Origin of the sequence: Spiroplasma endosymbiont of Virgichneumon dumeticola (genome assembly GCF_964264745.1) — a bacterium.
In the GTDB taxonomy this organism is placed as follows: domain Bacteria; phylum Bacillota_I; class Bacilli_A; order Mycoplasmatales; family VBWQ01; genus Spiroplasma_E.
This window is the reverse complement of record NZ_OZ183478.1, coordinates 461,372-519,042: the sequence shown is the minus strand read 5'-3', so window position 1 is coordinate 519,042 and position 57,671 is coordinate 461,372. Positions and strand designations below refer to the sequence as shown.

At 27.6% G+C, this 57,671-nt stretch carries 72 protein-coding genes, 3 rRNA genes and 3 pseudogenes (2 of these 78 running past the window's edge); 18 read left to right on the top strand and 60 right to left on the bottom strand.

Going from position 1 to position 57,671, the window contains the following annotated elements:
* The 3 genes and pseudogenes from ACFEL4_RS03350 to ACFEL4_RS03340 form a co-directional block, all read right to left on the bottom strand.
* Nucleotides 1–702, bottom strand: a pseudogene (locus ACFEL4_RS03350) (IS256 family transposase) (it extends 356 nt beyond the left edge of the window).
* Nucleotides 630–836 (bottom strand): hypothetical protein, encoded by a 207-nt coding sequence (locus ACFEL4_RS03345; RefSeq protein WP_375318105.1) that lies wholly within the window; start codon nucleotides 834–836, stop codon nucleotides 630–632. The pseudogene ACFEL4_RS03350 and the gene ACFEL4_RS03345 overlap by 73 nt, the downstream one beginning before the upstream one ends.
* A gap of 242 nt (nucleotides 837–1,078) precedes the next feature.
* Complete coding sequence (locus tag ACFEL4_RS03340; protein WP_375318104.1) at nucleotides 1,079–1,387, bottom strand: HU family DNA-binding protein; 309 nt, start codon at nucleotides 1,385–1,387, stop codon at nucleotides 1,079–1,081.
* A 736-nt stretch (nucleotides 1,388–2,123) separates the two neighbouring features.
* Between ACFEL4_RS03340 and ACFEL4_RS03335 the strand changes: the two are divergent.
* From ACFEL4_RS03335 to ACFEL4_RS03325, 3 genes and pseudogenes are all read left to right on the top strand, one after another.
* A pseudogene (locus ACFEL4_RS03335) lies at nucleotides 2,124–2,505 on the top strand (RidA family protein).
* Between the two features lie 144 nt (nucleotides 2,506–2,649).
* Nucleotides 2,650–3,006, top strand: coding sequence for a hypothetical protein (locus ACFEL4_RS03330; protein ID WP_375318103.1), 357 nt, complete (start codon nucleotides 2,650–2,652; stop codon nucleotides 3,004–3,006).
* An 8-nt stretch (nucleotides 3,007–3,014) separates the two neighbouring features.
* The gene (locus ACFEL4_RS03325; RefSeq protein ID WP_375317080.1) at nucleotides 3,015–3,425 is read left to right on the top strand and encodes an IS1595 family transposase; all 411 of its coding nucleotides are present in this window, start codon (nucleotides 3,015–3,017) and stop codon (nucleotides 3,423–3,425) included.
* 181 nt (nucleotides 3,426–3,606) lie between these two features.
* On the opposite strand, the gene rrf is transcribed toward ACFEL4_RS03325, so the two are convergent.
* The 5 genes from rrf to ACFEL4_RS03300 all read right to left on the bottom strand — a co-directional run bounded on the left by rrf (nucleotide 3,607) and on the right by ACFEL4_RS03300 (nucleotide 9,985).
* Nucleotides 3,607–3,713: ribosomal RNA gene (gene rrf, locus ACFEL4_RS03320) — 5S ribosomal RNA — on the bottom strand.
* 81 nt (nucleotides 3,714–3,794) lie between these two features.
* A 23S ribosomal RNA gene (locus tag ACFEL4_RS03315) occupies nucleotides 3,795–6,728 on the bottom strand.
* A gap of 192 nt (nucleotides 6,729–6,920) precedes the next feature.
* Nucleotides 6,921–8,443: ribosomal RNA gene (locus ACFEL4_RS03310) — 16S ribosomal RNA — on the bottom strand.
* The 16S, 23S and 5S rRNA genes sit together here, the layout of an rRNA operon.
* A gap of 495 nt (nucleotides 8,444–8,938) precedes the next feature.
* Nucleotides 8,939–9,148, bottom strand: a complete 210-nt coding sequence (locus tag ACFEL4_RS03305; protein WP_375318102.1) for a hypothetical protein — start codon at nucleotides 9,146–9,148, stop codon at nucleotides 8,939–8,941.
* A 147-nt stretch (nucleotides 9,149–9,295) separates the two neighbouring features.
* On the bottom strand, nucleotides 9,296–9,985 hold the full coding sequence (locus ACFEL4_RS03300) for a hypothetical protein (protein ID WP_375318101.1): 690 nt from the start codon (nucleotides 9,983–9,985) through the stop codon (nucleotides 9,296–9,298).
* A 598-nt stretch (nucleotides 9,986–10,583) separates the two neighbouring features.
* Here ACFEL4_RS03300 and ACFEL4_RS03295 point away from each other — a divergent pair.
* From ACFEL4_RS03295 to ACFEL4_RS03275, 5 genes are all read left to right on the top strand, one after another.
* Complete coding sequence (locus ACFEL4_RS03295; RefSeq protein WP_375318100.1) at nucleotides 10,584–11,036, top strand: hypothetical protein; 453 nt, start codon at nucleotides 10,584–10,586, stop codon at nucleotides 11,034–11,036.
* A gap of 117 nt (nucleotides 11,037–11,153) precedes the next feature.
* Nucleotides 11,154–11,279 carry a hypothetical protein gene (locus tag ACFEL4_RS03290; protein WP_342218012.1) on the top strand — a complete coding sequence of 42 codons (126 nt, stop codon included), beginning with the start codon at nucleotides 11,154–11,156 and terminating at the stop codon, nucleotides 11,277–11,279.
* Nucleotides 11,280–11,293: 14 nt separating this feature from the next.
* The gene (locus ACFEL4_RS03285) at nucleotides 11,294–11,482 is read left to right on the top strand and encodes a hypothetical protein (protein WP_375318099.1); all 189 of its coding nucleotides are present in this window, start codon (nucleotides 11,294–11,296) and stop codon (nucleotides 11,480–11,482) included.
* Nucleotides 11,483–11,659: 177 nt separating this feature from the next.
* Nucleotides 11,660–11,848, top strand: a complete 189-nt coding sequence (locus ACFEL4_RS03280; RefSeq protein ID WP_375318098.1) for a hypothetical protein — start codon at nucleotides 11,660–11,662, stop codon at nucleotides 11,846–11,848.
* A 119-nt stretch (nucleotides 11,849–11,967) separates the two neighbouring features.
* On the top strand, nucleotides 11,968–12,363 hold the full coding sequence (locus ACFEL4_RS03275) for a hypothetical protein (RefSeq protein WP_375318097.1): 396 nt from the start codon (nucleotides 11,968–11,970) through the stop codon (nucleotides 12,361–12,363).
* Nucleotides 12,364–12,391: 28 nt separating this feature from the next.
* Here the strand turns inward: ACFEL4_RS03275 and ACFEL4_RS03270 are convergent, their stop codons facing one another.
* The 12 genes from ACFEL4_RS03270 to ACFEL4_RS03215 form a co-directional block, all read right to left on the bottom strand.
* Nucleotides 12,392–12,688 (bottom strand): hypothetical protein, encoded by a 297-nt coding sequence (locus ACFEL4_RS03270; protein WP_375318096.1) that lies wholly within the window; start codon nucleotides 12,686–12,688, stop codon nucleotides 12,392–12,394.
* Nucleotides 12,689–12,756: 68 nt separating this feature from the next.
* Nucleotides 12,757–13,086: a hypothetical protein gene (locus ACFEL4_RS03265; protein WP_375318095.1), complete on the bottom strand. Its 330-nt coding sequence runs from the start codon at nucleotides 13,084–13,086 to the stop codon at nucleotides 12,757–12,759.
* 174 nt (nucleotides 13,087–13,260) lie between these two features.
* Entirely contained in the window at nucleotides 13,261–14,184 is a 924-nt protein-coding gene (locus ACFEL4_RS03260) for a hypothetical protein (RefSeq protein ID WP_375318094.1), read from the bottom strand.
* Between the two features lie 6 nt (nucleotides 14,185–14,190).
* Nucleotides 14,191–15,699 (bottom strand): hypothetical protein, encoded by a 1,509-nt coding sequence (locus ACFEL4_RS03255; RefSeq protein WP_375318093.1) that lies wholly within the window; start codon nucleotides 15,697–15,699, stop codon nucleotides 14,191–14,193.
* Nucleotides 15,653–16,249: a hypothetical protein gene (locus ACFEL4_RS03250; RefSeq protein ID WP_375318092.1), complete on the bottom strand. Its 597-nt coding sequence runs from the start codon at nucleotides 16,247–16,249 to the stop codon at nucleotides 15,653–15,655. The genes ACFEL4_RS03255 and ACFEL4_RS03250 overlap by 47 nt, the downstream gene beginning before the upstream one ends.
* Nucleotides 16,250–16,282: 33 nt before the next feature.
* Nucleotides 16,283–17,008, bottom strand: a complete 726-nt coding sequence (locus tag ACFEL4_RS03245; protein WP_375318091.1) for a hypothetical protein — start codon at nucleotides 17,006–17,008, stop codon at nucleotides 16,283–16,285.
* Nucleotide 17,009: 1 nt separating this feature from the next.
* Nucleotides 17,010–17,420 carry a hypothetical protein gene (locus ACFEL4_RS03240; protein WP_375318090.1) on the bottom strand — a complete coding sequence of 137 codons (411 nt, stop codon included), beginning with the start codon at nucleotides 17,418–17,420 and terminating at the stop codon, nucleotides 17,010–17,012.
* Between the two features lie 123 nt (nucleotides 17,421–17,543).
* Entirely contained in the window at nucleotides 17,544–18,365 is an 822-nt protein-coding gene (locus ACFEL4_RS03235; protein WP_375318089.1) for an IS1595 family transposase, read from the bottom strand.
* Nucleotides 18,343–19,089, bottom strand: a complete 747-nt coding sequence (locus ACFEL4_RS03230; protein ID WP_375318088.1) for a hypothetical protein — start codon at nucleotides 19,087–19,089, stop codon at nucleotides 18,343–18,345. Before ACFEL4_RS03230 ends, ACFEL4_RS03235 begins: the two co-directional genes overlap by 23 nt.
* Nucleotides 19,089–19,430 (bottom strand): hypothetical protein, encoded by a 342-nt coding sequence (locus tag ACFEL4_RS03225; protein WP_375318087.1) that lies wholly within the window; start codon nucleotides 19,428–19,430, stop codon nucleotides 19,089–19,091. The genes ACFEL4_RS03230 and ACFEL4_RS03225 overlap by 1 nt, the downstream gene beginning before the upstream one ends.
* 4 nt (nucleotides 19,431–19,434) lie before the next feature.
* Nucleotides 19,435–19,737: a hypothetical protein gene (locus ACFEL4_RS03220; protein ID WP_375318086.1), complete on the bottom strand. Its 303-nt coding sequence runs from the start codon at nucleotides 19,735–19,737 to the stop codon at nucleotides 19,435–19,437.
* Between the two features lie 213 nt (nucleotides 19,738–19,950).
* Entirely contained in the window at nucleotides 19,951–21,240 is a 1,290-nt protein-coding gene (locus ACFEL4_RS03215) for a hypothetical protein (protein WP_375318085.1), read from the bottom strand.
* Here ACFEL4_RS03215 and ACFEL4_RS03210 point away from each other — a divergent pair.
* Nucleotides 21,240–22,061, top strand: coding sequence for an IS1595 family transposase (locus ACFEL4_RS03210; RefSeq protein WP_375318084.1), 822 nt, complete (start codon nucleotides 21,240–21,242; stop codon nucleotides 22,059–22,061). The genes ACFEL4_RS03215 and ACFEL4_RS03210 overlap by 1 nt on opposite strands.
* A 40-nt stretch (nucleotides 22,062–22,101) precedes the next feature.
* Here ACFEL4_RS03210 and ACFEL4_RS03205 read toward each other — a convergent pair whose 3' ends face one another.
* From ACFEL4_RS03205 to ACFEL4_RS03160, 10 genes are all read right to left on the bottom strand, one after another.
* Nucleotides 22,102–22,584 carry a hypothetical protein gene (locus ACFEL4_RS03205; RefSeq protein ID WP_375318083.1) on the bottom strand — a complete coding sequence of 161 codons (483 nt, stop codon included), beginning with the start codon at nucleotides 22,582–22,584 and terminating at the stop codon, nucleotides 22,102–22,104.
* Between the two features lie 41 nt (nucleotides 22,585–22,625).
* Nucleotides 22,626–22,967 (bottom strand): hypothetical protein, encoded by a 342-nt coding sequence (locus ACFEL4_RS03200; protein ID WP_375318082.1) that lies wholly within the window; start codon nucleotides 22,965–22,967, stop codon nucleotides 22,626–22,628.
* A 3-nt stretch (nucleotides 22,968–22,970) separates the two neighbouring features.
* Nucleotides 22,971–23,486 (bottom strand): hypothetical protein, encoded by a 516-nt coding sequence (locus ACFEL4_RS03195; RefSeq protein WP_375318081.1) that lies wholly within the window; start codon nucleotides 23,484–23,486, stop codon nucleotides 22,971–22,973.
* Nucleotides 23,487–23,873: a hypothetical protein gene (locus ACFEL4_RS03190; RefSeq protein ID WP_375318080.1), complete on the bottom strand. Its 387-nt coding sequence runs from the start codon at nucleotides 23,871–23,873 to the stop codon at nucleotides 23,487–23,489.
* A gap of 314 nt (nucleotides 23,874–24,187) precedes the next feature.
* Nucleotides 24,188–24,391, bottom strand: a complete 204-nt coding sequence (locus ACFEL4_RS03185) for a hypothetical protein (protein ID WP_375318079.1) — start codon at nucleotides 24,389–24,391, stop codon at nucleotides 24,188–24,190.
* Entirely contained in the window at nucleotides 24,391–25,200 is an 810-nt protein-coding gene (locus ACFEL4_RS03180; protein WP_375318078.1) for a hypothetical protein, read from the bottom strand. The genes ACFEL4_RS03185 and ACFEL4_RS03180 overlap by 1 nt, the downstream gene beginning before the upstream one ends.
* Complete coding sequence (locus ACFEL4_RS03175) at nucleotides 25,169–25,450, bottom strand: hypothetical protein (RefSeq protein WP_375316881.1); 282 nt, start codon at nucleotides 25,448–25,450, stop codon at nucleotides 25,169–25,171. Before ACFEL4_RS03175 ends, ACFEL4_RS03180 begins: the two co-directional genes overlap by 32 nt.
* A 2-nt stretch (nucleotides 25,451–25,452) precedes the next feature.
* The gene (locus ACFEL4_RS03170) at nucleotides 25,453–26,772 is read right to left on the bottom strand and encodes a hypothetical protein (RefSeq protein ID WP_375318077.1); all 1,320 of its coding nucleotides are present in this window, start codon (nucleotides 26,770–26,772) and stop codon (nucleotides 25,453–25,455) included.
* Nucleotides 26,773–26,784: 12 nt separating this feature from the next.
* On the bottom strand, nucleotides 26,785–27,315 hold the full coding sequence (locus ACFEL4_RS03165; protein ID WP_375318076.1) for a hypothetical protein: 531 nt from the start codon (nucleotides 27,313–27,315) through the stop codon (nucleotides 26,785–26,787).
* A gap of 138 nt (nucleotides 27,316–27,453) precedes the next feature.
* A complete protein-coding gene (locus tag ACFEL4_RS03160) occupies nucleotides 27,454–27,819 on the bottom strand; it encodes a hypothetical protein (RefSeq protein ID WP_375318075.1) in 366 nt (121 codons plus the stop codon).
* A gap of 124 nt (nucleotides 27,820–27,943) precedes the next feature.
* Between ACFEL4_RS03160 and ACFEL4_RS03155 the strand changes: the two genes are divergently transcribed.
* The 3 genes from ACFEL4_RS03155 to ACFEL4_RS03145 all read left to right on the top strand — a co-directional run bounded on the left by ACFEL4_RS03155 (nucleotide 27,944) and on the right by ACFEL4_RS03145 (nucleotide 29,773).
* Nucleotides 27,944–28,111, top strand: a complete 168-nt coding sequence (locus ACFEL4_RS03155) for a hypothetical protein (RefSeq protein WP_375318074.1) — start codon at nucleotides 27,944–27,946, stop codon at nucleotides 28,109–28,111.
* Nucleotides 28,051–28,611, top strand: coding sequence for a transposase (locus ACFEL4_RS03150; RefSeq protein ID WP_375318073.1), 561 nt, complete (start codon nucleotides 28,051–28,053; stop codon nucleotides 28,609–28,611). The genes ACFEL4_RS03155 and ACFEL4_RS03150 overlap by 61 nt, the downstream gene beginning before the upstream one ends.
* 100 nt (nucleotides 28,612–28,711) lie before the next feature.
* Entirely contained in the window at nucleotides 28,712–29,773 is a 1,062-nt protein-coding gene (locus ACFEL4_RS03145; protein WP_375318356.1) for an Mbov_0401 family ICE element transposase-like protein, read from the top strand.
* A gap of 361 nt (nucleotides 29,774–30,134) precedes the next feature.
* Here ACFEL4_RS03145 and ACFEL4_RS03140 read toward each other — a convergent pair whose 3' ends face one another.
* The 7 genes from ACFEL4_RS03140 to ACFEL4_RS03110 all read right to left on the bottom strand — a co-directional run bounded on the left by ACFEL4_RS03140 (nucleotide 30,135) and on the right by ACFEL4_RS03110 (nucleotide 34,842).
* Nucleotides 30,135–30,716 carry a WD40/YVTN/BNR-like repeat-containing protein gene (locus ACFEL4_RS03140; RefSeq protein WP_375318072.1) on the bottom strand — a complete coding sequence of 194 codons (582 nt, stop codon included), beginning with the start codon at nucleotides 30,714–30,716 and terminating at the stop codon, nucleotides 30,135–30,137.
* Nucleotides 30,704–30,976, bottom strand: a complete 273-nt coding sequence (locus tag ACFEL4_RS03135) for a hypothetical protein (protein ID WP_375318071.1) — start codon at nucleotides 30,974–30,976, stop codon at nucleotides 30,704–30,706. The genes ACFEL4_RS03140 and ACFEL4_RS03135 overlap by 13 nt, the downstream gene beginning before the upstream one ends.
* Before the next feature lie 138 nt (nucleotides 30,977–31,114).
* Nucleotides 31,115–31,915 carry a leucine-rich repeat domain-containing protein gene (locus ACFEL4_RS03130; RefSeq protein WP_375318070.1) on the bottom strand — a complete coding sequence of 267 codons (801 nt, stop codon included), beginning with the start codon at nucleotides 31,913–31,915 and terminating at the stop codon, nucleotides 31,115–31,117.
* Between the two features lie 37 nt (nucleotides 31,916–31,952).
* Entirely contained in the window at nucleotides 31,953–32,309 is a 357-nt protein-coding gene (locus tag ACFEL4_RS03125; protein WP_375318069.1) for a hypothetical protein, read from the bottom strand.
* A 217-nt stretch (nucleotides 32,310–32,526) separates the two neighbouring features.
* On the bottom strand, nucleotides 32,527–32,943 hold the full coding sequence (locus ACFEL4_RS03120; protein WP_375318068.1) for a hypothetical protein: 417 nt from the start codon (nucleotides 32,941–32,943) through the stop codon (nucleotides 32,527–32,529).
* 3 nt (nucleotides 32,944–32,946) lie between these two features.
* Complete coding sequence (locus ACFEL4_RS03115) at nucleotides 32,947–33,180, bottom strand: hypothetical protein (RefSeq protein WP_375318067.1); 234 nt, start codon at nucleotides 33,178–33,180, stop codon at nucleotides 32,947–32,949.
* Nucleotides 33,181–34,020: 840 nt separating this feature from the next.
* Entirely contained in the window at nucleotides 34,021–34,842 is an 822-nt protein-coding gene (locus tag ACFEL4_RS03110; RefSeq protein ID WP_375318066.1) for an IS1595 family transposase, read from the bottom strand.
* An 18-nt stretch (nucleotides 34,843–34,860) separates the two neighbouring features.
* Here ACFEL4_RS03110 and ACFEL4_RS03105 point away from each other — a divergent pair, with 18 nt between their 5' ends.
* From ACFEL4_RS03105 to ACFEL4_RS03095, 3 genes and pseudogenes are all read left to right on the top strand, one after another.
* Entirely contained in the window at nucleotides 34,861–35,106 is a 246-nt protein-coding gene (locus ACFEL4_RS03105; protein ID WP_375318065.1) for a hypothetical protein, read from the top strand.
* Nucleotides 35,107–35,116: 10 nt separating this feature from the next.
* Nucleotides 35,117–35,698, top strand: a pseudogene (locus ACFEL4_RS03100) (recombinase RecT).
* A gap of 117 nt (nucleotides 35,699–35,815) precedes the next feature.
* Nucleotides 35,816–36,193: a hypothetical protein gene (locus ACFEL4_RS03095; protein ID WP_375318064.1), complete on the top strand. Its 378-nt coding sequence runs from the start codon at nucleotides 35,816–35,818 to the stop codon at nucleotides 36,191–36,193.
* Nucleotides 36,194–36,196: 3 nt separating this feature from the next.
* Here the strand turns inward: ACFEL4_RS03095 and ACFEL4_RS03090 are convergent, their stop codons facing one another.
* From ACFEL4_RS03090 to ACFEL4_RS03080, 3 genes are all read right to left on the bottom strand, one after another.
* Complete coding sequence (locus tag ACFEL4_RS03090) at nucleotides 36,197–37,156, bottom strand: phospholipase D-like domain-containing protein (protein ID WP_375318063.1); 960 nt, start codon at nucleotides 37,154–37,156, stop codon at nucleotides 36,197–36,199.
* A 296-nt stretch (nucleotides 37,157–37,452) separates the two neighbouring features.
* The gene (gene rpmF / locus ACFEL4_RS03085) at nucleotides 37,453–37,665 is read right to left on the bottom strand and encodes a 50S ribosomal protein L32 (protein WP_375318062.1); all 213 of its coding nucleotides are present in this window, start codon (nucleotides 37,663–37,665) and stop codon (nucleotides 37,453–37,455) included.
* A 147-nt stretch (nucleotides 37,666–37,812) separates the two neighbouring features.
* Nucleotides 37,813–37,989, bottom strand: a complete 177-nt coding sequence (locus ACFEL4_RS03080; protein ID WP_375318061.1) for a hypothetical protein — start codon at nucleotides 37,987–37,989, stop codon at nucleotides 37,813–37,815.
* Between ACFEL4_RS03080 and ACFEL4_RS03075 the strand changes: the two genes are divergently transcribed.
* Together ACFEL4_RS03075 and ACFEL4_RS03070 are read left to right on the top strand one after the other, a co-directional pair.
* Nucleotides 37,970–38,506, top strand: a complete 537-nt coding sequence (locus ACFEL4_RS03075; RefSeq protein ID WP_375318060.1) for a hypothetical protein — start codon at nucleotides 37,970–37,972, stop codon at nucleotides 38,504–38,506. The genes ACFEL4_RS03080 and ACFEL4_RS03075 overlap by 20 nt on opposite strands.
* Nucleotides 38,401–38,658, top strand: a complete 258-nt coding sequence (locus ACFEL4_RS03070) for a transposase (RefSeq protein ID WP_375318059.1) — start codon at nucleotides 38,401–38,403, stop codon at nucleotides 38,656–38,658. The genes ACFEL4_RS03075 and ACFEL4_RS03070 overlap by 106 nt, the downstream gene beginning before the upstream one ends.
* 174 nt (nucleotides 38,659–38,832) lie before the next feature.
* Here the strand turns inward: ACFEL4_RS03070 and deoC are convergent, their stop codons facing one another.
* The 20 genes from deoC to ACFEL4_RS02970 all read right to left on the bottom strand — a co-directional run bounded on the left by deoC (nucleotide 38,833) and on the right by ACFEL4_RS02970 (nucleotide 57,615).
* Entirely contained in the window at nucleotides 38,833–39,513 is a 681-nt protein-coding gene (deoC, locus tag ACFEL4_RS03065) for a deoxyribose-phosphate aldolase (protein WP_375318058.1), read from the bottom strand.
* Nucleotides 39,513–39,755, bottom strand: a complete 243-nt coding sequence (locus ACFEL4_RS03060) for a hypothetical protein (protein ID WP_375318057.1) — start codon at nucleotides 39,753–39,755, stop codon at nucleotides 39,513–39,515. Before ACFEL4_RS03060 ends, deoC begins: the two co-directional genes overlap by 1 nt.
* Before the next feature lie 41 nt (nucleotides 39,756–39,796).
* Complete coding sequence (locus ACFEL4_RS03055) at nucleotides 39,797–40,315, bottom strand: Gfo/Idh/MocA family protein (RefSeq protein ID WP_375318056.1); 519 nt, start codon at nucleotides 40,313–40,315, stop codon at nucleotides 39,797–39,799.
* Between the two features lie 328 nt (nucleotides 40,316–40,643).
* Nucleotides 40,644–41,936: a dihydrolipoamide acetyltransferase family protein gene (locus tag ACFEL4_RS03050; RefSeq protein WP_375318055.1), complete on the bottom strand. Its 1,293-nt coding sequence runs from the start codon at nucleotides 41,934–41,936 to the stop codon at nucleotides 40,644–40,646.
* A gap of 23 nt (nucleotides 41,937–41,959) precedes the next feature.
* Nucleotides 41,960–43,000 (bottom strand): alpha-ketoacid dehydrogenase subunit beta, encoded by a 1,041-nt coding sequence (locus ACFEL4_RS03045; protein WP_375318054.1) that lies wholly within the window; start codon nucleotides 42,998–43,000, stop codon nucleotides 41,960–41,962.
* A gap of 2 nt (nucleotides 43,001–43,002) precedes the next feature.
* Nucleotides 43,003–44,160: a thiamine pyrophosphate-dependent enzyme gene (locus tag ACFEL4_RS03040; RefSeq protein ID WP_375318053.1), complete on the bottom strand. Its 1,158-nt coding sequence runs from the start codon at nucleotides 44,158–44,160 to the stop codon at nucleotides 43,003–43,005.
* Nucleotides 44,161–44,244: 84 nt separating this feature from the next.
* Entirely contained in the window at nucleotides 44,245–45,237 is a 993-nt protein-coding gene (locus tag ACFEL4_RS03035) for a lipoate--protein ligase (protein ID WP_375318052.1), read from the bottom strand.
* Nucleotides 45,237–46,211, bottom strand: coding sequence for an alpha/beta hydrolase (locus ACFEL4_RS03030; RefSeq protein WP_375318051.1), 975 nt, complete (start codon nucleotides 46,209–46,211; stop codon nucleotides 45,237–45,239). The genes ACFEL4_RS03035 and ACFEL4_RS03030 overlap by 1 nt, the downstream gene beginning before the upstream one ends.
* Nucleotides 46,212–46,771: 560 nt before the next feature.
* Nucleotides 46,772–47,593 (bottom strand): IS1595 family transposase, encoded by an 822-nt coding sequence (locus ACFEL4_RS03025; protein ID WP_375318050.1) that lies wholly within the window; start codon nucleotides 47,591–47,593, stop codon nucleotides 46,772–46,774.
* A 38-nt stretch (nucleotides 47,594–47,631) separates the two neighbouring features.
* A complete protein-coding gene (locus ACFEL4_RS03020; protein ID WP_375318049.1) occupies nucleotides 47,632–49,125 on the bottom strand; it encodes an FAD-dependent oxidoreductase in 1,494 nt (497 codons plus the stop codon).
* Between the two features lie 78 nt (nucleotides 49,126–49,203).
* Nucleotides 49,204–50,457, bottom strand: a complete 1,254-nt coding sequence (locus tag ACFEL4_RS03015; RefSeq protein ID WP_375318048.1) for an acetate kinase — start codon at nucleotides 50,455–50,457, stop codon at nucleotides 49,204–49,206.
* Nucleotides 50,458–50,470: 13 nt separating this feature from the next.
* Entirely contained in the window at nucleotides 50,471–50,755 is a 285-nt protein-coding gene (locus ACFEL4_RS03010; protein ID WP_375318047.1) for a phosphate acyltransferase, read from the bottom strand.
* Between the two features lie 11 nt (nucleotides 50,756–50,766).
* Nucleotides 50,767–51,021, bottom strand: a complete 255-nt coding sequence (locus tag ACFEL4_RS03005) for a phosphate acyltransferase (protein WP_375318046.1) — start codon at nucleotides 51,019–51,021, stop codon at nucleotides 50,767–50,769.
* Between the two features lie 187 nt (nucleotides 51,022–51,208).
* Nucleotides 51,209–51,466 (bottom strand): hypothetical protein, encoded by a 258-nt coding sequence (locus ACFEL4_RS03000; RefSeq protein ID WP_375318045.1) that lies wholly within the window; start codon nucleotides 51,464–51,466, stop codon nucleotides 51,209–51,211.
* A gap of 182 nt (nucleotides 51,467–51,648) precedes the next feature.
* Nucleotides 51,649–52,374: a UMP kinase gene (pyrH, locus tag ACFEL4_RS02995; RefSeq protein WP_375318044.1), complete on the bottom strand. Its 726-nt coding sequence runs from the start codon at nucleotides 52,372–52,374 to the stop codon at nucleotides 51,649–51,651.
* 68 nt (nucleotides 52,375–52,442) lie between these two features.
* Nucleotides 52,443–53,000 carry a hypothetical protein gene (locus tag ACFEL4_RS02990; protein WP_375318043.1) on the bottom strand — a complete coding sequence of 186 codons (558 nt, stop codon included), beginning with the start codon at nucleotides 52,998–53,000 and terminating at the stop codon, nucleotides 52,443–52,445.
* A gap of 15 nt (nucleotides 53,001–53,015) precedes the next feature.
* On the bottom strand, nucleotides 53,016–53,879 hold the full coding sequence (tsf, locus tag ACFEL4_RS02985) for a translation elongation factor Ts (protein ID WP_375318042.1): 864 nt from the start codon (nucleotides 53,877–53,879) through the stop codon (nucleotides 53,016–53,018).
* Nucleotides 53,880–53,902: 23 nt separating this feature from the next.
* A complete protein-coding gene (gene rpsB, locus ACFEL4_RS02980) occupies nucleotides 53,903–54,673 on the bottom strand; it encodes a 30S ribosomal protein S2 (RefSeq protein ID WP_375318041.1) in 771 nt (256 codons plus the stop codon).
* 270 nt (nucleotides 54,674–54,943) lie between these two features.
* Nucleotides 54,944–57,277, bottom strand: coding sequence for a hypothetical protein (locus ACFEL4_RS02975; RefSeq protein WP_375318040.1), 2,334 nt, complete (start codon nucleotides 57,275–57,277; stop codon nucleotides 54,944–54,946).
* Between the two features lie 209 nt (nucleotides 57,278–57,486).
* Entirely contained in the window at nucleotides 57,487–57,615 is a 129-nt protein-coding gene (locus ACFEL4_RS02970; RefSeq protein WP_375317309.1) for a hypothetical protein, read from the bottom strand.
* Nucleotides 57,616–57,633: 18 nt separating this feature from the next.
* Here ACFEL4_RS02970 and ACFEL4_RS02965 point away from each other — a divergent pair, with 18 nt between their 5' ends.
* On the top strand, nucleotides 57,634–57,671 hold the start of the coding sequence (locus ACFEL4_RS02965; protein ID WP_375316797.1) for an IS1595 family transposase. The gene runs 784 nt beyond the window's last position; only the first 38 of its 822 coding nucleotides appear in the window; it begins with the start codon at nucleotides 57,634–57,636; its stop codon lies beyond the right edge, outside the window.

The following is a 57,671-nucleotide window of genomic DNA, read 5'->3' as shown; positions in this document are numbered from 1 at the left end:
ATTAACATCTCTTTCGACTTTTTCTCTATCCTTTTTAGATGTTTTATCCAAGATATTACGCATAAAATGTGCTTGACATCTTTGTCATTGCACGCCTTGAAAATGTTTTTGAACTGCTTTAACTAACCCTTTATGGGCATCAGAAACAACTAAATCAAGACCAGTTAAGTTACGTTCTTTCAATGAAGAAAAGAATTCACTTCATGTAGTTTCTGATTCTGAATCACCAACCATCATTCCTAAAATATCTCTATGACCTTGGTTATTTATACCTAGGGCTATAAAAACTGCTTTAGAGATTACTTGATTATTTTCTCGAACCTTAACATGTACTCCATCAATAATTATAAAAGGATAGGAATTTGCGCTTAAATCACGGTTTTTTCATGTGCCTATTACTTCAGTTAATTCTTTACAAATATTAGAGACAGTAGATTTAGAATAATTAATACCGCACAATTCTCTTGTTATGTTATCAACTTTCCTTGTTGATACACCGTCAATTACCATTTGCATCATGGTAGATAATAATGCTTGTTCTGAACGTTTAAACTTTTCAAAAATTTCAGTTTCAAAAGATTTATTACGATGTCTAGGGACATTTAAATTCAAAATTCCATTTACAGATTTTAAATCACGCTGATAATAACCGTTACGGCAATCTGTTCTTGCTTCATTTCGTTCATAATTATTAGCACCAATTTGATCATCTGATTGATTTTTAAAAGTTTATTTAAAAATAATTCAATAAGCAATCTTATGCCTTCATTTTTAGTCTCTTTTGCAAGAAATTTTCTAATTATTTCAGAATCTATTGTAAAATTTAATGGAGTCATATATTTCTCATCCTATCTAGTTTTTATTTTCAAACTAATTATATTTGATAAGGAGGGGTATATGGCTCATTTTTTATTACTTTTTTAAATTTACACACAATCTTAGACTTAACCGTTTTTTGAGAACAATTAAAAACCATAAGATTAAATAAAGAAAACCTTTCTTATCAAGAGATAACAAAAAATGTACATAAGTTAGAAATTTTATATCCATTTTCTCTTGATTTTTTAAAATTTTTGCTTTAAATGTTAGTTTCTTCTTTGTTGGCATGTTTTTTAAATTCAGAACTTGCTTTAAACTTAGGTGCCTTAGAAGCATTAATTGTAATAGTTTCACCAGTTTGGGGATTACGTACTGTCCTTGAAGAACGTAAAATAGATTCAAAAATACCAAATTTAGGTATATTAATTTTTCCTCCATTAGCAATTTCGCTTTTTACTTCATCAAAAAAAGCATCAATAATAAGAGTTGCCGAAATAATAGTAATGTTACACTTTTTTGCAATCAATTTAATAATATCTGCTTTAGTTTTAGAATTAGCTTTTGGCATAAAAGATTTCCTCCTCATGTTTTCAAAAGTTATATATTTTTTACTATAACTTTTTTTCAAACCAAATTAAAAATGATACTGGTTATACTAAAATTATATAATAAGTTTTAACTAAATGAACTATAAATTTTGATATTTTTGAAAATAAATCAAGAAAAATTAATAAATAAGTGTGAAAAATAATATTTAAATTAAAATAAGTTTATAAGTGTTATAAAATTAACAATTATCTATAATGACAATAGAAAATTATCAGAAAAATATTTGAAAAAATTATTGCTTAATTACTAGTTATAATAATACTTTAAATGTTAATAATTTACACAAGATAAGTTGTCATGTATCATTTATTTTTGTTATAAATTAAAAAATTTATTCTTATTTATGATCAAAATAGTTTACCAAAGATTCCAAAAAAAATGAATATTTTTTTATCTTTAAACAAATACTTATACTTTAAAACTGCTTATACTACTAATGGTTAAATCTGAATATAACTGGAAATCAAAGATTATAAACATGACTTAGATAAATTTATTAAAATACTTCAATCTTTTATATAATTAAAATTTTATTAATTATTAAATTAAAATCAGGTAAAATTTAGTTATAGTTCAAGTTGCTAATATTCACTTTATTATTAACTTAAAAGAATTAATCTTTTACAAAAATGTTTAGACCAACACAAGGATTAATTTGAACATCATAAATATTTATATAGAGAAAGAGTGATAACATGAATAAAACCATTCAAACTGACAAAGCTCCTTTTGCTATTGGTCCTTATAGTCAAGCGATAGTTGCTGGTGACTTCTTATACATTTCCGGACAACTACCTATTAATAGCGTTACAGGTGAGTTTGCTGGGAAGGATATTACTACTCAGACTAAACAGTGTTTATTAAATATTAAAGCCATTTGTGAAGCTGCTAAAATTACTTTAAACCATATTGTAAAAGTAAATATTTTTTTTACAAGACTTAAACCATTTTATGGATATGAACGTTGTTTATGGAGAGCTATTTGGTGACCATAAACCAGCAAGAGCTGCTGTGCAAGTTGCTCGTATTCCTAAAGATGCTTTAATTGAAATTGAAGCTATTTCTTACTTAAAATAAAAACTTAATGTTGTCTACTTATTTACAAGTAGACAATTTTTAACGGACTTCTCCCCACATGTACTTGTGGAGGAAACAATGAAATTGAATTAGTTCAATAATACTTTTCAAACTGAAAAACAATGTCTTGCATATATAGCAAGTTTGAAACAAAGCAAATGTATTAGGTGTTCTAGTTTTAATTCGAATACTTCTAATTTAAGAAAAATGAGATGTTTGAAATGTCATCAAACATTCAGTATTCTCACGGGCACTATATTTTCAAAGTCACAAACACCTTTAATATCTTGGTTTTATCTCATCTTTAGATGAATAAACACCAAACATGGAATTCCATCAACTTATGTTGCAAAAGAATTGGGAGTGACCTTGAAAACAGCTTGAAGAATGGGTCATAAAATCCGAAGTGCCATTGCTAAACAAGAACCTCAATTAATTGTTGAGGGCATAGTGCAAATGGATGAAATGTATCTTTCACATATGGGTTTAAAAAACAAGTAAGATCCTTGTTGAACAAAACCTTGATTGTTGGTATTTATGAAAAAACAACCAACAATCTGATTGTGAAAGTATTGAAAAACGCAAACAGTAAAAATCTTTTGCAGTTTGCAATAAACCACATTTCTTCAAAGTGTGATGTACATACTGATTCTTGAAAAGGATATCGCGATTTGAAATCGGTTTTCACTAAGCATGAAACAGTTAACCATCAAGATGGCTATGTTTCAAAAACTGGTGTAAATACCAACCAAATTGAGTCAGTATGAAAACATATACGAAGAACATTTAAAACACATATCAAAGTTGCAAAACATCATATTCATTTATACGCAAAAGAAGCTGCATATAAATTCAATAACATACCTAGTTTTGAAACTGTAATGCTATGTTTAATTAAAAATGTGGGGAGAAGTCCGTAGATAGGCTTTTCTCAGCATTTATGTGATAAAATTTAAAAATAGTACATAAAGGGAGAAAAGCCTTATTTAATTAATTTTCAAAATTTATTAACTTAATGGTTACCCATTAATTTTAGTGTTTGAATAAAATAAAAAAAATCTTAACGTTTAAAATTAAGACTTGTAAAAAGAATAACAAAAAATTTGGCATCGTGCTATTTTCCCATTGCTGGTATTTTCGCCGCTGGAGTGCTTAACTGCTGTGTTCGAGATGGGAACAGGTGTGGCCACTCCGCCATTGACACCAAATAGTTTACAGCAATTGCTCCCTAAAAACTAGAAATAGACATCTTTAAATTTGATTACTTTTGATTTGCAATAGAGAATATCTTTAATAAATCCTCGATCTATTAGTATCAGTAAGCTAAACACATCACTATGCTTACACACCTGACCTATCAACCTTGTAGTATTCAAGGGATCTTACTTCTTTCGAATGAGAAATCTCATCTTGGAACTGACTTCGCGCTTATATGCTTTCAGCGCTTATTCATGCCCTACATAGCTACCCAGCTGTGCCACTGGCGTGACAACTGGTGCACCAGAGGTAGGTCCATTCCGGTCCTCTCGTACTAGGAACAGCTTTCCTCAAATTTCTTGCGCCCACGACAGATAGGGACCAAACTGTCTCACGACGTTCTGAACCCAGCTCGCGTACCGCTTTAATGGGCGAACAGCCCAACCCTTGGAAGCGACTACACCTCCAGGATGCGATGAGCCGACATCGAGGTGCCAAACCTCCCCGTCTATATGAACTATTGGGAGAGATTAGCCTGTTATCCCCGGGGTAACTTTTATCCGTTGAGCGACGGCCTTTCCACACAGGACCGCCGGATCACTAAGCCCAACTTTCGTTCCTGCTCGACTTGTATGTCTCGCAGTCAAGCACCCTTTTACCTTTGCGCTCTACATATGATTTCCATTCATATTGAGGGTACCTTTGGGCGCCTCCGTTACTTTTTAGGAGGCGACCGCCCCAGTCAAACTACCCACCAGACACTGTCCTTAAACCAGATCATGGTTTCAAGTTAGAATTTCAATATAGCAAGGGTGGTATCCCAATGGTGACTCCATGCCTACTTGCGTCTGCATATCAACGTCTCCCACCTATGCTGTACAAACTACACCAAAATTCAATATCAAGTTGTAGTAAAGCTCCACGGGGTCTTTCCGTCTAATCGCGGGTAACCTGCATCTTCACAGGTACTAAGATTTCACCGAGTCTATAGCCGAGACAGCGTCCGGATCGTTACGCCTTTCGTGCGGGTCAGAACTTACCTGACAAGGAATTTCGCTACCTTAGGACCGTTATAGTTACGGCCGCCGTTCACTGGGGCTTCAGTTCAAAGCTTCGCTTGCGCTAACAAATCTCTTTAACCTTCCAGCACTGGGCAGGCGTCACCCCGTATACTTCGTCTTACGACTTTGCACAGAGCTGTGTTTTTGCTAAACAGTCGCCCGGACCTCTTCACTGCGACTCATATTGCTATGAGCTCCCCTTCTCGCTAACTTACGGGGTTATTTTGCAGAGTTCCTTAGCTATAGTTATCTCGCTTGCCTTAGGATATTCTCCTTGACCACGTGTGTCCGTTCTCGGTACAGGCACCATGATGATGTCTTTAGAAGCTTTTCTTGGAAGCTTGGCGTCAAATACTTCGTTACTAGGCGAACCGTTAACTCCCCATCATACTTCAAGGTTATTGCTGTGCGGATTTGCCTACACAACCCTCTTTGTATTTAGCCCAACACAACCAACGGCTGGGATATTTTAGCCTTCTTCGTCACTCCATCAGTCACCATGGTGGTACAGGAATATCAACCTGTTGTCCATCGACTACGCCTTTCAGCCTCGCCTTAGGTCCTGACTAACCCTGGGTGGACGAACCTAGCCCAGGAAACCTTGGTCAATCGGCATGAAGGATTCTCACCTTCAATCGTTACTCACGCCGGCATTCTCACTTCTAAACGCTCCACTAGTCCTTCCGGTCTAGCTTCGTTGCAGATTAGAACGCTCCCCTACCGCCCACAATATATGCGTACATATATATAGACCCATAGCTTCGGTACAATACTTAGCCCCGGTACATTTTCCGCGCAGAATCATTCGACTAGTGAGCTGTTACGCACTCTTTAAAGGATGGCTGCTTCTAAGCCAACCTCCTAGCTGTTTAAACAATTCCACATCGTTTTCCACTTAGTATTGATTTGGGGACCTTAGCTGATGATCTGGGCTGTTTCCCTCACGTCCATGGACCTTATCACCCATAGACTGACTGCCAAACATGTAACAACGGCATTCGCAGTTTAATTGCATTCAGTACCCCGAGGTGGGGCCATCATACATTCAGAGCTTTACCTCCGTTGCACTAATTTTGACGCTAGTCCTAAAACTATATCGGGGAGAACCAGCTATCTCCAGGTTCGATTGGAATTTCACCGCTAGCCACAAGTCATCCACGGTCTTTTCAACGAACGTTGGTTCGGTCCTCCATTGACTGTTACATCAACTTCAACCTGCTCATGGCTAGATCACCTGGTTTCGGGTCTACGACCACATACTAAATGCCCTATTCAGGCTCGCTTTCACTTCGGCTCCGTCTTTTCGACTTAACCTTGCATGTAATCGTAACTCGCCGGCTCATTCTACAAAAGGCACGCCGTCACCCATTAACGGGCTCCGACTTGTTGTAAGCATATGGTTTCAGGAACTATTTCACTCCCCTCTCGGGGTACTTTTCACCTTTCCCTCACGGTACTGGTTCACTATCGGTAATTGGTTAGTATTTAGCCTTACGCAGTGGTCTGCGCAAATTCCGACAAGGTTTCACGTGCCTCGCCGTACTCAGGGTTTACCAAGGAGGTCTACACATTTCGCATACTGGGCTTTCACCGTCTATGGCGTTGCTTCCCAACAACTTCTGCTATATGTAAACTTTGTAACTCCTTCAAACTTAATTAGTGGCTCCCTATAACTCCAGTCTAACGACTGGTTTAGGCTGGTCCCTTTTCGCTCGCCGCTACTAAGGGAATCGCATTCGCTTTCTTTTCCTCTAGGTACTAAGATGTTTCAATTCTCTAGGTATCACTCTACATAACTATGTATTCATTATGCAGTACTATCTGATTAAAGATAGTGGGTTTCCCCATTCGGACATCTCCGGATCAAAGCTTATTTCCAGCTCCCCGAAGCTTATCGCAGGTAATCGCGTCCTTCTTCGTCTTCCAATTCCAAGGCATCCACCATACGCTCTTAATAATTTATTTTTAGAATATCCTATTGCAAGATAAAATTTATCTTATTTTTTTTAAAAGATGTCTATTATCCAGTTTTTAAAGAACAATTGCTCAGAGATAACAATCCCTGAAAACTAAACAGAACAATTAAATTAATCCAATAAGTCACACATCTGATTTTTCTTGTTGTCTTGATTTCTCGAAAGAAATTAAACTCCATAGAAAGGAGGTGATCCATCCCCACCTTCCGGTAGGGATACCTTGTTACGACTTAACCCCAATCATCAACCCTGCCTTGGGTGGCTCCCTCCTTACGGTTAGGACACCAACTTCTGGCATTGCCAACTCTCGTGGTTTGACGGGCGGTGTGTACAAGACCCGAGAACGTATTCACCGCAACATTGCTGATTTGCGATTACTAGCGATTCCGACTTCATGAAGTCGAGTTGCAGACTTCAATCCGGACTGAGACTGACTTTTTGAGATTGGCTTAACCTCGCGGTTTTGCGACTCTTTGTATCAGCCATTGTAGCACGTGTGTAGCCCAGGTCATAAGGGGCATGATGATTTGACGTCGTCCCCACCTTCCTCTAGCTTACACTAGCAGTCTCCTTAGAGTCCCCAACTTAATGCTGGCAACTAAGGACAAGGGTTGCGTTCGTTGCTGGACTTAACCAAACATCTCACGACACGAACTGACGACAACCATGCACCACCTGTATCCTTGTTAACCTCCACTATATCTCTATAGCTTTGCAAGGTATGTCAAGACCTGGTAAGGTTCTTCGCGTTGCTTCGAATTAAACCACATGCTCCACCGCTTGTGCGGGTCCCCGTCAATTCCTTTGAGTTTCACTCTTGCGAGCATACTACTCAGGCGGAGTACTTAATGCGTTAGCTACAGCACTGCCTCTTGGCAACACTTAGTACTCATCGTTTACGGCGTGGACTACTAGGGTATCTAATCCTATTTGCTCCCCACGCTTTCGTGCCACAACGTCAGTAATAGGCCAGTTAGCCGCCTTCGCCACTGTTGTTCCTTCATATATCTACGCATTCCACCGCTACACATGAAATTCCACTAACCTCTCCTATACTCTAGTAATGTAGTTTCCAAGGCGGTTAGGGGTTGAGCCCCTAAATTTAACCTCAGACTTGCATAACCGTCTACGCACGCTTTACGCCCAATAAATCCGGATAACGCTTGCCACCTATGTATTACCGCGGCTGCTGGCACATAGTTAGCCGTGGCTTTCTGGTAAGGTACCGTCGATCCTATAATCATTTCCTATTATAGTATTTCTTCCCTTACAACAGACCTTTACAATCCGAAGACCTTCATCAGTCACGCGGCATTGCTCCATCAGGCTTTCGCCCATTGTGAAAAATTCCCTACTGCTGCCTTCCGTAGAAGTCTGGGCCGTGTCTCAGTCCCAATGTGGCCGTTCGTCCTCTCAGACCGGCTACGCATCATTGCCTTGGTAAGCCATTACCTTACCAACTAGCTAATGCGCCGCATCCCCATCAATTAGCGGAGCATTACTGCTCCTTTCATTATTATTTTTTCATACTAATAACATATGCGGTATTAGCTGTCGTTTCCAACAGTTGTTCCCCACTAAATGGTAGGCTAGATACGTGTTACTCACCCGTTCGCCACTAAAGTATTGCTACTTCCGTTCGACTTGCATGTATTAGGCATGCCGCCAGCGTTAATCCTGAGCCAGGATCAAACTCTCAATAAAATTGTTTTTTGTTAAAAGAATGATGTCTAACTTATTTAATTTTTTAATAAAAATTGACGGATTAATTTTTGTTCTATTTAGTTTTCAAAGATCGTTTTTTCTGGTTTATGACCATTTTGTTTTTGGTCACAATAGGAATACTACAGCAACCAATAATCAATGTCAATATAATTACAAGAAAAAAATAAATAATTTTTATTTTATTTAAATTAAATAATTTTTACTTAATTTTAAGTACTTCTTTTTCAGTCATGATAATCATTTTTAAAATAAAATATCTCTTTTTGAAATAAAAAAGAGATATCAATACTTACGATTAAATTTAATAATAATAATAATATAAAACACAAATACAAATAATTATGAATAAAATGATAATTATGGAAATAATCAATTATAAAAGAAATAATTTCAAAAAATAAATTCACTTATTTATTCTTTTTTTGTTTGATGTTTTCTTTTAAGTTTTTATCAGAAATTGGTTTAAAAGCTTTTTTAGCTCTTTTTTATGGGATTGTGTCTTGCACTAAATTTTCAATAAAAAATTAAGTAAGAAATAATTGCACCACCAAGTAGTGGCAATCCAATTCCTAATCCCATTTGTAATTGTCATCCATGAAATTTACTATTAGCTTGTGTTTGTAAATAATCATGAAAACTAATTCCATTGGCAAAATTATCAATTTCACCCTTATTTTTCGGCAACTCTTTTCCATTTAATAATTGTTTAATAGTATAACCGTGTAAATTTACATTACTTTCTGCATTAGTGACTGCATTTTCAAATTTTTGATTTATATCAGGTAAATTTGAATTCGTTCAAGTAATAGTATCACTTTGAAGTTTATCTAATTAAACTAGGTTTAAATAGTCATCATCAATAGTACTTGATTTTAAATAATTAAAAGTATTAGAAGTTCAAGTTATTGGTTTTAAATAACTCTTAATTCCAACTTGATTTATGTGTTGTTGGATTAGTTGGATTTGTTCTGAACTAGCAAAACCTCTTGAAGCAATTGCGATGATTTGATTAATTCATTGGTCTTTATTGTCAGTGATAAATTTTTGATAACCATTAATTCAACTTGTATAACTATCTAAAGTTGATTTGTTAATTATATTTCTTGTATCAACATTTAAATCTTGTGGTAAACCAGATAAACCATCTTGTAATTTTTGATTAGCAATTGTATCTATTTCTGTATCTAATTTACTTTGATTAATAGCTTCTTTTGTTGAACTATCAACATAATTAACATGATCTAAAAATGTCTTAAATCCATCTGCTAAATCATCAGGTACAATATTAAACCCTTTACCATTAAAATTAACATTATTATTAAAAATAATATTAACAGTGTTTTTATAGTTATCTAATCACCCATTTGCTTCTTGCTTTACTTCTTGAATTGCTGAATGACTATCAACTGTCACATTTAACTTGTTTGCTTTATCATTTAAATCTTTATCATCAAATTGGACATTTAACTTTCAGTTTGTTTGTCCTAATTCTAAATAAGAATCATAAGAGTTACCAACCATATCAACTAAATGTAAGTGATAACTTCCATCAACGCTAATATTTGTATCTTTACTTATAGATTTTTTATTCCCTGTAACTATAAAATTATTGCTATTGTCAATCGTTCCTAAAATGAAAAAACTATTAGTATAATCAATGACATTTGTGTTTAAATTAATACTTAATGTAGCAACATGAATACCGCTTCCTGATTTAGTACGTGTTTGTATAATTGGACAATTAATAGTATGGGCGTATCAAGTTAATGGTTAGATTAATAAGAACTTAAATGAGAGATAATACTCTCATTTTTAATTGTTAAACAATTATAATTAATTATTTTGATAAATCTGTACTTTATGAAAGTAATTAATTATTACATAACTAAATAAAAAATTATTAAAGGCTATAGTGCAGATATAACTAATAGTAATTTTTGTCATGCTCTTTTAAAATTTAAGAAATTTTGGTTCCCTTCCCCCTACAACCCCCTACCCTTGGCTTTGCTACTTACAGTAGCATAAGCCTTACGTAGTAGTAGAAGATATAAGTATTTAGTATATAAGCCTATTATCACTGTAAGTGATAAGGCTTATACGTAATAGAAAGGAAATATATATGACAACTATTAATTTAGAATTAAAAAGTAAAGTTAGAGAAACAGAGAAAGGTATATTATTAGAAATTGGTGAATATGAAACATGATTTTCTACACAATATACTACTATTGATAATAAAAATAAAAAAATATTAATAAAAATATTTGAAGATTGAAATTATAAATTAGGTAAAAAATCTATTACAAATGATATTTCTAGTATTAAAGGTAGTGAAATTTTAAAATATGTAAAAAATATACCAAATGTTACTGCTAATGAAAATGAATTAATATCTTGTGAATTTTATGAACAATATAATGGTTATTATAATAATAAATGAAATAAAGATTTATCTATAAAAATTGTTAATTATTTAACTATTATAAATAATTGAAATATAAAAATATCAAATCATGATGAAGCAGAAAGTTTATTAATTGGTTGATATTATTTAAATAAGGAAGTGAAATAAAATGACAGTATATTGATGTAATGAATGCGAAATTGCCTATTGTAATGAATACTATGGTAATAAATGTGAATGTTACCAATGTCTATTAAACATAAAATGGGAGAAGGAGAATAAATAATGATTTGTTATTACTGTAATAAAAAAGCAAGTATTAAATTAAATAATAGAAAATTAAAAGATAAAGATACTAAATTTGAAATGTATTTATGTAATAAATGTTGAAATAATAAAGATTTTGATTAATAGGAGAATAAATAATGAATACTAAATTAAAATGTATTGTTAAAGAATGTAATAAAAAAGTATTAATTAAATTACAATCTACAGATTTAGAAAATACTTCTATTCAATTTTTTAAAATGTGTAAAAAACATCAATTAGATTTTAATAATAAAGTAAAAGAAATAAAAGAATATTATGATAATAAAATAAAAAATAAGGAGTAAAAAATGACTAAATGAGATTTTGCAAAATGATTAATGGAACAATGATTAGAAGCAAGAAAAAATAATGATAAAGAATATATGCAAGTAATAGAAGATAGTTTTACTGAATTTAATTAAGATTAATAACTAAATTATCTATATTAAATATATAAAATATCATATGAAAGGAAATAAATAATGGAAAATAAAATACTAATTGCTATTACTATAGAAGATTTAGTTAATATTTTAGATAATAATTTAAAAGATAATAATTCAATAAAAATATTAAAAGACATAATTGATAAAAAATATCATTATTGAGTTATGCAAGAAAAAGAAAATACAAATTTAGAATTACTTAGAGAAATGGAACTTAATAATTAAATTATGTATATTTAATAAATATTTATGATATAAAAATAATATAAACTTAATAATAGTTTTTAACTCATTGCTTTATTTTAAAGTAAATGAGTTTTTATTTTGAAAGGAGTCAATTAAATATGAATAAGAAAATTTTATGTGGAACATTATCAGGAATAATAATTGGAGGTATGGGATTTACCTTTTCATTTTTAAAAGTTTTTGAAAAAAGTATAGAAATAAGAACAAATAAAAATTTTGATAATGATTTATCTATTATTGCATGTATAGGTTCGTTTGTAGGAGGATTTTCTGGCTTTTTAGTTAGTAGCTTAATTTCTGATTGTATAGAGGAACGTTCAGAAAGAGAAGCTTATAGAGAATTTTTTGAAAGTCAAAGAATAGAAAATATTCCAAATCAATTGATAAACGAATCAACACCATTATTACAAGAACACATATTAAATATAAATAATGAAGAAAATTTATTAAATACCAATAATCATTCTAATCATAATCATTGTATTATTTTATAAATAAAAAAGTTACCAATAAGGTAACTTTTTAATTAGATTGTGAGGGAATAGTATTTTGTTTAGATTTTCTTTTGAATTTAAACTTGTAAAAATTTATTTTAAATTTATCATGCCCTATTTCTTTTATTAAATTATCACATTTATTCTTAATAATAATCAAAGCTACTACTAATCCAATAAAATTTAAGCCTATAAATAATAATATTATACCTAAAGAATGATTTTTCTTACATAAACTAATACCAAAAGGAATAGAAAATAACATTATCCATGCATAAATAATACATATTATTATTATTATTAAATAATTTACATCAACTTTCATAGTTTTCCTTTCATAAAGGTATTAAAACCTGATTAATAATATATTTTAATATTAACATATTATTTAAATTATTGTGAATTAAATACTATTTTATCAATACTTAAATAATATTTATTTATATATCTTAAAATTTGAGAATCATGAAAACTAGGATTTAATGTATTACGGTCTTGATATATCACTTGTACTTGAGTTATTATAGGAAACATCTGTATTTTAAATTTAAATTCTTTATCACTAATATCACAAAAACCTAAATAAGTATAATTATCTTTTTCCATCATTAATGGTTTAAGAAGTTTAGCTTCTGATTTAAGCGAACATTTAGAAATTGTATATAATCAATCAATATTATTTGGTTCTTTTGCTATTACTGAAACTCCATAATTATCAAACACATAACTTTCACTGGCTGGGTATTCTATAATTTTATAATTATCATAATTATTTGATGTTTTAATTTCATTATAAGTATTTAGTTCAGATAAATTTTTAGTAAAAAAATAACTTTGTGATTTTGTAGGTATAAATTGTTCTGAAGTTAAAAGATTATTTTTATTACCTTGTTTACTTTAAATTGTTTCGTAGTCTCATGATAGATAAATATCTATACTTTTATAATATCTTTTTAAATCATTAAAAGTATAAATTAATAATGTTGGGTCTAAATAATCTTTAAAATTAATATCAATTTCTAAATTTTTTAAATTTTTATTATTATTAATTCATGTATTTTTATCATATTCTAAATGCTCTTTGTCCTTATATAATAAAGTTGGATATGAATTCACTGTTTCTGTTATACTTGGATTTTCTGGAATAATAACAATTGTTTTAGCAATATTTAATGGGTCTGGTGGTAATATTTCTGCTGGATAACTAAATGTAGTTTCTTCAGTTTCTTTATATTCATCATGATTTAATTTATATAAAGTAGTTCAATTAAAAGCATTACTAGTTAATGCTCCTTTATTTTTATATCTAAATTGTGCAACTGAAAGTTCATTATAATCACCTTGATAAGTAAATGGATTATCACTATAAAAGGTATGTCTTTCTTCTCCTTGATGTAATGATTGAGTTACAATTGTATCAATAATATAAGCATAATTAGAACCGTCAGATACACCATTAGCAGTTGGATTTCATTGACAATCTGTATCTTCATTAGTAAATGGACTTGCTATATCTAAAAACTCTGTATCTTCTGCTAAAATATAAACTTTATTATTTTTCTTTTGTGATAAATCAACTGTAATTATTTGTTCTTTTGTAGTTAATTTATGACCTGTTGTAGGGTCTCATGGATATACTGATATTCTATCACTTAATTTCATAGTCATAGCAGTTGTAGAAACATTTGCACCTAATAATTTACCAATAGCAAAATCATTTTCATTAGCAAAATTATTTAATGGAATTAAACCACCATTACCAATAATATTTTCTAAATTATTTGTAAAAAATGCAGACATAAAACCATTAAAATATAACATTTTTTTCTATTGTTTAACATTTTGAGTAATAACTCAACTACTTCAAATACCTAAAGTTAAAGTATTTAATAATTTACCAATTAAAGGTATATCACTTAAAGCAAATGGTAATCATTGAGTACTATCATAAGGCATTTGTATTAATGGAGAAAATACTACACTATTAAAATTTAAGATAGCAGACATATATTTTTGAGATATTTTAGAATAATCTACAGTTGGTGAACCAATAATTAAATTAGTATCTGAGTCTTTATATTTAAAATTACTACTCATATCAACATTATAATTACCAGAGATATTATTAATATTTCATTCACTATCTCAAAAGAATTTAGCTTCTCCAATTGCTGTACCATTACTTAATCTTGCTTTATCTTTATCAAAAGAAAGCATACCTTTAAAATCTTTTGTTACAAATAAATTATCTTGAAAATTTAATGAAGTTTTTAATCATTCTGTAAAATTTTTAAAATTAGTAAATCCAGTAGGTTTAGCATCCATTAAATTATAAAATGTTGTTTCTGGATGACTATTAGTAGTTATTTTATCATTTATAACAGCTAATAAACCACCATTATTTTTAACTGATGTACTTGAATGGTCATTATTACCAGCAATAAATAATCTTCTTGAAGCAAATACTTTTTGTTCAAATATTTCTTTATTATCAATTTGATTAGGTGCTTGACCTTGTATTATAGGTCTACCATAATAATAACAACTAGATAATAATTCTAATCCATAAGATTGTCTATGACTATATCTAACTCCAATATCACGCATTAAAGTACGATTTAACGTTACTTCTCCTTCTTGAATAGTAGGGAAAGCATAACCACTACCTGGACTTGCATATTGTACATAATCAAGCGTATTTTGACCACTTGCTACTGCTCTATCATTAACTGAACTAAAAGTTAATACTTGCATACTAAATTCACCATTATAAGGACTATAATAATTAGTTACATTTGAAATATATAATAATTGTCTATCTTGATTTTTACCTGTATTACTACCAATATTTTCATTTTTATCATTAAATACACAAAAAAATTGTAAATAATCATCTACTGTAATTTGTTCTTCAAACATAACTAATGTATATTGTCTTGTAGTAGAAATTGTTTTAAATAAACTATTATTAGGTAAACCACCAAAATCTACACCACTAGTATCATCAATTAAATAAGCATTTCAATAATCACCAATTTTATATTGTTTAGTATAATATTGATTTTGACCTGTTGTTTTATGTGTTACTGGGTCAGTTATACCTTTATTTTTTTGATATATATTAGTACTTTTTTTTCAAATACATACAACTGGAGTATTACCAGAAAGTATTAATTCATATTGACCAAAATCACTAATTTTACTATTAATAGGTTTATAACCAGTTTCAGTTAAAGGTATTGCTCCATTATTAATTATAAATGGAAATATTTTTCAATGACTTAAACGTTTAATTATTGCTTGTTGTCTCTTTAGATGTAGATGTGCGTGTTTCATTAATTGAATTCGTTGATGATTGCTCATTTTCATTATCTCCTAATTCTTTATTTAATTTTTTATTTTCTGTAATAATAGTTTCTAATTTATTTTCAGCCATAAGTTGGTCAATATTATCATATTCACCAATGGCTTCAGTTACTGTCATTGTGCCATTATTTAATCTTGAATTAATAATTTGGTCTTGTATAATTTGGTCAGTCATTGCTATAGGTATAAATTTAAATGAATAAGGTCTTTCACCAATACCATTTCATAAATTTTCACTAATAAGAAGTAAATCAAATATACGATAAAAATAAGCACTATAAAATGCTATTTTAATTTCTGTTGTTTCCATATCAAATTTATTATTAAACATACTTTGTGTTTTATTTGTATAAACATCATTACCATGTTCATCATAATCATATCCAGCACCATTAAATATTGCTTTAGCAGTACCATTATAATCTAATCAATATTCACTAAATTTAGGGTCACCTTGAATAATTTGCATACCACCATTACCATTTTTATCATAACCTGCACTACCAACATTAACTATCATATCTTTTTTAGGATTTTCAATAATATTACCATTTTATTGCATTTCTTTTGCTGTTTCATTAGGTAATGAAGCAAATAAAGTAGTAACATTTAATTCTCTTTCTAATCTTTTTTGTCTAATAACACGATTTAAATCATATATTAAATCTCATACTGCTGTACAATCTGGATATGCATTTAAAGTAGTTGCATTACCATATAAATTAATAATTGGTAAATTAGTTATTTCAAAAATAGGTATATAATTAAATGGATTTTTAATTTCATAAGTTTTTAATGGTGTTATATTTGGTTTTAATTTTGTTCTTGTAGAACCTAAAATAATATCTTTATTATTATCTTTATATGTTTCATATTTAACTTTTCCATTTTGTATTGTTACTCAAGTTAAAGTAGCACTATCTGCTTGTTCATTAATAAAATAAAATTCTGCTAATTGTTCTTGTTCATTATATTTAGCAACTCTACCACAAAAACTATTAGGTAATATTTTAAGTGATTTACTATTATCTTCATTAATTATAATCATAATAAATACTTTACCCATTAGTGAATTTTGTAAACCAAATTTATAAAATTTTTCTAATCATTTATCTTTTAAATTCATATCATTAAGATAATCTAATATTTCTTTTTTACTTGAATTAAATAAAAAACCTTTACCTAATCATAATTTAGTTGATTTTTGAGCAATAATCATTGGTATATCAATATATCATTTTGATTTATCACAACTTAAATATTCCATTGTATTTATCATATTAATCACCACCAAAATTATTTTTATTAATTAATAATTTATTATTAATACCATTAATTAATCATTTCATTTCATGCATTAAAGCATACATATCACTATCTCAAGTATCATCATGTAAATCTAACATTTGCGGAGTATTATTAGCATTATCTATTTTTACTTTAGATAATCATTGCATTAAATTATATTGTCTTTTAGTTTCTGGACATCTTTCTCAATTAAAACTAATAATATTTTTAAGCATACAAATTGTTGTAAAATCCATTCTATCATTTAAATATAAAGTTGATTTATCTACTGCTATAAATTTTAATCATGTTATATTACGTTTTTTAACTCAACTTTTTAAAACATCAATAAATACTAATCCACCATTACCATAATCAACATAACAAGTAAAACCAAATAACATTGCTATATAACGTTTACTTTCATTTATATAATAATTAATGGCTTTTCTCCCTTTATGTACTATTTTTAAATTTTATCACATAAATGCTGAGAAAAGCCTATCTACGGACTTCTCCCCACATTTTTAAATTAAACATAGCATTACAGTTTCAAAACTAGGTATGTTCTTGAATTTATATGCAGCTTCTTTGGCATATAAATGAATATGATGTTTTGCAACTTTGATATGTGTTTTAAATGTTCTTCGTATATGTTTTCATACTGACTCAATTTGGTTGGTATTTACACCAGTTTTTGAAACATAGCCATCTTGATGGTTAACTGTTTCATGCTTAGTGAAAACCGATTTCAAATCGCGATATCCTTTTCAAGAATCAGTATGTACATCACACTTTGAAGAAATGTGGTTTATTGCAAACTGCAAAAGATTTTTACTGTTTGCGTTTTTCAATACTTTCACAATCAGATTGTTGGTTGTTTTTTCATAAATACCAACAATCAAGGTTTTGTTCAACAAGGATCTTCCTTGTTTTTTAAAACCCATATGTGAAAGATACATTTCATCCATTTGCACTATGCCCTCAACAATGAATTGAGATTCTTGTTTAGCAATGGCACTTCGGATTTTATGACCCATTCTTCAAGCTGTTTTCAAGGTCACTCCCAATTCTTTTGCAACATCAGTTGATGGAATTCCATGTTTGGTGTTTATTCATCTAAAGATGAGATAAAACCAAGATATTAAAGGTGTTTGTGACTTTGAAAATATAGTGCCCGTGAGAATATTGAATGTTTGATGACATTTCAAACATCTCATTTTTCTTAAATTAGAAGTATTCAAATTAAAACTAGAACACCTAATACATTTGCTTTGTTTCAAACTTGCTATATATGCAAGACATTGTTTTTCAGTTTGAAAAGTATTATTGAACTCATTCAATTTCATTGTTTCCTCCACAAGTACATGTGGGGAGAAGTCCGTAATTAATAATATCATTTGCTAATGTATCAGTATCTTTATATTGCATTGTTACATTACTATGATAAAATTCACTTTCTTTATGTGCTCTTCTACCATTATCATTTTCACCAATAAATCATAAACTAGCACTTGTAGGATGACCACTTGGACTTGTTGCCATACCTATATCTAAACCACCAGTTAATCTTTGTACTTGAAAATCTAATTTAGTACCAACTTTATCAAGATATCTTGCAAATATAGCACCAGTAAGAATACTTGGTACACCATAATATCAAGATTGTGCTTTAATTGGATCTAATACTTTTAATTCTTCTAAATCATTAATCATATCTAATGTAAGATTATGAGCATTTACTTTTCAATTACTATAATGAAATAATTTAAAAATATTATTATCAAATATTGATTTAATTTGTTCATTTTTTTCTTTCATTATTTCTAAATTAAAAGGTACAATTTTATTCATATATTCAATATAATATTGATAAATATTATCTGGATTACAACTTTTTATTTTTATTCTTTTTTTAGCATTACCTAATGCAAATGTTATTGCTTGAAATTCTTGCTGAGTAAATTCATTTGCTTCTTCACATCATTCAATTGCTAAATCAAAACCTTTTATTTCACTACGAGAAAGCCCTTTTAAAGGTATTCTATCATTTGAATTACTATATACACCCATTATCTTATAAATGATTTAGAGCCTTTAAAACGAAAGTCTGCTTGCTTATTAGGGTATTTTAAAGTAAAATCTTTATAATCATTTAAACATATTGTTATTAAAGCATTATATATTTCTTTTACTAAATCATTAATATCTTTATTTAATTTTCTAAAACAATATATAGCAATTGATTTATTAACTTTAATTGAAATAGCTATTAATATTGCTAATTCTTCTGCAATACTATATGTTTTACTACTATATCGTGAACCACTAAGATTATATTCACTATGAGTAAAATCACTTTTATTTAATAATCAATAACTAATTTCATTAAGATAAGTAAATTCTTTATTCATAATATTATTCCTGTAATTCTTCTAATTTTAAAATATTACCTTTATATACACTAGTTGCAGTAACTATTCTAATTATATTATCCATAACTTCTAATCTTAATAATTCAATTTTTAAACCTGAATTTAGATTTCAATTTCTTACACAACTATCTAATATATATACACAATCATATTTATTTGATAATAATTTATTAAATTCTTTACTTATAGAATAAGCAATAGGTTGCGTATCTCCATCCCATATATAAGTAACTCTATATTTTTTCCCGGAAAAAAATTTATAATTAATTTGGTTTTTTGTTATCATTGTTCCTACTTCTTTTCATTGTGGAACACTTGGGTTAGGAGGATTTGGTGTTGGATTATCTTTTAATTCAATATCTCAACAATTGTCTTCTATTTCATTAGTTTCTAAACTTTTTGAATTAATTTTAATTGGTTTATCTATATTAATTATACTTGGTGAAGTAATATCTAATTTATTACTAGTGATTTTATAAGTATTTTCTTTTAATTCTTCTTATAATGAATATATTTTACCTTCATCATCATTAAATCTATCCATTGCAATAGCATTTGAAATAACTACTAAATCAACATAAGATTCAGTAATTCTTTTACCACTAATTCCTTTAAAAAAACTAGCTAATACAGCACCTTCACCTTGTCATAAAAATTGCATATATATAATTGGACTTTTTTCTACATTTTTTCAACAATAACCAACTCTATATAAAGTATTTACTTTAAAATCATAATTAATTTTAATGTTACTTTCTTTTGTACCAATATTTTTTCATTTAATAACATTTAAAGATTTTATTCTTTCATCAACATATTTTTTATTTGGAATATCTAAATCATCAGTTATAACTGGATTATTTCTATAAATTAAAGTTTTACCACCAACATTAGTTTTAATAATATCATTAACTAATCTTGTTGTATTATCTTTATCATTTTTATTATTAAATATTCTATTTTCATCAACTGAACTACCACCAGTAGCACTAATAACATTATCTTTAATAGTTATATTAGTACCAGCTGTTAATTTATCTTGTTTTAAAACTAAAACACCTTGTACATTAGTTACTTCAGTCTTAATTTGACTAATATGTAAATCTTGTGTATCATTAACATTTTTAACTTCATTAATAGCACCAGTAATAGTTTTATCTGTTGTTATTAATGCATTATCAGTTTTATCTTGTTTTTTATCTAATAGTTCATTAGTTTCTTCTTTTTTATAATAATCAGTTAAATCAGTTTTACCACCAGTAGCGCTAATTTTATTATCTTTATCAATAGTTATATTAGTACCAGCAATTAACTTATTTTGTAATTTATCATCTGCATATTTTTTAGGAATTAAAGTTCCATTTAAATAACTTGAGTAATCTTCTGTAAAAGGATCAAAATTTTTATAAGCAACTCATTTATATATAAAATTAGGTACTAAAGTATGTTTTAAAATTTCAATAGCATTTTTTCTATCATCAAGGTCATCAAAATAAATTACTTTATCACTAACATCACTATTAACTATATGAGTTTCTTTATCATATTTAATATCAATAGTTTCTTTTGGACTTTTAAATTCAGGTACTGTAGTAGATGTATTAATACCTCTAGTATCAATATTAATAACCGGTCTTGATCTATTTTGTGGATGAGTAATAGTGATTTTAGTTCTAGTATCTGATGATTCTAAATTAGTATAAGTAATATATTCATTTAAAGGACTATCTTCACCACAATTTGAAATAAATTTCGGACTTCTCCCCACATGTACTTGTGGAGGAAACAATGAAATTGAATGAGTTCAATAATACTTTTCAAACTGAAAAACAATGTCTTGCATATATAGCAAGTTTGAAACAAAGCAAATGTATTAGGTGTTCTAGTTTTAATTTGAATACTTCTAATTTAAGAAAAATGAGATGTTTGAAATGTCATCAAACATTCAGTATTCTCACGGGCACTATATTTTCAAAGTCACAAACACCTTTAATATCTTGGTTTTATCTCATCTTTAGATGAATAAACACCAAACATGGAATTCCATCAACTGATGTTACAAAAGAATTGGGAGTGACCTTGAAAACAGCTTGAAGAATGGGTCATAAAATCCGAAGTGCCATTGCTAAACAAGAACCTCAATTCATTGTTGAGGGCATAGTGCAAATGGATGAAATGTATCTTTCACATATGGGTTTTAAAAAACAAGGAAGATCCTTGTTGAACAAAACCTTGATTGTTGGTATTTATGAAAAAACAACCAACAATCTGATTGTGAAAGTATTGAAAAACGCAAACAGTAAAAATCTTTTGCAGTTTGCAATAAACCACATTTCTTCAAAGTGTGATGTACATACTGATTCTTGAAAAGGATATCGCGATTTGAAATCGGTTTTCACTAAGCATGAAACAGTTAACCATCAAGATGGCTATGTTTCAAAAACTGGTGTAAATACCAACCAAATTGAGTCAGTATGAAAACATATACGAAGAACATTTAAAACACATATCAAAGTTGCAAAACATCATATTCATTTATATGCAAAAGAAGCTGCATATAAATTCAATAACATACCTAGTTTTGAAACTGTAATGCTATGTTTAATTTAAAAATGTGGGGAGAAGTCCGTAGATAGGCTTTTCTCAGCATTTATGTGATAAAATTTAAAAATAGTACATAAAGGGAGAAAAGCCAATAATTATTTTTTTGTGGTTCTATTCCTTTTAAATCAAAACCTTTAATATTTGGATATTCTTTAATTTTTCTTAAATAATTAAATACTTCTGGTGGGATAAAATAAGGGTCATCTGGATTAGTTTCACTATAAGTTAATCCACCTTGACTAATTGAACCTTGACCACGTAAATAATCTACATCTTTAGTTAATAAAAATCTAACATAATTAGTAGTTGCTGTTTGAATATTATCTGTAAAATCTGTTGGTGTTATTTCTGGTCATTTTTTACTAATAGTAAAACCACTTAAATAATCAATATTACTACTAGCTACAGATATTGCAAATCAAATTTCATTATCTGGAGTAGTAACTTTATCAAATAATAATTCATTAAAATATTTAGAATTTTTAAATTCTTCAACTGTTATAAATAAAATTGGGTCTTTAATAGCCATAATTTACTCCTTAATGTAAAAATAAAGGGTATTTAAACCCTTTAAATTTTAATTTTAGTTACTTTTTTCTTATCTTTATTTGTTAATTCTTGACGTTTTGCTTTTTGAGCAATAATAAAATCTTCAAAATCTTTTTCATCAACATCAAAAGCATCTAATTTTTGTGCAATAGGAGTTTCTGTTAATTGTAATTTATCATTTAATTGTTTAGTATTTAAAATAATATATTCAATTAATTTATTAATTTTAAGTTCTTTTGCAACTATATCTTGTTTATTTTTTTTAATTTTTTTTGAAATAATAGATAATACAAAAGTAATAATAACCCCACTAGTAACTGCTCCTCCTATAATTCCACTTAATAAATATACTGTTAAATTCATGATTTATTCCACCTTTTCTATTTGAATTTTATTTGAATGTTGTTTACATAAATTACATTCTTTTTTATGTTTTTTAATTTGTTGATATTGATAAATTAAATAAGGACTTGTAATAATAATTGGTATAGTAATTAATCCATATTTAATTAATTTTCCATAATTACCTAATTTAGTAATAACATTTAATCCTATATGACTAAACATTGGAAATAAAGTTAATGCTACATGATCTGGTCAACTAAAATTATATTGAGTAGTATAATTACCTATTCCCATTTCTATTGGTATTTTAGGTATTAATCATGGTGTTATTGTAAAAAATAATGTTATTAATATACCAATAATATGACTAGTTATTTTTAAAATATTTGATATTAAAATTTTTATTTTATCAATATGAGTACTATTTTTATTAAATCAAATTTTATTTAATCTTTTATATTCTTTATTATCTTTTGATATTGGATTAATAGTATTTCATATACCAATTGGTTTATCTAATTCAATAATAATTACCACCTACTTTCACGTTTTATATTTACTTTTATTTTTATAAATAGAAATGCCAATATTTTTATTTAAATTATTAGTTTTATGAAAAGTTAAATATTCTTTTCTTTCTACTCTTCATGCTCTACTACCTAATTCAGTTTTTGGTAAAGTTTTAAATTCTTTAAGTTTAAAAAATCCACGTTCTAATCTATTAATAAATGCAGTTGTTTTTAATACATTAATATTCGTTGATTTAAGCACATTATAACGTTGTTTACCTTTACTAATACCTTTCTGTTCTTTAAGTTGTTTCTTAACATATTTACGTATCTGTGATGGTAAAAAATCCCTTAAAAAATATCTTCAAAATATTGTTCCAGCACCACTACCATTTTTACCTTTTTGAACTTTCATTAAGTTTCAGGTTTCTTCACTTACATTAGGATAAGTATATGGTCCATATCAACGTTTATTTTTACTTGTATCACTTTGTATTAATACTTGTAATAAACCTAATTTTAATGATTTATTAGATTTATAAAAATTACCTTTTTTTAATCATGAACTAGATAATACTACTCAACCTTTTTCATCTTTATTATTAGCTTCTTCTATATCTTTATCATTTAAATCTTTAGTATTATCTTTTAATAAATTATTAATTTTTTTAGCAGGATTAACAAATAATTTATTTAATTCATTTTTTAAAATAGTTAATTCATTAGATTTTAATATAGATAATAATTTTTAGCAATATTTGGATTAAAAGTTGAATATGGTTGGTCAAGTTCTTCTTCACTAACATTTTCACTATCTAAAACTGTTTTTAATCCTGTATCTTTACTATAATTTTTTAATAAACTAACAATTAATACACGAATATCATCACTTGCTAATGCTGAGTATATAAGTCTAATAATTAAAGGTAACATTATAAACTCATATGGTTATAATCTCAATTTAATGAAGCATTATCATGATTTAATGGTACTTCACTCATATTATCACTACCATATTGACTAGATGTTTCACTATTAATAGTAAATCTATTATCATTAATTAATCTTGCAGTTTCATTATTAAATGGTGTTTCTTGCATTTCTTGGTTATGATGTGTAGTTTCAATAGGTAGTAAATTATGGATAATTTCAGAAGCACCAGCAACTATGGTAGGTACTGCATAAGCATTATTAATACCAATAGCAACACCACTTGAAATCAAACATCCACCATTTGCCATATTTGCTATTCTACGAATAGTTTCAAATCTATTAGGTATTAATTCAGTAATTCCTGCTATAAGATTTGAAATACCATAAGCATTTAATGAAATATAAGTATCTCAATCCATTAAATTATTATCATTATTAACTAATAATACATTATCTGGAAATGGGTCTACTGTTGTTGTAGTTATTGGATTTTCAGTTGGATTTGGATTGATATTTGTATTAGTAAATTTTGCATAATTTACTAAGCCAATTGTTCCTAAACCTAATAATATTTTTTTAGAACTATTAATTAGTTTAGTTTTAGCAGAAGGTCTTTGATTTAAATTTCAAATATCTAAACCTAATTTTTTACCAAATAATAAACTATTAATTGAACCTAATATTGGATTACCTATTAATTGACCATAATAAGCACTAGTTCCAATCATTGCTAAAATTGGACTAATTCCAGTTCTTATTAATTTAGTTAAAGTATATTTATTTGATTGTATATTCTCAACATGTGGCATTTTTAACATCCTTTAAATTAGTTTGTTTTTTAACTTGAATTCTAACTGTTCCTTGACAATTTATATTATCTCCAACACATATAGCAAAATTATCATGAACATCACTTACTATAAAATAATCATTTCTTAATTTAGGATATTCATCTAATAAAATTGCTCTTATATCATTAGATGTAGTTAAATCTTCTGGTTTGGCTGAATAAATAGTAATATGTGCTTTTTCATCAAAATATTTATAAATATATTCCATAATTATTTTTTAGTAAATTCTAATTTTACTGTTCCATAATATTCTTTATTATTACCAGAAATAGTAGCACTTGTTGATGTAATATTACTAAATTCTGCTTTACCTTTTTCATAACCATTATTACCAATATTTACTATTATAGTTTCTAATTCATTATTAGTAGGTATTGCACCAGCCATAGTAATTTTTCCTAAATTTTTATAATAAATTATATTTTGTAAATCTAAAATATTCATATTATCATAATCTGTTGATTGATAAGTTGCATTAATATTAGTTGCATCAACTTTATAATTTTTTGCTCTTGCTGTTTTAATTTCATCAATTGTTGGCATTTTTTCTTGAATAATATACATTAAATCTGGTCTAATTGCACTTGGTAATGCATATAATGCTTTTCCAATAATACGAATATTATCTGTTGCATTATCTAATTTATTTCTTACTTTTGTAAATGAAATAGGCATACCTCACATATATCTGTTATAAACTACACCAAATAAATCTAATAATTTATAATCTTTTTCTAAATGCATACCAGAAACTGTATCATGTATAAAATCTTGTTCTAAATAAAAACTTTCATAAAATTCCATACCCATAATTTGATTTGTATATCTTTTACCAGTTGCTAAAGTATTAGCTGCAATTTGACCATAATTTAATAATGTAAATGCTTTTGCTAAATTAAAACTACTATCAATACCACAAGCACCAGTTAAATCTGTTTTATTTATACCAACTGTAATATTATCTACTTTTTTAATTAATTTATTATTTCTTTCTCCAATTGTATAATAAGCATTTAATGCTTGTTCTTTTGTCATATTATTTAAATTTAAAGGTAATACTAATGATTTAGCAATTGCATAATCTTTTGTACCTTGTAAAAATATTAATTCAAAATTTTCTCTTAAATTTCTCATAAATGAATTTGTTCAATTTGAAACAATTTGAGTTGCTACATTTGCTGGTGAAGTCATAAATCTTTCAATATCAAATTCTGGAATATTAAAATCAATTGTTAATTCTTTATCAATAATTAATGTTGTTGTTTTAACTGTTCCTTTTTGTCTTTTAGTACCTGTAAATTCATCTCATGTTGAGCCTCATAATACCCGTACTGTTGCTCTATATATTGCCATTGCTACACCACTAATATTTGCTATTTGGTCAGCAGTAACAGTATTTCTCATAAATAAAGTACTTAATTCAGCAGTTAATTCACCACGAACTTGTGCTTCAAGTACACTTAAAACAGCATTTTCAGTAGGGGAATTACCACCAATAATAAATGCTTCTGGAATTTTTGGAATTGCCATTTTATCCTCTTTCTATTTAATAGATTTAAGTGTAGTTCCTCTTGCTAAATTTACAAGTTTTTCTAATTCGTTAGGGTCAGTAATACCTGTAGTTTTAGCTTTTTCATTTAATTTTCTTTCTAATTCTTCTGGATTAATACTATTTGTATGTAAATCTAAAAGAGTTTTAAGATTAAAATCATTTGAATTAGGTTTATTTTCTTGTTTAATAGATTCTGATGTTTTATCAATAAGAAATTCTTTATAATCTTCATTTATTTTATTAAATGCTTCTTGTTTAGATAAAGATTTATAATTATCAGTACTCATTAAATTTTTAATTAAATTTACTTTTTTAGTATCTTTAATATTAGAAAATAATTGTTGCTCTTCATAACTATTAATTTTATTTTCATAATTTTTTAATTTAGTTTCATATTCACTTAATTTAGGTTCAATATCTTTTTTACTTTCATCATATACTACATTTCTATGTTGTTTTAGTAAACCTTTAACATCATCTAAACTATAATTCTCTTTTTCATCAAAAGTAAAATTACTCATACCTTTAATCTCCCTTTATGAATTTTTATTATATTAATACATCACTTTAATATATGTTATTTAACATATTCACTTTAATATATTATATCATTTTTACCCTTTAAAATAAAGAAAAAAACCTATATTTATTATAGGTTTCTAGTCATTATTTTCTATTTTTCTAGGTTCAATAATATTAATAATTATATTACTTTGTGTGTTATTATCTTCTTCATTAATATCAAATTCATTTGGATGAAATTTTAATCAATGTTGATAAATTATTTCTGGTTTTACTAATGCTTTTTCTAACATATGAGTTGAAATAATACTACGTGCTTTATCATAACTTTTTAAAAAATTACGTTGTCATGGACTGCTTCTGCGTCGGCAATCAAATATATATTTTCTATCAATTCCAAGTGCATTATTTAATCCTTGTGGTGTTAATATTTTATTTTTTGTTCGTAAATAATTACTAATTGTAACCTCATAATTTCCTAAATATTTTCTTTGTGCGGGCATATTATTCACCTTATTTATTATTTATTATATTAATTATACATTAGTGTCAAAAATATTATTACAACATTTTCTTTTTAATTACTATTATAATCAAATTCATAAATTAAGAAAGGAATTAAATATTATGAATTTTCTTACTGATGAACTTGATTATGAAGAATGTGATAAAGAAATTAATAAAAATGATATTAATTATCGGACTTCTCCCCACATGTACTTGTGGAGGAAACAATGAAATTGAATGAGTTCAATAATACTTTTCAAACTGAAAAACAATGTCTTGCATATATAGCAAGTTTGAAACAAAGCAAATGTATTAGGTGTTCTAGTTTTAATTTGAATACTTCTAATTTAAGAAAAATGAGATGTTTGAAATGTCATCAAACATTCAGTATTCTCACGGGCACTATATTTTCAAAGTCACAAACACCTTTAATATCTTGTTTTTATCTCATCTTTAGATGAATAAACACCAAACATGGAATTCCATCAACTGATGTTGCAATAAACCACATTTCTTCAAAGTGTGATGTACATACTGATTCTTGAAAAGGATATCGCGATTTGAAATCGGTTTTCACTAAGCATGAAACAGTTAACCATCAAGATGGCTATGTTTCAAAAACTGGTGTAAATACCAACCAAATTGAGTCAGTATGAAAACATATACGAAGAACATTTAAAACACATATCAAAGTTGCAAAACATCATATTCATTTATATGCAAAAGAAGCTGCATATAAATTCAATAACATACCTAGTTTTGAAACTGTAATGCTATGTTTAATTTAAAAATGTGGTGAGAAGTCCGTAGATAGGCTTTTCTCAGCATTTATGTGATAAAATTTAAAATAGTACATAAAGGGAGAAAAGCCTTAATTATTTCAGAAATATATGATTAGCATATGATGATTTTTGACATAAAAATAAATATGATAAAAGTAAATATAAATATGTTAAAACTGCTCCAAGAAGCCCAAATACTCAATATGGTAAAATAAATGATTTTTATCGTAGATGTTATTTAATATTAGAAACTAATGAATATTATTATCCTTTAGATAATTATATAAAAATTAAAAAAAGAAAAAGAACCTTAACTAATTTAGAACATATAATAATAAAAAATTCAGGTAATGGTAAAAGACAATCTGATGTACAAGATATAGTAAAAAATGCTAAATTTTCTAAAACATATATGACTAATGTAATGAAAAATGCAGTAATAGGTGTTGAAAAAATAAAAGAGAAAAAGATAGTATTACCAAATGAAAAATTATTTGTAAATATGGATGATTGTTTTATTTCTTCATTATTTAATAATAAAAAACAAAAAAATCGTATTCGTACAATTAGTGCAAATAAAGGTACAGATTTAGAAAAATCTACTAAAAGTAGAAATGTTTTAAAAGATAAAAAAATAGCTTATATGAAAACTAAAAATGGTGAAAGAATTAAAAGACAAGAATTAATTGATAAAATTTATGAATTTCTTGATTTACAATTTATTTATAATAAAAGTAGTTTAGTATTTATTGGTGATGGTGCACCTTGAATTAAAACTTCTGCTAAAAAAGAAAACATTCCTTATGTAATTGATAGACACCATGTTTTTAAAGCACTAAAAAAAGTATTTATTTTTAATAGAAAAGTAGATAATAAAAAATTAACAAATGCATATAACTTATTTATTAATGGTAAATATTATTTATTATTAGATTTTTTAAAAGTAAATAATATTGATGAAAAAATATATAAATATTTTAAAAATAATAAAGAAGGTATTATTAATCAAAAAGAAAATTGAAATCAAGGAGTTTGTGCTGAAAGTGATGTATCACATTTAGTGAAATCATTAAAAGGTTATGGTGCTAAAATTTATAATGATAAAGTACTTAAAAATATGCTTTTAATTAATTCAGCAAGAATTAATAAATTAAATCTTTTACTTTAATATTTTAAAAACTTAATAAATCTTAAACCTAAATAGTTAGGAATTTTTGTTATAAAATAATAAAATAAAACATTAAAATATTTTGTTTATTAAACAAAATATGATATAATTATAATAACAATTAAATAGTTTAATGTTGTCTTTTATTTAAAGAAAATTAAATTATAACTATTAACTTTATTCACCCTAATAGTATTACCTAAATCAGAAATTAAACCCGTTAACAAATCAGTATCACCTGAATTACTTAAATAATTCAAATCATTACTATCAATCGCAGTTTTAATTCAAAAATTATAACTAATTTGACCAGTGCTACTATTTCCGCCAAATAAGTTAATGTATTGTTTATATTCATCTTTTAATTTAAAGTTAAAGTATGTGTACCCTTATCTAAGTTAACATTAGTTGCAGGTATAGTAATTGTTGCTCCATCTAATACATCATTTTTTAAATATTCTTGTTTAATATTAATTTTTTGTTCTTGATTATAAACAAGTCCATTATACTTATCTCCATAATAGTAAGATTTTTTAATATCCAACAAGTAATCCAACAAATTTGCTTTATATAAACTTCTTTTGGTTTTATAAGTCCCCGTAGTAAAATATAATGTTCCATTATATATATATATATATATATATATATATAAATCATTAATGATTTCTGAAATACCAGTATCTGATGTAAAGTTTGTTCCATCCTTACTTATATACAACAAACCTTCCTTATTGCTAGATCATGCCTCTGCTCCCACATAAATTGTTCCATCAGGAGCAATCGCTATACAATTAATATAATAAATATCAAAATTAATACCAGATACTGGTGTAAAATTTGTTCCATCGGTTGATTTATATAAACCACATCCTGCTGTTCCTACATAAATTGTTCCATTTTTATCAGAACTAATTGATGTTATACCAATATTTAATCCGTTCATTTGGCTAAAGTTTGTTCCATCAGTTGTCTTATAAACCCTTTATCTGTTCCTACATAAATTGTTCCATCTGAAGCAACTACAGAATTATAAACATCAACATCAGATAAATTACTAAATTCACTAATAAAAGGATTATTAATCCTACCTAAATTTTGTTTTATTTCTTGTCCTAATTTTGTATTATTTGTTAAATTAATTGTAGAAGACACCAAACTATTTATTAAAATACTTATAGTCAAAAAACTCATGAATTTTTTCATATTATTTTTCTCCTTTTTTGTTTTTAAATTTCTTCTTTTCTATAAAATTAAAAGAATTTTTGGCGTATGCCTTTTAACGTTATTTTAGTTTATAAATTTTATTCATAAAAACTCTTTTTAAGAATAAAAAAATTTAATCTAACTTCTTTGACTTTTTCTGACATCTTGACTATCTCATTTAGAATCATAATGTGGTAATGTATGAATTGGTAATCACGCTACATCAGTGTCTGGGATAAAATTTGAACTTAAATCTAATTGTCTCAAATTTGTTAAATTAGATAAATATAAAATATTCGAGATACTGTTATTATATAAATTTAATCAAGTTAAATTAACTAAAGGTGATAAATCAGAAATTTTATTATTTGCTAAATTTAATTCACTTAAACTACTAATCATCGACAAAGATGAAAGATCTAAAATATTATTACCAGTTAAATCTAAAGACACTAAATTAACCAGTGAAGACAATGGATTAAGGTCTAAAATATTATTAGCTGTTAAATTTAATTTACTTAAATTAGTCAAATTAGATAAAAATATTAAATCAGAAATTTTATTATTTGCTAAATTCAAATCAGTCAAATTTTTAATTGAACCTAAACTATTAACGTCTTTAATACTATTATTAGCTAAATTTAATTTACTTAAATTCTTTAAATCCGTAAATGATGGTAAATTAGAAATTAAGTTATTACTTAAATTTAATTGTGCCAAATTTGTTAATTGGAATAAGTCACTTACGTTGGAAATATTATTATGGTTTAAGATTAATTCTTTTAGTGTTTTTATATTTGATAAAAATGAAAGTTCGGAAATATTACTACAACTTAAATCTAATTGTGTCAAATTAGTTAAATTAGATAAATCATTAAGATCAGTAACGTTTGTATTATTAGATAAAACTAACTTTGAAAGAGTTTGAACATTAGACAATGAAAAAAATACAGTTTTCCAATCAAATTTAAATTTCTTACTTATTTTCATACTTGAAACATCTAATTCTTTTAACGAAATAAAAAAACATAATTTTCCCAATATCACTAACATAATTATCAGATATGTTAAGCACTATTAACTGATTTAAAACCATTTTTAAATCACCTAAGTTAATAACTTTATTGTTATTAGCAATATTAAGTGCAGTCAAATGTGGAAAATAATCTAATCCAATAAAACTGCTAACATCAGCGTTTGATAAATCTAAAGCAGTTACACTATTAACATCATTTTGGTAAATAAAAATACCATTACTATCATTATGAATAATAGCACTTAATGAAATTTGAATGCTAGAAATTAAATTTGAATCGCTAATATACTCATTCAAATAACATCTAGTTTCATCATCATTTTTTAGAGATTTGTTGATTATTGTTTTAATTTGTTTATTACAATTTTTATTTTTTAATTGATTAGGATAATTATTACTTTTACTAATATTTTGGTTATTAAAGTTAGTATTTGATAAAAAAATTGATGATATAAAATTAAGATAATGTGGTTAATAATTTTTTCATAATTGCATAAATCTCCTTATCTTAATTTTATATCTTTGATTGGGTAATTAAAGTAGAATAACCATCAACTGTAAATGATAAAGGTAAGTAAATAAACATAATATTTGGATTATAAAATTGTGATTGGACAGGAATAGTAGGATCGTTAAATTTATCAACACTTAGAAATGGTTGAACATTTGTTTTAATTTCGGAAGGATTAAGTGAATCAGATATGCCTTTAGCAAAAGGTTGATTAACTTCTTCATTGTTTGCTAAATCAATTCATAAAATTAATTTAGTATCTTGAGGATTAGTTTTATTAACAAAAACAAAACTGCAATTACTTATATCTAATTGGGTTTTTAACACCATATTAAATACTTGTTTGTTTTGCATAACAACATAATCAACTTCTTCTTTATCACCTGACTTTACTGTTGTCGAAAATTTATCAAATGTCACTGTTTATTCTGTCGAAACTGCTGATGAAAATGATGTACTAGTATTAAATGATAAAGTTGTACTTAAATCAGCATTATCAAATGGGATTCCTATCTTTTCTTCGGCACTCATACTAAGTGAAAAACTTTCACTAAAAGTAGCACTTACTGTAGCAGTATTTGTTACTGTTTTTGAATCATAGTCAACAGTAATAGGATTAGAACCTTTAGAATTATCAATAATATGTTGTGATGCCATATTATGATACCAACTGTTGTTTGAATTTTACCATTCATTAATAAGGTTCCAATTGGTTGCTCAGTAGCAGTTTTAGCATCTTTAATTGTGTTTAATTTAATATTACTTTTTTGGTATATATAATCATCACTTAAACCTTTGATATTTTTAATAAAATCGATAAATGCTTTATTTTTATGAATATAATTTTCTCAAGTTGCTTGAGCTTGATAAGGTACATAATTATTAATATCATTGTTATTTGTTGCATTTTTTTTGATTTAGTTTTAAACCATCTACAATAGTTATGATTGGAGTTGCTACTAATCCTGATGTAGTTAAAACTGCTAAACTAGTTAATAATTTTTTCATAATTTTACTTCCTTTCTTTAAAAACTTTAAAAAAGAAAAACCAACAGAATAGGTCATGTCTAAAATGTCGGTTGCAAAAAATTATGAAAAGTATATAATTTAAATGCAGGTTCACGTCTACATGCATAACCTGTCAGCAATAGGGTATTTCCAGTACGCCTGTTGCATTTTTTATTTTTAAGTTTGTTTTAATTATATTACTTTTTCCACTTTTATCAATTGAAATGTTTAAAAATATCAATTAAAAGTATTAACTTGTAATAAAAATCTAATGGTTGTATTTCTTTTTCTATATTATTTTTATTATTTCAATTATTTTTATTATCTTGACTAATTTTAGAACCACCTGCAGTTACTTTAATTAAACTATTACGATATAAATTAATCTCATAAATAATATTTTTTAGGCTTTTCTCCCTTTATGTACTATTTTAAATTTTATCACATAAATGCTGAGAAAAGCCTATCTACTGACTTCTCCCCACATTTTTAAATTAAACATAGCATTACAGTTTCAAAACTAGGTATGTTATTGAATTTATATGCAGCTTCTTTTGCATATAAATGAATATGATGTTTTGCAACTTTGATATGTGTTTTAAATGTTCTTCGTATATGTTTTCATACTGACTCAATTTGGTTGGTATTTACACCAGTTTTTGAAACATAGCCATCTTGATGGTTAACTGTTTCATGCTTAGTGAAAACCGATTTCAAATCGCGATATCCTTTTCAAGAATCAGTATGTACATCACACTTTGAAGAAATGTGGTTTATTGCAAACTGCAAAAGATTTTTACTGTTTGCGTTTTTCAATACTTTCACAATCAGATTGTTGGTTGTTTTTTCATAAATACCAACAATCAAGGTTTTGTTCAACAAGGATCTTCCTTGTTTTTTAAAACCCATATGTGAAAGATACATTTCATCCATTTGCACTATGCCCTCAACAATGAATTGAGGTTCTTGTTTAGCAATGGCACTTCGGATTTTATGACCCATTCTTCAAGCTGTTTTCAAGGTCACTCCCAATTCTTTTGCAACATCAGTTGATGGAATTCCATGTTTGGTGTTTATTCATCTAAAGATGAGATAAAACCAAGATATTAAAGGTGTTTGTGACTTTGAAAATATAGTGCCCGTGAGCATACTGAATGTTTGATGACATTTCAAACATCTCATTTTTCTTAAATTAGAAGTATTCAAATTAAAACTAGAACACCTAATACATTTGCTTTGTTTCAAACTTGCTATATATGCAAGACATTGTTTTTCAGTTTGAAAAGTATTATTGAACTCATTCAATTTCATTGTTTCCTCCACAAGTACATGTGGGGAGAAGTCCGTAAAAATATTACTAATGGTAATGTAGAAAAATATATTAAAAATAAAGGAATTATTAATAATTTAGAAATACAAAAATTTAAAAGTAATGTATTAGCAATTTCAAATCAATATGGTTTAGATGAAGCACATCCAGAAACTATTATTAATAGTTGTTATCAAGCAGTATTATTAAATTTACCATTAGAAAAAAAACTTTGGTTATTGTTATGTTGTACCTTATTGAGATAATAAAGAAAAAATTAATAATGCTCAATTTCAAATGGGATATAAAGGTTATATTCAATTATCATTAATTAGTCAACAATATAAAGAAATTAATGTAAGTGATGTTAGATTAACAGAAATTGAAAAAGTAGATAGACTTAAAGGAATTGAATTTAATTGAATACAAAATGATTTAGAAAGATTAAAACAACCTATTATTGGTTATGTAGCATATTTTCAATTAGTAAATGGTTTTGAAAAAACTTTATATATGTCAAAAGAACAAATAGAAAAACATTTTTAAAAATATTCAAAAACTTATGCAAAAAATAAAAAATTTATTGTTAGTGATTTTGATAGTATGGCATTAAAAACTGTACTTACTCAATTATTAAGAAAATGGGGAATTATGAGTACTGAAATGCAAATAGCATATGAAAGTGACCAAGCAATTATTACTGAAAATGAAAAAATATATATTGATAATCCAAATAATGATAATAAAGAAATTAAATTAAAAGAAATTGAAGAAACAAAAAAAGAAATAAATATTAATTATGCACAAATACAAAATAATATAGATAATTTATATAATTTGGTATTTAAAAATGAATAAAAAAAACAATTTAAATATAATGAAAAATTAGTTGAACATGGAATTAAAGTAGCAAACAAAGATAAACAATTAATGAAAATAGTAAAAAGACTAAGTTTAAAGTAAGGAGAAATAATTATGACTAATTATTTACTTTCAGTAGACCCAAGTATGAAAAATACTGGGTTTACATTATGAGAAAAAAATATAAGTAAAGATTGAAAAAAAATTCAAGATAATACACCATATGAATATTGAAAACCAATATTAATTAGTAGTTGTAGTTTTAAAAAAAATTCTATTGATAATTTTTATAGAGATATGCATTATGTTATATATGGTACTTTAGAATTAAAAAATGAATTAACTAATTCTAAAAATAATTTTGATTTAATTATTGAACGTGGTACTTTTCATAGTAAAAATGGTATTGGTTATGAAACTCAAGAACATTTAAGAGGTTTTATTGCTGGACAATTTAATAAATTAAGGCTTTTCTCAGCATTTATGTGATAAAATTTAAAAATAGTACATAAAGGGAGAAAAGCCTTTATTAATTAATTGAGTTTGAAAATCATAAAGGAAATAATTAGTTGGAAGAAATTCGTTATCGGTTTTGGTCAGTAGGTTACGGTTATATTCAATTTTAGCTAGTAATGCGATCCGTTGTTGCTCATCGTTAAAATCTACTAATTTATCATTCCATAGTTTGTAATATTGTTGTAAGATGTTTTGATAAAGATTTTGATTATCAAATTCATTGATTTTAATATTTCATTCTTTGCCAAGAACCATTCCTTTGGTTGTTAAATTAGATGAACCAATAATTGCTGATGAAAATCCTGATTTTCGTTTAAAAATAGCAGCTTTAATATGAATGCGTTCACTACGTTTTTCTAAGTTATTTTCCACTCTAATTTTAATGTTAGGGTATTGTTTAATTAATTTAACTAAAGCATAAAGATTAACAAATAACGCCATATCATCAAAAGTCGTAGTAATGAAATTAATAGGAATATTATGATTATTAGCATATGTAAAAGCACTTCGAAGTTTGTTAATTAAAGAGTTAGCAATAAATGGGTAAATAAAATATACTTCATCGCAAGTTTTGATTTCTTTATTTAGTTGGTTAATAAGCGCCTGTTGGTTATCTTTAGTAAAGAGGTAATTATCGCTTAAACGAATATCATGATTAATAAAATCTTCGGTATTTTTATTGTTAACGTGTAATAAGATATTGTTGCTAAACTGGTGAGTTGTAAAACTACTTATCATTTTATTAAGAAAGATAATCTTATCAGTTGGTTGTTTAATAGTTTTCAATTGCTCAATGAGTAAACTAGATAGTTGTTTAATGAGATAACTATCGATATCTTTAATATTATGTTTTTCATTATTAATAGAAGAAATTTGATAGTTATCATTAACATTGTCGCTTAGTTTTAATAACAAATCATAGTATCCATTATTTTTCATTGTAATGTTCCCTCCCCCTCTTGTTTATTATGTTTAATTATGATAAGTTGTCAATATAATTGCAATGATTAATTAGATAAAGTTAAGATATGATTATAAAAAAGTGGATAGTTTTCTATCCACCTTTAATAATTAAATTTATAATTGAAATTATTAGTCATAAATCATGTAATCTTTTTTTCAATGATTTTATTAAGATTATTTTCTTTTTTTACTAATGTTTTATGGGATAAAAAACCTCTGCAATATTTTTTCAAATATATAGAGGGATATTTACTTAAATTTTGTATTAAAACTTATTTTTTGTTTTCAACTTGAACTACTGGTGCTTGGTTTAATGGGTTAGTAATTGGTACACCTTTATATGTCATACATTTCATACAGGCATGATGTGGTTTAGTTACTGAACCACAGTTTAAACAGTTAGTTGTTGTTGTTACAGTTAATCCATCATGAGCACGACGAGTATTTTTACGCATTTTAGATGTTCTTCTTGCTGGTACAGCCATAGTTGTTACCTCCTTACTTTTGGGTCTTATAAATTATATATTGAAATGCAAGAAAAATCTATTTATTTTTATAAGTTTTTTAATAATTTGTCATTATCTTATGATAATGGCTTAATAGTTATCTTGTGATTATGTCTTAATCTAAAGTTAAAATAATACCTTAGAAAGTGCCATATGGAAAAGGTAATGTGTCGTAGAAACATAAAATGTTTTGAAGCTATACAGTAGATGGGGATAGATCCCTCGAAATCAAATTATTAAAAAACTTACGGACTTCTCCCCACATGTACTTGTGGAGGAAACAATGAAATTGAATGAGTTCAATAATACTTTTCAAACTGAAAAACAATGTCTTGCATATATAGCAAGTTTGAAACAAAGCAAATGTATTAGGTGTTCTAGTTTTAATTTGAATACTTCTAATTTAAGAAAAATGAGATGTTTGAAATGTCATCAAACATTCAGTATGCTCACGGGCACTATATTTTCAAAGTCACAAACACCTTTAATATCTTGGTTTTATCTCATCTTTAGATGAATAAACACCAAACATGGAATTCCATCAACTGATGTTGCAAAAGAATTGGGAGTGACCTTGAAAACAGCTTGAAGAATGGGTCATAAAATCCGAAGTGCCATTGCTAAACAAGAACCTCAATTCATTGTTGAGGGCATAGTGCAAATGGATGAAATGTATCTTTCACATATGGGTTTAAAAAACAAGGAAGATCCTTGTTGAACAAAACCTTGATTGTTGGTATTTATGAAAAAACAACCAACAATCTGATTGTGAAAGTATTGAAAAACGCAAACAGTAAAAATCTTTTGCAGTTTGCAATAAACCACATTTCTTCAAAGTGTGATGTACATACTGATTCTTGAAAAGGATATCGCGATTTGAAATCGGTTTTCACTAAGCATGAAACAGTTAACCATCAAGATGGCTATGTTTCAAAAACTGGTGTAAATACCAACCAAATTGAGTCAGTATAAAAACATATACGAAGAACATTTAAAACACATATCAAAGTTGCAAAACATCATATTCATTTATATGCAAAAGAAGCTGCATATAAATTCAATAACATACCTAGTTTTGAAACTGTAATGCTATGTTTAATTTAAAAATGTGGGGAGAAGTCCGAAACTTTATTTACGATCTTAATTCTAATATCCATCATTAGCAACATGTTGATTATCAATAATTAAAATACCATTACTAGTTCCAATTCTTGTTGCTCCAGCAGCAATCATAGCTAAAGCATCATCTTTAGTTTTAATTCCACCTGAAGCTTTAATCGCAACGTTAGGACCAATATTGGCTTTCATTAATTTAATATCAGCTACTGTTGCTCCACCGCCAGCAAAACCAGAAGAAGTTTTAATAAAATCAGCTTGTGCTTTAGTTACAAGTTGGCAAGCAATAATTTTTTCTTCTTCATTTAATAATGCACATTCAATAATTACTTTTAAAATTATATTTTTAGGACATACAGCACGAACATCTTGTAAATCTTGTAAAACTACTGCTTGATTATTATCTTTTAAGGCACCAATATTAATAACCACATCAATTTCAGTAGCCCCTGCTTTAATAGCAGTAATTGTTTCTTGAACTTTAGTACTAGTAGCATTAGCACCAAGCGGGAACCCAACAACTGTACAAACTTTTAAATTACTATCTGCTAATAAACTAGCAGCATGTTTAACATAAAATGGGTTAATACAAACTGTTTTAAAATAAGCTTTTTTAGCTTCTTGACATAATTTTTCAATCATGGCTAAAGTAGCATCTGACTTTAAAAGGGTATGGTCGATATACTCATTTAAATTAATACTGTTTTTCATTATACTTCAACTCCGTTTTCATTTTCACTTTTAATAATTGCTGCAATAACTTGTAAATTCATTAAACTATGATTTAATCAATAGTCACGACTTAAATAGTCTTTGGTCATAATCATTTTTATGAAATCTCTTAATTCATAAGTCATCAAGGTACTAATATTAGTATCATCACTATAGTCTTTAACACCATGTTTATTATAAACTTTAATTCCTTTTAAAGGATGAACTTTATCAATAGTCATGCTACTATCATGACCGATGAATTTACTAGGAGCATATGAGGTTACACCTTTACTACAAGTAATAGTAGTAATAGTGTTATTTTCATGGATAAGAATAACATAGTTGCTAAATTAACACCATTGGGTAATTTGGTTGCTACTGCTTTAACGCAAGTTACTTTTCCTAATAAATATAATGCTAATTCTAAGGGATAAACTAAACTATCATAAGTTGAGCCTTTACCTAAATCTTTGTCAAAAACTGAATCATAGATACCTTTTTCGACCATTGGCATCCGCGATGAAACACGATTAAAATTAAGGTTAACTACTTCTGGTTGCACTTCATGAACTAATTTCTTTAGTTTAGTAAAAATTGGTAAATGAACAGTAATAAATGCTTCTTGTAAAATTAAGTTATTGTTACGGGCTAAATCAATTAGTTCTTGCGCTTCTATAACAGTAAATGTCATTGTTTTTTCTACTAGCACATGAATGTTATTACTTAAAAAAAATTTAGTTTGTTTAAAATGTAAACCATTTGGTGAAGCAATGTATACAACATTAACATGTTTAATCATTGTTTTTAATCATCTGTTGGATTGGGGATGTCATAGGTGTTAGCAAATGCTTTGGCCTTGCTTAAAGTTCATGAATACATACAATTAATTTTAATTTTGGCTTTTCTCAGCATTTATGTGATAAAATTTAAAAATAGTACATAAAGGGAGAAAAGCAAAAAGTAGTTATGTATTATTTATTCAACTAATGAACTTGTTATACAACTCATATAAATTTGTTATTTATATGAGTTGTATTTTTTACACTGCAAGTTTCTAAAATAGTTATTAATTTCTTAGTTACATCATGGTCTAGTAAACCTAAAATTCAATCCTAGATATATTTTCCTTATGCTAATATTAATGTTGGATTTTCTAATAACTCTTTAAGTCGAGTTAGAAAATATCCAGCTGGGGCGCCATCAATTACACGGTGGTCAATTGAAAGTGATAATGGAAAGAATTTATGTTCAATGATTTTACCATCAACAATGACTAGTTTTTTTTGCATCATACCTAATCCTAAAATAGCAACTTCGGGGTAATTAATAACAGGTGTACCAAATTCAATTCCTGCTGAACCAAAGTTAGTAATAGTGAAAGTACCGCCCTGCATGTCATCACCTTTTAATAACCCTTTACGAGCTTTATCACCTAAACTATTAACTTGTCGTGCTGTTTCAAATAATGAAATTTTATCAGCATCTTTAATAACAGGTACTACTAATCCTTTATCAGTATCAGCAGCCATACCAATGTTATAATATTTCTTAACAAGAATTTCATTACCTGCTATATTTAATGTTGAGTTTAATAGTTTAAAACGATCTTCTTTTAAAGTTTTAGCAACTGCCTTCACGAAGAACGGCATAAATGTTAGTTTTGCTGCTCCATCTGGGTCTTTTTCTGCTGGTTCTTTTAAAGTAGCGCGCAATTGAATTAGGTTTTCAGCATCAATATTAATAATTAAACTAACATGGGGTGCTGTATAAACTGATAATGACATTTGGTTAGCAACGGCTTTTCGAATTCCAGATAATGGCATATGTTCAACTTTTCCAAAGCTTTCAATTTTAGCAACGTTAATTCCTTGATTCACAACTGGTGCTGATGGTACTACTGTTGTTTGAACAACTGTTGGTGCAACAGATGTTGTACCACCTTGTTTTGCGTTTAATAAATCTGCTTTTAAGATTCTACCACCAGGACCTGTTCCTTTAATAGTTCCCATATCAATACCCATATCATGAGCCATTCTTCGCGCTAATGGGGTTGCTAATACTTTACCAGTTTGAATAACTGGTTTTGCAGATTCTCCACTAGCTACAGGTGTTTCATGATTTGTTTTAACTTCCACTTTATCTACAACTATAGGCTTTGAAGTTTCTTTCGCAGGTGGTTGTGGAGCACTTGCTTGGCCACCAAATTCCATCACCACTTTACCAGTAGTGATGCTATCACCTTCTTTAACATTAATTTTAGAAACTTTACCATCAGCTTCGGCTTTGATAGTATCAGATGCTTTATCAGCTTCGATATCAACTAAGTCATCGCCTTTTTTCACATCTTGTCCAACTTTGACACGAATTTGAGTTACCGTAACTTCTTCAATTCCATCCATGTCTTTAAATTTTAATTCCATATTTTCACTTCCCTTTCTTCTAACTAAACTGGATAGTTCATCATTATTTTAACTTTGTCAATAATTTTATCGGGACTAATGATAAATCATTTTTCACCTTTTGATAATGGTACAGTAACATCATAACTTGTTAGTCGGGTTGGTGGACATTCTAAATATTCAAAACATTTTTCATTAATAACAGTAATGATTTCAGATGCTACGGAAAATGAACGAACGGCTTCTGAAACAACTAGTAATCTTCCAGTTTTTTTAACTGAATTAACTACTGTTTCTTCATCTCATGGTTGCAATGTTTGTAAGTCAATTAATTCAATTTTTAAATTATCTTTTTGTTCTAATAACTCAACAGCTTTTTCGCAATCATAAACTTTTGAACCGTAAGTAACTATTGTTAAATCAGGTTTATCAGCAGCAGAATATGATTTTATTACTTTCGCTTTTCCTAAAACAGCAACTTCATAATCATCGCTAACTTCTTCACGAACATCATAAGTATAATCACGACTAGTATAACTATTGAAATAAGTTCCTAAACATTCTAAAACGATAACCGGATCTGGACTTTCAATTGCAGCTAATAATAATTTTTTCGTATCATTAGGTTTTGAAGTCATAACTACTTTTAACCCTGGAATGTGACAGAATAAAGCTTCAATCGCTTCTGAGTGGTGTTCTAAAGCACCATTATAGCCATTATTTCAATCATATGAAGGCATACGAACAACTAATGGGCAAGTGAAGCGACCACGACTTCTGTTACGCATACGTGCAGCATGACAAAGTAATTGTTGGAAAGCTGGAAAGGCAAAGCCAGAGAATTGCATTTCAATAATCGGGTTTAAACCATTAATCGCCATTCCAATGGCACTACCAGCAATAACTGCTTCTGCAATTGGAGCATCAAAACAACGGTTAACCCCAAATTTGGCTTGTAGTCCTTTTGTCGCACGGAAGACACCACCGACTTTACCAGCATCTTCACCGTAAACAACAACATTAGGATTTTTTTTCATAGCTAACTCTAATGCTAAAGTAATAGCTTGGACATTATTTCTTTTCATAATTATTTTTTCTCTCCTTCTTTGAAGAATGCTTTCGCTTGTGCTTTTTGCTCAGCTAATTGTGGTGTTAATTTTTCAAATGTGTAATCAAAGATTTCATCAATCGCAACACTTTCATTTTTTTGTGCTCAAACAATAGCATCACTAATTTGTTTGGTAATCTTTTTGTCTAAGGCTTCTTGTTTTTTATCGTCTCATAACTTAATTGATTTTAAGTATTCTCTAATGCGATCAATGGGGTCTTTTTTAAATCATTCTTGTTCAATTTTGTAATCTTCAGCAGTGAAGTAATCTTTCTTAATATCAAAGGCTGAGTGAGCATTTTGACGGTAAGTAATAGCTTCAATTAACGATGGTCCTTCACCTTTTTTAGCTCTTTCAATCGCTTGTTGTGTGACATAGTAAACAGCAAAAAAATCATTACCATCAATACGAATATTAGGAACACCACAAGCTGAACCTTTTTGGGCAAAAGTTGGACTCATAGTAGCTTTTGATGTTGGAGTATCTAATGATCATTGGTTATTTTCAACAAAGAAAACACAAGGTAGTTTTTGAATGGCAGCAAAGTTAATCGCTTCGAAAAATTCACCTTCCGAAGTTCCACCATCACCGATAGTTGTTAAGACAACACCTTTTCCTTTTTTGTATTTTTCAGCAAAAGCTAATCCTGTTGCATGAGAATATTGCGTAGCAATCGGAATGTTAACTGGTAAGATATTAATACCTTTGGGCATTTGGCTTCCCATTTCGTTCCCTAATCAATATTGAATTACTTTTTCAATGGGATAACCAGCAGTAATTCATGCTGCATTGTTACGATAAGCAGGAACAAATCAATCGATACCTTTACGTAAGCAACTAGCGTAAGCAACTTCTACACCTTCTTGGCCACGTGATGATAAAAAGTTAATGACTTTTCCAATTACTTTTGGTAGACCATTTTTTAAAATAACTTTACCTTGGTCATCTTTTTCATAGTTTAGTTCCATTTGCATTTGTTCTTGTAGTCGTGATAAACACATGTTTTCATATGCTGTTAATAATATTTTAGTATCAAATTTATTTAAATATGTAACAAAATCTGGTTTTATAATTCCTTTTTCATTTAATATTTGAAAAATTTCTTGTTGTGGATTATCGAATTTCTCAACTCACATTTATTTTTTTCCTCCTAGATATTTTAGTTAATTGCAAGCGTGCACTCTTAATTATACTCATTTTTAAAATAATGCCTATAGATTCTATTTTATTATACTACTGATGATGTCTTCTTCAATAAAATTTTGACCAAAAATGGCAGTAATATCAATGCTTTTAACAATATTAGTAATTGTTGGAACGTTATATTTTTGATGAATTAGATTTTGTTCTAGTTCATCAGTACCTGCTGATCCTAAGAAATCACCATAAATTTTAATATTATTAATGATTCCTGCTTGCACATTAAGTCACACATGGATCGTACCTTTATTAGGGAATAAAGTTTTATGTTTTAAATCAAAGGTTGGTGATTTACCATAGTTTCAATCTCAAGTACGATATTTTTTAGTAGCTAACGTTTCAATTTCGCTAATCATTTCTGGGGTTAATTTTAAAACTTTAGTATTTTTAGTATGTTGTAATTTTTCAACAATTAATTGTTGAAATTGGTCAATAGTTAATGGGGTTTTTAGCAAATGTAAGATGTTAGTAACACGAGCTTGCACTGATTTAATACTTTTTGATTGTAATTTCTCTAAATCAGGCTTTAATACTTTTGGTAACATTTGCATATCAACATTAAATAAGATCGTACCATGGTGTAAAATGCGATTATTAAATGTGTATTGCGCGTTGCCTGAGATTTTCTTGTCATTGATAACGATATCATTTTTACCACTATTTTGGGCATTTAATCCTAAACTTTGTAAAACTTCAATAATTGGTTTCGTAAATAGGGCATAGTTACGAGCATTATCTTGGTTTTTATTAAAAATAAAAGTGAAGTTTAAATTACCTAAGTCTTGATAAACAGCACCACCACCTGATAATCTTCGCACAACATTAACTTGTTTTTCACGTACGTATTCATTATTAATTTCTTCAATGGTATTTTGATTACGGCCAATGACAATTGTATTATTGTTTTGTCATAGCAATAAGATTTCATCAGTAATATTAGGATTACTAATTAAATATTCTTCAGTTGCTAAGTTGAAATATGGGTCTTTACTATCATTAATATAATATATCATTATTTTGTTTCTCCTTGGTCAGTGGTAGTTCATTTATGAACGAACTTTAATGTAATGTTACAATACATATTGTAATCAGTAGTAATTGCTCGCGCATGTTTAGCTTTTGGCATAATTAATAGTTCGCTAATTTCTGGTGTTTGTTCATAACTAATTTTTTTCGCAAATAAACGTTTAGCCATGGCTACTGGGACAGTTTCATCATCAATACCATGAATAAATAAAGCAGGCATATTAGCACAATATTTTAGTTTACTAATAGTATTAATACTTTTGATTTTAAATTTATCTTGATGTTTAAAATAAAATTGTAAACCAAAATAAACTCAAAATCATGACATTTTAAAATACTTTTGCGGAATAACTTTCATAATATGAGTAAAACTATCATATCCACAATCAAAAATACCACACTTAACACCTAAGGTGGCGATTTCAAAACGGCACATAGTTTCTAAAATAGTAGTAGCACCCATACTATTACCAATTAAACTAATACTAATTGCATGATTAAAATCTTGATTTTCAATGAAACCATTAAGATACCTAATAACTGCGTATAGATCATCAGCTTCTTTAGTACCAAAAGTAACACTATCTTTAATATTATTACTACCATGGCCTCGTGCATCGTAAGTTAAAATACTATAACCTTGTTCATAAAAGTGTTTTACTAAATATAAAATACTATAACGATTTTGTTGTCATCCGTGGACAGCAATAATTCATTTATGATTATTATTACAACGTTGATTAACAATTACAAAGGCTGATAATTGAATGTTATCGAAAGTAGTAATCGTAACATCTTGCGGTTCCATCATACTTCAACTAGCTTCATCAATTATTAATTGGGGGGCTTGTTGTAATTCCATATCACGATTATAAAAATACAAACTATTAAGGTCAATTTTTTCAAAGTTAGGATTTTCAATTCGTCCTGTTCGTTGAAATTTTTGCATAGTATTGCGCATAATTTTTCCGAAAACGGCATTAGTAAGTAAAAAAAGAATAATTCATAATGGAAAAGTTAATAACAAAATTATTTTTAATCACCAAGCGATTTTATACTTAACCTCCTCTATAGGTATGGTCATAGTAGCACGTTGTTTTAAATATCTTGCATATTTTGCCATTACTTATTTATTCCTTTCAAAGACCAAAAATTTATATTTTATACAGATTATTTGTATAAAATAGATTTACCTCATAACTAGTTTTTGAAAAAGTCAAGTAGAAAATTACTCAAATATTTAATATTAACAGTGTTTAATTTAATATTGGCTATGGCTATAATTGTAAAAAAACTATAATTGAATTTTAAATGGTCTATTTCGTTGTTTTTTACAATTATAACACAATAACATGTATAAAATTAATTAATATTTTATTGATATCTAGGCATTTTAGTTACGGAATAAGTCTACTATAAATTACTAAGATAATTATTGGCTTTTCTCCCTTTATGTACTATTTTTAAATTTTATCACATAAATGCTGAGAAAAGCCTATCTACGGACTTCTCCCCACATTTTTAAATTAAACATAGCATTACAGTTTCAAAACTAGGTATGTTATTGAATTTATATGCAGCTTCTTTTGCATATAAATGAATATGATGTTTTGCAACTTTGATATGTGTTTTAAATGTTCTTCGTATATGTTTTCATACTGACTCAATTTGGTTGGTATTTACACCAGTTTTTGAAACATAGCCATCTTGATGGTTAACTGTTTCATGCTTAGTGAAAACCGATTTCAAATCGCGATATCCTTTTCAAGAATCAGTATGTACATCACACTTTGAAGAAATGTGGTTTATTGCAAACTGCAAAAGATTTTTACTGTTTGCGTTTTTCAATACTTTCACAATCAGATTGTTGGTTGTTTGTTCATAAATACCAATAATCAAGGTTTTGTTCAACAAGGTTCTTCCTTGTTTTTTAAAACCCATATGTGAAAGATACATTTCATCCATTTGCACTATGCCCTCAACAATGAATTGAGGTTCTTGTTTAGCAATGGCACTTCGGATTTTATGACCCATTCTTCAAGCTGTTTTCAAGGTCACTCCCAATTCTTTTGCAACATCAGTTGATGGAATTCCATGTTTGGTGTTTATTCATCTAAAGATGAGATAAAACCAAGATATTAAAGGTGTTTGTGACTTTGAAAATATAGTGCCCGTGAGAATACTGAATGTTTGATGACATTTCAAACATCTCATTTTTCTTAAATTAGAAGTATTCAAATTAAAACTAGAACACCTAATACATTTGCTTTGTTTCAAACTTGCTATATATGCAAGACATTGTTTTTCAGTTTGAAAAGTATTATTGAACTCATTCAATTTCATTGTTTCCTCCACAAGTACATGTGGGGAGAAGTCCGTAATTATTTTTTCTTATATGGATCTGGATAAGCAGTATCTTCTTTTGTTAGTAAACCTGTTGCTAGTAAAGCAGCAGCAGTTACGAAGTTATAAGGTTTGTTGAAATGTGGTAGGAAGAACATATCAACTAATGGGATTTCATCAATTGTTACTTGTTTTAAAATAGCTAATGAGAACATAGAAATAGTTTCGGTATGATCATGAGTTGAACCAATTTCAGCACCAATAATACGTCGAGAACTTTTTTCTCATATAATTTTAATTTTAACTTCATGGTTTTCTGCCATAAATGGAGGAAAAACAGTATCTTTGTAAAAATAGGCTTCAATTTTATCTTTCCCAAAAATAGCTCCTGCAGAAAGTTCTGACAATCCAGTAGCACAAAGTTTTCAACCAAAGACAGAAATTGCATTAGTTCCTTGCACACCTGGGAAAGCAACTCTTTCTTTTGGATTAGTTTTTGTAACATTAATGCCAGTTACTAAACCAGTACGAACAGCGTTAGTAGCTAGAGCAATGTTAACGTTTTTATTTCAAGCATTTGAACGAATGTTAATACAATCACCAATGGCATAAATGTTAGGGTCTGAAGTTTGGAAGTATTGGTCAACTTCAATGGCACCACGAGCATCTAAAGTAATTTGTGGTTTTCCTGATTCATCTTTTACAACAGTAGTGTTTGGTAAGAATCCAACTGCCATAATAACTAAGTCAGCATAATATGTTCCTTTATTAGTTTTTACTTGCGATACTTTATCGTCTTTAGTAATGAATTCTAGTAAAGTTTCACCTAATTGTAGCTTTACACCTGCATTTTTCATAGTTGTTTCAACATCAGTTGTGAATTCTTCATCATAGTAGCGAGGCATAATACGGCTTTCAAAGTCAATTAAAGTAACTTGTTTTTTGTCTTTGTAGAAAGCTTCTACTAATTCAATACCAATGTATCCAGCACCTATTACAACTACTTTTTTAACTTCAGGTTTATTTAAATGAGCAATAATTTCTTGAGCATGTTGGTATAACTTTGATAAGTGAATACCGTTAGTTAATTTAACACCATTTAAGTTATCTTTAACAATTACACCATCTTTATGTGCAATTAAACCTGGAATTTCTTTACCACCTGGATTTAAGATTGGTCATGAACCAATACCTAAAATTAATTTGTCATAAGTTTCAGTGATTATTTCATTAGTTTTCATGTTTTTAATTTTAATGGTTTTGTCTTTACCATTATAACTAATCATCTCATGATTTAAATTAACTTTAGCGCCAAGTTTAGTTAGTTTTTCTTCATCAGAATAGAATAAACCTTTTGAGTCATTAAATTCTTTTCCTACTCATAGGGCAATCCCACATCCTAAGAATGAAATGTTATCATTACGGTCATATGCTACAACTTGAGCATTAGGGTTAGTTTTCATAATTGCTTTTAAAGCAGTTGTTCCGGCATGATTAATCCCGATTACAACAATTTTTGGATTTTTTTCCATTTTAAATTTCCTTCCTGATTTCTATTTTCCTAAATACTAAATACCTAGGAAATATATATTTAATTTTAACACTTTATTTTAAATATTTAATAGTAAATTATATGTATCTTGGCAAATTATAATTTCTTCATTAGTTTTAATTTTATAAATTGGAAATTGCGACTGTTTATCGCTAATTAGTAAAAAATTATCGTATTTATCTTTATTTTTACTGTCCACTAGTTTCAATGCTAATATTTTAATTTCATTAATTACTAAATCACGAATGATAAATGAGTTTTCACCAATTCCTGCGGTAAATACTAAGGCATCAATATTATTTTGTAAGTCATTGGCATATTGAACAATGTAATTAGCAATTCTTTGGACAAACATTTTAATTGCTAATTGTGATTCCATATGTTTAGGGTGAATTTTATCTTCACTTGCAGTAATGACATCACGTAAATCAGATGAATGTTGACTAATTCCTAATAAACCTGATGCTTTATTTAAATCATTCGTAACACTAGCAATCGTTGTACCTTTTTTAACATCACACATGTATCCATGAATTGATGGATCAATAATTCCACTACGAGAACCCATAATTAACCCATCAAGTGGTGTTAACCCCATACTAGTATTATAACTTTTACCATCTTTGATGGCACAAATACTAGCACCATTACCTAAGTGACAAACAATAGCATTAACTTTAGTTTGTGGCTTGTTCATAACAATCGCTAATTTTTCTAAGATATAACGATAACTAATACCATGGAAACCATATCTTCTTACTTCGTAGTCAGTATATCATTCATAAGGTACTGAGTATAAAAACTTTTCTTGTGGAATAGTTGTATGGAATGATGTGTCGAATACTGCCACATGATGAGCATGGGGAATTAATTTTTGAAAGGCAGATAAACCTTTTAAAGCTGGTGGATTATGTAACGGTGCCAATGGAATACAAGCTTCAATGCCACTTACAACTGTTTTATCAATAACAATAGAACTATTAAATTTTTGTCCGCCATGAACCATACGATGACCAATGCGGGCAATATCATCAAAGTTAGCAATTACTTGGTATTTAATTAAACCATCAATTACAGCTTGTGCTCCTGCGACATGGTCTTTAACGTCTTGCACACCTTCATGTTTTGTAAAATCATTACCATTTGCAACTTCAATAATAAAATTGCTATCTTTAATACCAATTCTTTCTACTAATCCCTTTCCTAGAATTGTAAAAGTTGGTTGATTTTTTGTTTCATCAATACTAAAAACTTGAAATTTAATAGAACTGCTTCCAGCATTAATAACTAAAATTTTATTATGATTTGACATTTTTTTCTCCTTATTATTTTTTAATTAAAGTTTGAAACAATGTAATTAGCACTGTATAATAAATATCATCAACACTAGCGCCACGTGATAAATCATTAACTGATTGGTTTAAACCTAACACAATAGGACTGATAGCTTTATATCCATCTAGACATTGGGCAATTTTATAACCAATATTAACAGCATTTAAATCAGGAAAAATAAAGATATTACAATTTCCTGACATTTTAACACTTAGTAATTTCTTGCCATGTACTTCTTGGTCTCAAGTGGCATCAAATTGAATTGGTCCTACCACTTGCACATTTTCTAATTTAGAAACTTATTAATTCGGTAGCATTTATGAACTTTATCAGCACTTTTGCCACTACCACTTTTATCAGTTGAGTATGACAATAAAGCTAATTTAATAGGATTAAATTGTAAAAGATGGGCAAAGTGTGTTGTTGATTTAACAATATCTACTAATTTTATGATTCAGGAAATTTTAATTAATAATCAAATTCCAATAAAATTTATAAAAATTATCTTATTAATTAAAGGCTTTTCTTCCTTTATGTACAATAAAATTTTACTATATAAATGTTGAAAAAATACCTACCCACGGATTTCTTCTCTACATCTTTTTTAAATTAAACACAATAACGTTGCTTAAAAACTAGGATTTTTGTTGAATTTATTATATGCAGATTCTTTAGCATATATAAATGCACATGTTGTTTTGAAAGTCTGATATGTATATCCTAAAATTCTACGTATATGTTTTCACATTAATTCAATTTGGTTTGTATTTACATCATTTTTTTGAAGCAATATGTACATAGCATTGAGATGAAATATATTTTCGTGCAAACTTTAAAAGATTTTCCTGTTTGTATTTTTCATAGATACCAATAACCAAAGATCTTCATTGTTTCTTAGCACCCATATGTAAAAGATACATTTCATCAATCTGCACTATGTTTTCAACAATGAATTGAATTTCACATTTGTTCTTTCTAGCGTACATGTGAGAATAAATCCGTAATTAAAATTAGCAAACTTTCTATTACAATTAAGTTGTACAAAAATAAAAAAAAGAAGATTTGCTAATGAATATTATACCACCATCATGGACTTTTATATCAAAAGAAATAACATAACTGTTAGAAACTAAAATTAAAACATATTGCTATAAGTTCTTTCAAAATGTTATTTTTTGCTAATAATTGTCGCGATAGCTTTATTTTGAACTGCTTTAATAATATGGTTTTCACCATTAATGTCGAAAACCATAATTTTTAAATTAGCTTCCATGCACATTGCTGCTGCTGTTAAATCCATCACTTTTAATCGTTTGTTAGTAATCTCTTCATAAGTTAGATGGTCATAACGAACAGCATTCTTGTTAATTGTTGGATCTTTATCATAAACACCATCAACTCCATTTTTGGCCATTAATAAAACATCAGCATCAATTTCTGTAGCACGCAGTGCTGCTGCTGTATCAGTAGTAAAGTATGGAGAACCAGTACCACCAGCAAAGATACATACATAACCTTTTTCAAGTCTACTTATGGCTTTTTTATAATAAAATGGTTCTGCTACTTGGTTAATTTCTAATGATGATTGAACAATAACTTTTAGTCCTAACGCTTTTAGTTTTGATTCTACTACTAAAGCATTCATAATGGTTGCTAACATTCCCATATAATCAGCATTAATTCGTTTTAATCCAACATTTTCACCTTGTTTGGCACCACGTCAGATATTACCACCACCAACTACAACACCAACTTGTACTTTGCTTTTTACTAAAGTTTGAATTTGTTGACAAATATTATCAATGCTTTTGTTATTATATAAATCACTAGCGTTGCCACCTAAAGCTTCACCACTTATTTTTAATAAGACTCTTTTATATTTAAATTGTTCCATATTTAATAATCCCCTCCTCACCTTTTTAACATTATAAAAAACCACAAAATAATCTGTGGCTTTTTATACTATTTATCATTGCTTTCGCTTGATTTTAAATCTTTAGTATTATCAACAATTTTTTGAACTAAATGTTCTTTTACAAATAATTGAGATTGTGGTGTAATAATAGTTAAACGTTTTTTCATTTTTTTAATACCTTGTTCATAAACAATTTTTAAAACATGCTTTTTTTGGTCTAAAGCAACAATTTTATTTGTACTTACACTTTGTCCAAAGAAATAAATGTTAGTTTCATCAACAGCAATTCCAAAATCAAAACTAAAAACATAAGCTAATATTAAAAGTGCAGCTAAGAATATATATTCGATAATTAAAATGCTTAAGAAAGTGGGATCATTTTTAACAAATACAGTATCATATGATCATACTTGCATGCCAATAGGCACAATTGATAAAATTAAACCAATTACTCCGATTGCTAAAGTTGGTATTAATAATTTTATATTTAAAAATCTATTATTAGTTTTTGGTTTATTGAAACTAAATCATCCTCATCCAAGAATGGCTAGTAACAATACAAACATTACTAATCCAATATAATATATAATTTTAAAGTCCAGCATTTTGTTACCTCCTAATTATTTTGTGGAATTATCAATTTTTTCTCCTAATTGATAACGTACCATCGTTATAATTGTAGCATGGTTTTTAGTTAAGTAGTCTTTGACTTTCATTGTTTGGTCTTTACTATAGTCTTGATCAACAATAGTTAGTGATGCAAAAAACTTTTGTAAACGACCTTCAATCATTTTTTCAATAATAGCAGCAGGTTTTTTCTCATCTTTAGCTTGTTCTTGTAGAATTTTTAATTCGTTATCACGAGTTGCTTTTGGGATACTGTTAAGGTCAATGAATTTAGGATTTCCTGAAACAATTTGCATTGCAATGTTATGAGGCACATCACTTTTGTTGTCAACACCTTTAATGACAACTAATGAAGTAAATTTACCTCCACCATGAACATATGAACCAAAAACTGCATCTTTATTTTTAGTTACAATTTCAAAACGTGTTAGAACGATATTTTCACCTAATTTAGCAATTGCAAGTTTTAATTCATCACCAAGGTTATCAGCGCTGGAACTTGATTTTAATTTTAAAGCATCAACAACTGTTTTTGGTGAATATTTTAGAATAGTAGTTGCAATTTTATTAAATAGATTATTATATTCTTGAAGGGCAGCAACTTGTTCAGTTTGACAATTTAATTCAGCAATTACAGCTCTATCACCGTCAATTAACACTTTAGTAATACCATCAGCTGCCGTATTAACACTTTTTTTCTCAGCTTTAGCAAGTCCTTTAACTTTTAAAATTCTATGGGCTTCTTCTAAGTTATTATTACTTTCAATTAATGCTTCCATACAATCTTTCATTGGTAAATCAGTGCTTGCTCGTAATTCTTTTACTAATTTGATATCAGCTTTTACTACATCTGGCATATAAATTTTACTCCTTTAATTTATTACTTTTCTTCAGTTTTAACTACTTTATCAGCATCCATGCTTTCAATTATAGTTTCAGTAGTTTCTTCTTTTTTATCAACTACAGGTTTAATGCTTTGACCTTCCAAAATAGCAGCAGCAATTTTACTTGTAATTAAAGTAATTGATTTAGTAGCGTCATCATTACCAGGGATAATATAATCAATACCATCTGGATCTGAGTTACTATCACAAATGGCAATAACTTTGATTCCCAATACTTTAGCTTCTTGCACAGCAATGTTATTAGCAATAGTATCTGTAATAAAAATAGCTTCAGGAATTTTGTACATATTTCTAATACCACCAAGATTACGTTCTAAACGGTCTTTTTCTTTGGCGACAAGAATTTGTTCTTTTTTAGTTAAAAGTTTGATTTCTCCACTTTTTTCTTTATTTTCAATATCAATTAAAGATTTAATACTTGTTTTAATAGTTTTAAAATTAGTTAATAAACCACCTAATCAGCGTTCTGTTACATATGGTGAGTTACAACTAATAGCAAGGTCTTTAACTACATCTTTAGCTTGTTTTTTAGTACCAACAAATAAAACTTTCCCGCCAGTTTCACTGATTTCTTTTACAAATTTGTATGCTTCATCTAATTTACGCATTGATTTTTGTAAATCAATGATGTGGATAGCATTTCTTTGACCAAAAATATATTTACGCATTTTTGGGTTTCATCTTTTAGTTTGGTGTCCAAACTGAACTCCTGCTTCAAGCAGTTGTTCACGTGTTACAATTGACATAATGTCTCCTTTAATTTGTTTTTCTTCCATTAGCTTCTAACATTAACCACTTTTAATTAAAAGCACTAGGTAATGAATTCACAAATGTGATGCTTATTTTTATTCTAAATTAAGCGTGTATATTGTAGCATATTTTTGATAATTTAGAAAAATATTTTTACAAAAAAAAATGTAAGCAAGTTTATAAAACCTGCTTACATTTTAAAATTAATATAATTTTAATGTTACTTTCTTTTGTACCAACATTTTTTCAGTTTTTTATGTCATGATTTAGCAATTGAGACTATAATTTGGGAATTGAATGGAACTTTCCAGTGGCATATGTACTTGCGCTTCAGCATTACATTCTCCAACTAATCTAGAACGTAAATTTACAGAAGTTGAGGGTTGTTCTTCCTCAAAACTTTGTGATTTTGGATTGATTTCATTCATTTTTTTTTCAACTTCACTCAACTCTTTTTGTCTTTTTTCTATCTTTCTATCTAATCTTGCGTTTCGATCAAAAATACCACAAGAAAGATTTTTTCAAAAATTATTTCAACCTTTGCCCAGCTTTTTAACTTCTAGTTTTTTTATTTCATTTTCTATATTATTTTTTTTGCTATTGCATTGATCCAATGTTAAGTTATCTACACATTCTGTAACTTTATCTGTAATAGCTTGAAAAAATGCTGTAACGTTTTTTTTAAATCCATTAGCAGTTTTTCCAATTCATGTAAAATGTTTATTATTACTATTACCTGCTGAATTTGATTCAGCAGAGTTTATATTTGAATTAGAAAATACTTCAGAATTTTCTAATTCTTCTTTTATACGAGTCAAACAATCACCAATTGATGCATTTCTTTTATCTTTTATTATAATCTTAAATCCTTCTACTTCATTTAATTTTTTAGATGTTTTTTCAGATATTATATCAGTCATTTGTTGATAGAACCCTGCTATTTTTGGTACTACTTCATTTGTTTTTTTTGTTATTTCTTCATTTAATTTTTCTATTTTCTTTAAATTTATAGTTTTTAGTTCTTTAAATTTCTGATAAAATTCTGCTATTTCAGATGCTTTTTCAGGTAATTTTTGCTTTAATGCATCAATTTTAGCTGATATTTCTTCTGCTTTACATTTTTCTTCTGCTACAATATTACTTTTTTGTTCATTTAATTTTGTTACTTCAGTTATTTGTTGATAGAATTTTGCTATTTCTTCTGTTTCTTTAACTTCTAGTTTTTCTAATTGTTCATAGAGTTCTTCTTTTTTAGATGTTATTTTTGTTTTTTGTTCATTTAATTTTTCTATGTTTTCAGTTCATTTACATACTATTTTTTCTACTTTTGGCTTTATTTCTAATACTTTATTTTTTATTTTAAATTCTTTTTCAAATGTTATATTACTTATTTGATGCTTAATTTCTAATATTTCAGATGCTTTTTCAGGTAATTTTTGCTTTAATGCATCAATTTTAGCTGTGATTGCTTCTATTTCTACTGTTGCAATCTTACCTATTTCTTTATTTATTTTTTCTATTCCAAACCTTATTTCATTGTCTAGTGTGCTTACTTGTTCAGTAAACGTTTTTTTTTCAGATGCTATTTCAGATGCTATTTCAGCTTCTAATTTATTCAATTGTTCTACTTCAGGTGATTGTTGATTTAATTTTGCAATTGCTTCTATTTTTTTAGTTTTCAGTTCTTTTATTTTTTTGTTAAATTTTATTTTTGCAAAATTTTTATTAACTTCTAGTTTTTCTAATTGTTGATTAATTTCTATTATTTTAGTTACTATTTCTTCTGATTTTTTAGTTTTCAGTTCTTTAACTTGTTGCTTAATTTCTAATATTTCAGATGCTTTTTCAGGTAATTTTTGCTTTAATACATCAATTTTAGCTGTGATTGCTTCTATTTCTACTGTTACAATCTTACCTATTTCTTTATTTAGTTGTTGATTAATTTCTGCTGCTATTTCAGATACTTTTTCAGTTTCTAATTTATTCAATTGTTCTGTTTTTTTTTCTCATTTAACTGCTAGTTTTCCTAGTTCTTGATTAATTTCTAATATTTTAGTTACTAGTTCTTCTGATTGTTGATTTATTGATATCTTTTTATTTCCTAAATTCTTTATTATTTTAGTTATTTGCTTGTTTAATGTTGCAATTGCTTCTATTTTTTCAGTTTTTAGGCTTTCTTCTAATTGTTGATTAATTTCTAATATTTCAGATTCCAAATCAGTCATTTGTTGATAGAACCCTGCTATTTTTGGCACTATTTCAGTTTCTATTTCCGTTATTTGTTGTTTTAATGCTATTATTTCAGTTTCTTTTTTAGTTTTCTTTATTTTTTTATTTAATTTTTTAATTTCTTCATCTTTTTTAATTTCTAATTGTTCTTTCAACTGAATTATTTTGGATAATAATTCGTTTAATATTTTCGTTTTATATTTAGTTGCTTTTTCTATTTTAAGTACTAGTTCTTCTGATTGTTGATTTAATTTTGCAATACCAAGTTCTTTTTCAGACACTATGTCAACTATTTTTTTATAAAATCCTGATGTTTCATGTGGTATTTCTCTTAATAGCTTTTCTGCAACTTTACTTATTACTCCTATCATTGGTTATCTTCCTTTCAAAATAAAAAAATCAATTATCTTTTAAAAAAAAATAATGGATTGAAAACAATCTTTAGTTTCTCATCTAGATTATATATAAATCTATTAACTTTACATAATATATGCATAATGTTCTAAAAAAGGGTTAAGTCCCGAATCTTGTGTAAATTTATTTTTACAGAGCAATATTTCTCATATCAAATAAATTTAGTTTAATTTATTGTACCATACTTAAAAGTTGGTAGGTTAATCTTATCTAAAATTAATTTTAAAATTCTTATAGTTAATAATTTTACAAAGTTTATAGGTTTATAAATTATTTTTCGGACTTCTCCCCACATGTACTTGTGGAGGAAACAATGAAATTGAATGAGTTCAATAATACTTTTCAAACTGA